Raw genomic sequence first — 57,671 nt, 5'->3', positions numbered from 1 at the left:
CACTGCCCACATTTTGAGGGTTGATTGGATCAAGCCCTAATGCAAAGACAAAGGGCAAATGAAATAACAGTGCAAACCCAATTTGTACATAAAGGCTGATCAATAATGGAATGTTCAACTGCCATTTTTTAAGAAATACGCCATAGAAAGCATATAAAAAAACGGCAAGGATCATTAGAAAATCACCCCAATGTCCAGCAAGGTGCATCAGACTTTGAAAGCTCCCCTGACTCATGACATACAGCAAACCTAGAAAGGACAATATGCCACCCATCACTGCATAGCGTGTTGGGATTTCCTTGAGGATCAGCATGGATATAAAGATCGTGAAAATTGGGGTAAAGGCGTTAATAATCCCCATATTGGTTGCAGTGGTATAGTGCGCTGCGCTATAAGCAAGCCCTTGATAAAACACCATGCCACATGCACCCAGTATCGCGAGCTGCCATGCATGCTGACGAATTTCTGAGCGCCATTTCCAGACATTTAAAATCACAAAAGGCGTCATTAATACAAAAGCAATTAACCAACGATAAAAACTAATACTGATCGGAGAAATAAACTCTGCAACATAACGGGTAACTGTAATATTTAATGACCAAATCAACACGGCAATTATAGGCAAGGCATAAGCCCACCAACGCTGATTTGATTGATTAAACATACAATAATTTTCCTTAATTATTTAATATTGGGTAATGGCTTATTAGATATAAAACATTGATAAATAGATTATATTAATCTTAGATTATGATACGAATGTTTCCAATCAATTCATTTCTTTGAGATAGATCAATCTGAATTTTTGTGACAAACGTGGTTTAGATCAATCAATATAACTGAACTGATAATAACTGTGTAATAAATTGGCTTTACATTTTTATTGATTAGTTTATCTACAAAAATACTATATAATTATTGTCAAATGCATGACAAATTATGCTTAGAAATGAATTGCTTGATCTCGTTATGATTGTACAGAAAGACACAATCCTCAGCTCAAACACCCTACTTTAATTTCAAATCTTCAGTTACTGATGATCCGCATTTATATGTCGTAAGTTTAAGTACTAATAAAAATTGAATCACGAGATTGAATGATATTCGATTCAATACTTTGAGTTTGATCCAATAATTTTTAATGAAAAAAATCATGCAAATCAAACTTGCACACTAAAAGGAAAAATGATGAAAAAACTAATTCTTGCATCTTTATGCGCTGTTGCTATGGGTTTAACGGCTTGTGACAAAAAACCAAATGAAGCTGAAACTACAACGTCAACAGCAGCAACGCCTACAACTGTCACTGCACTAAGTCATGGTATAGATGCGGATATTCGTGCCGATCTTGATAAAATTCAAACACTTTCTAATGCTAAAGCACAAGAAGCTTTGAAGTTTCAAAACGATGTGATGCAAGCAGCTCAAAAAGGCGATAAAGCTGCTCTGGACGCAGTTGTAGATTCAATGGACAAATATGTTGATCGTTTCAACGATGAACTTGAAGCACTTGCATTGAAAAGTACTGAAGCTGATTCGATTCGTGACAAGATGAAAGAATCCAATGATCTAGGCTTAGACCTTGCAGAAGCAGGTGTAGAAACCCCTCCTAACATGGAAAAAATCACTGAACTTCAAAAGAAAGCAACTGAACTTCAGCAGTCTTTACTTCAAGAAATGCAAACACTCCAAAATAAAGTGACTGCAAAATAATTTTTAAATGGCAAGAATTAAAAACAGGCTTAGGTCTGTTTTTTTATATCTATAAAATGATTAGAATTAAATCAATTATTGATTTATAATTGTTTAGTAAATTGATTTAAAGACAATTTATAATTTTAAAAAAATTAAATATAACGATTAATTTTGGCGATATCATGAAAAAAATATTACTTATTTCTGCCTGTATTTCAGTATTTACATTGAGTGCGTGCGAAAAAAAAGAAATTCCCGAAAATACTGGGACAACACCAAGCGAAGTGACCGCACATGCACCCGCAATAACTGAAACTTTGGCTGCTCCTCAATCGACTCCTGATCAGATTTCTAAAGACAATGTCCAAGGTATTGCTCAAGACTTTGCATTAATTCAACAATTAAATATTGAGAAAACTGCAGAAGCTCAACCTCTCGTAGAAAAATTACAACAAGCGATTGCCACTGGTGACACAGCCACTCGAGATACAACAGCAGTCGAACTCAATAACAAACGTCTTGAGATTAATAAAACTTTGGACGAACTGAGTTTAGAGAGTACTGAAGGTAATCAACTTAGAAAAAGCTCAATTGATTTAAACCTTTTAGCCATCGAACTAACCAATGAAGGTTTGAAAGCATCTGCAAATCCAGAAAAGATCAAATCAATTATGCAACAGGTCAATGCATTACAAGCCGATATTCAGCAACTCGTCTCTGACATAGAAGCCAAGATTTCAGCTTAACTGACATTTCCTTCTCCATTACATCTTATCTTATTCATACTAAAGAGAAAAACAATGAAAAATATCGCCTTAACAGTACTTTGTTCATCTATGCTATTACTTACCGCTTGTGATAAAAAAGTCGATAAAGCTGAATCTTCAGATAATGTGACGCAACAAGATAGTTCAAGTCTAAGTACTAATAACAAATCAGACATTAAAGCTGACTTTGAAGCAATCGCTAAACTCTCAACATCAAAATCAGAAGAAGCATTGAAAATGCAACAAGATTCTCTCAATGCAACTGATCCTGCAGGTGCTGAGAACGCGATGGAAAATAATAAAAAATATTTTAATCAGTTCAATGAAGATTTGAGCAAAATCAAACTGAAAAGTTCTGAAGTGAATGATATTCGAGCACAAATGATTAGTTTAAATAAAACAACATTTGAGATGATGGATCAGAGCATGTCTGCAACCCCTGACGTGAATAAAATGACAGAGTTACAAGCTCAGGTAGAAAAAGATACAGCAACTTTGTCTGCCACCATGCAAAAAGTTGAAGCAATGATTAAATAAGTATTTTGATAAAAAAACAGGCTTATGCCTGTTTTTTTATCAAAAATTTTTCTTACCATTAAAAATCTTTACTTGAACTAGATGACTGAACACGATACAACACCTATAGATCTTCATATTTTAAGGCACAAAAATGTCATCTATTTATCATATTCCCGTTAAGACCATTCAAGGCGATGACGTTGATCTGAGCCAGTATCAAGGTAAAGTTCTACTGATTGTAAACGTGGCTTCAAAGTGTGGCTTAACTCCACAATATGAAGGTCTTGAAAAACTGTATGAAACTCAAAAAGGCAATGGCTTAGAAATCTTAGGATTTCCTGCAAATAACTTCTTGGCACAAGAACCGGGTACAGATGCAGAAATTCAAGAATTTTGCTCACTCACTTATGATGTAAAATTCCCACTTTTTTCTAAAATATCAGTTACTGGTGATGATAAGCACCCACTGTATCAAACCTTGACCCAAGCTATTCCAGAGCGTATTGGCGAAGGTCCATGGTGGAAAGATTTGGTAGATTACGGTTTAACACCCAACCCTAAACCTGAAGTGCTTTGGAATTTTGAAAAATTCCTCGTGAATAAAAAAGGCGAAGTCGTAGCGCGTTTTGCACCTGATATCACAGCAGATGATCCTCGCTTAGTGGATGCAATTCAGGCTGAACTAGCTCAATAATTTCTAAAATCTAAATGATTGATTTGAATTTCATCATACGGAATGCTTTGACCTGCAAATCATTTTAAATCCATTAAGCCGAATATCGCGACATATTCGGCTTATTTTTTATAAAAAACTTTCCGTATTGTCTTTTTTATATTTTATAAGGTATGAGAAATAGCTTTCTCTATAGGTATTCCTTCATCTGCAAAAAATCATTTCACTCTGTCAAAACCAACTCAAAACCCTCTCAAAACAAACCGATTCAAGGTTAAAGCTTAGATCATTAGACATGATTTTGTTATGTCTTTGCAACAATCTATATTGTCTCCATGATTATTCGATATATTGTAAATAATTGAATATTTAGACTTTTAAGCCATGAAAAATTTTCTTCAAGCTAAACTCCTCCCCCTTTCTGCTTTAACCGCGATTCTTTTTTTAACTGCATGTGATGCATCATCAAATAAAGCTGAAGAAGCGAAATCCAATGATCAAGTTGCAGTGGAACAAACAGACACAAAGAATATTGAAGGCTCTGATCAAGACACTATTTTAAGCAATCAAGCTGATTTAAAATCGGGAAATTTCTTTTATATTGCACGTGATGTTGCTGATGTGCAACTCAAAGCAGGTGATTACATTGCTCAATTGCAACAATCACAACAAAACCTGCAACAAGCATTGGAAACGAAAGATATTCAACAACTCGAAAGTACAGCTAATGCTTTAAAATCTCAATTGACGGGTTTTAATCAAGCCTTAGATCAATTGAATCTAAAAAGCAGTGAGATTGATAACATCCGTCAAAACATTCAAACAGCTAATGAGCAAGCTTTGAAATCTCCTCTTTTAAACGGACAGATGGATTTTAGTCAGGTCGATTTCAATAAGATCGAACAACAACTTGGTTCAGTTCAAAGTGAAATGCTCAAGCTTGCAGCCATGTTGATTCCAAATTCTGGCTCTTCTACTGAATCAGATACTACTGAAAACAAAGAATAATTGCTTTCAATGATCTAAGGCATTACGCTTTTTTCTTCAGTCTGCTTTGTCGAAATTGCTTTATTTCGACAAAGCGGATCTTTTCCTAGTGCCCTTAATACATCTTGTTTTAGACGTGCTCTTGGAAATTTATAGCCTTGAGGCACATATAACGTGAGATTGGTTTTACTTGGGCTGACACTTTCTAAAGTGGTCTTATACAAATAAACACCGCCTTTAGAGCGTCCAAACAATGTTGCCATCTCTAAATCAGGTTCAAATTTGTTGTCTGTAAACACAAATCCTTTATCACTGGTAAATGCCATACATTGGCTATAAGCCATATGTAGATTTTTATAGGCTTCTTCATAACCGACATTGATTTCTTGACTCAAACCATTGCCGACTGAATTGGCCACCAAATCTGCTTCTGACGGTTCAGTTGGACTAAGTAGAAAATGTTGTTGGCAAGCTGTGAGCCATAGCACACTGCTACACGCACCTATTTTTATGATTTTTAAATATAAATTTCGCAATTTTAAGCCTTTGTTATTTTTAATATTGAATAATTCAAAGTTTAAGCATATGCATTGTCGATGATCAATACGCGTGTTTTAATGTTTTATTATCTTCATTCTGACCCTCACCATGCAACTGATTATTTTCACAGGTGTGCAAGCTTCTGGTAAATCTAGTTTTTATCTTCTCAATTTGTATCATAGTCATCTCAGAATTAATTTAGATATGCTGAAAACAAGGCATCGTGAAAATATGATTTTTGAAGCATGTTTAGCCTCGAAAACCAAGATGGTGATTGATAACACCAACCCGACCAAAGCAGACCGTGCACGCTATATTCAACGTGCAAAGGATGCAGGTTTTGAAGTGATTTCTTATTATTTTGAAACAGATTTGCAAAGTACTTTAGAACGTAATAGTCACCGCACAGGAAAATCCAATATTCCAGAAGTGGGTATTCGAGCAACATATAAGAAGCTAGAAGTACCAAGTTTAGATGAAGGCTTTAATGAAATATTTAAGGTGAAGATTGTGGGAAATGGGGAGTTTGACAGAACACTATTGTCTAAACTTGCCTAGTAATCTTTCCCGTAAACCGATTAGATAATTAATAAAATTATTTTTATCATCAATATTACTAGGTATTATCCAATTCGGGTATTGTTCAACAATTTTATCCATAGGACTCCAAACAGAATACCCACCAAAATTTGGAGTCTCCTTCTCTAATAAAGCTTTTAACTCCTCAACATTTTCAATATTTTTAATAATTACATTTTTTCCGTTTATTTTTATAATTTCTTGCCCAAAATTAACAGCATATATTGTAGGCTGTAATGAAATTGGAGAATTTTCTCGGATGTAAAATTTAACGTCAAATTCATACTCTTTAGTTGTTGTAATTGGAATTAAAGTTTTCTCTTTCTTAGGTGCCCAATTCTCTATTTTTTTCTTTACCTTATATCTACCTTCATTTGTATCTAAATAAATATCTGAATTACCAAGATTAATATTATTTATTAATTTAGGTTTATTTTCTTTTTCATAATAAAGTGTTTTTTTCAACTCTTTAAAATAGGTATCATAAGCCTTTAGTAATATTGGCTCCTTACTTGTATCTAATAGTTCAATATATAAATTTTCTTCCAATCGTAGATAAACCTTATAGATAACAACTGTCTTATCTTTATAGTTATTTAGTTGAAAACTTACAACACTAGTATCATAACCATATCCGCTTTTTTTAGGCTTATAATTATAAATTTCTACACTACCCGCTATATCTAAATCGGTTTTTCTAAGATAGTTTTCTAATGCAAAAGCCATTGCAAAGAATGCAATAAATATCGTAAAACTTATTGGAGTAGTTAATGCTTTTAATATTTCATCCCAATAACTTCCTTGCATATAAATTACAGCAATTACAAAACAAATAATATAAGTAACGAAAGCTAAAAAAATGAATCCCCGATAAAAAAACGATGCTTTAATCATAAAAATTCCCTTTATTTATATATGTTTATACCATAAAAAAACCACCCTTTCGGGTGGTTTTTCAATCTCGAACCGTCTCTTATTGAGCGCGGTTTTTGATTTTGCGGATCGTTTCCAACTGAGCAACAGTTTCTGCCAAGACAGCAAGTGCAGCAGCAGTGTCCAACTCGCTCTTTTGATTCGCAAGCAAAGCTTCAGCGTTTTTACGCGCTTCAAGAATTGCAGCTTCATCTAAGTTTTCGGCACGAATTGCAGTATCTGCAAGAATCGTAACGACATGCGGCTGAACTTCAAGAACACCACCCGATACATAGATTAATTCTTCTGTACCGTTTTCCAACTGAACGCGAATTGCGCCCGGTTGAAGCAAAGTTACTAATGGCGCATGGCCAGGCATAATACCCAACTCACCACCAGCACCTTTGGCAATTAGCATAGTTACAGTGCCAGAGTACAAAGACTCTTTAACACTTACAACGTCACATTGCATAGTCGACATGAGAATCTCCTAAATTAGGGAACTAATTAAAGTTTCTCAGCTTTAGCAATTACTTCGTCAATACCACCAACCATATAGAACGCTTGTTCTGGGATGTGATCGTATTCACCAGCTAGAAGACCTTTAAAGCCACGAATCGTTTCTTTAAGAGATACTAATTTACCAGGCGCGCCAGTAAATACTTCAGCTACGTGGAACGGTTGAGAGAAGAAACGTTGGATTTTACGCGCACGGTAAACAACCAATTTATCTTCTTCTGCAAGCTCATCCATACCAAGAATTGCGATAATGTCTTTCAATTCTTTATAACGTTGAAGAACGTTTTGAACTGAACGAGCAATTTCGTAATGCTCTTGACCAACAACTAGCGGGTCAAGCTGGCGTGAAGTTGAGTCAAGTGGATCGATCGCTGGGTAAATACCAGAAGATGCGATGTCACGGCTCAATACTACAGTTGCGTCTAAGTGAGCGAAGGTAGTTGCAGGCGATGGATCTGTTAAGTCATCGGCAGGTACGTATACCGCTTGGATTGACGTAATAGAACCAGACTTAGTCGATGTAATACGTTCTTGAAGAACACCCATCTCTTCTGCAAGCGTAGGCTGGTAACCTACAGCAGATGGCATACGACCTAGCAGTGCTGATACTTCAGTACCCGCTAGTGTATAACGATAGATGTTATCTACGAACAATAGTACGTCACGGCCTTTACCGTTTTCGTCTTTCTCGTCACGGAAATACTCAGCCATCGTCAAACCAGTCAACGCTACGCGTAAACGGTTACCTGGTGGCTCGTTCATCTGACCGTAGACCATTGCTACTTTGTCAAGAACGTTAGAATCTTTCATTTCGTGATAGAAGTCATTACCTTCACGAGTACGCTCACCAACACCAGCAAACACAGATAAACCTGAGTGAGCTTTCGCGATGTTGTTGATCAATTCCATCATGTTTACAGTTTTACCAACACCGGCACCACCGAACAGACCAACTTTACCACCTTTCGCGAACGGGCATAGTAAGTCGATGACTTTAATACCAGTTTCTAAAAGGTCAGTAGAAGCTGCTTGTTCAGCATAAGAAGGTGCTGAGCGGTGAATTGGTAAACGCTCTTCAGTCGCAACAGGACCAGCTTCGTCGATTGGGCGACCAAGAACGTCCATGATACGACCCAAACATGCTGTACCTACAGGTACAGAGATTGGAGCGCCAGTGTTAACTACGTTCAAACCACGCTTAAGGCCTTCAGTAGAACCCATTGCAATAGTACGAACTACGCCATCACCAAGTTGTTGCTGAACTTCTAAAGTAGTTTCAGTACCATCTACTTGGAGAGCGTCATAGATCTTAGGAACGCTGTTGCGTTCAAACTCGACGTCGATTACCGCGCCGATGATCTGAATGATACGACCGCTATTCATTGCTGTCTCCTCAATTCAAAATAATGTTAAACGGCAGCGGCACCACCAACGATCTCAGAAATTTCCTGAGTAATCGCGGCTTGACGCAGCTTGTTATAAATAAGTTGTAGGCTCTTAATGATCTCGCCCGCATTGTCAGTTGCTGCTTTCATAGCAACCATACGTGCAGACTGCTCACACGCGATGTTTTCAATCACGCCTTGATACACCACAGACTCGATATAGCGAACCAACAAACCATTTAGAAGCTCTTCAGCTTCAGGTTCGTAGATGTAATCCCAACCGTATTGACGGTTCAGATTCTCGCCCTCATCAGCCGCAGCCAATGGAACAAGTTGTTCGATCTTTTGATTTTGAGTCATGGCATTGACAAAGCCATTTGACACTAGATAAATACGATCTAACTCGCCTTTATCATAAGCGTCTAACATCACCTGTACAGAACCAGATAACTGCTCAAGACTTGGTGTATCACCGACTTGCGTCGTTGCACCAAGAACTTTACCGCCGTAGTTTTTAAAAAACGAAACCGCTTTTTGACCAATTAAAGCAAATTGAACTTCAATTGACTGCTCTTGTTGCTGTTGAACGTGTTTGACCACTTTCTTGAACAAGTTAATGTTCAAACCACCAGCAAGGCCACGATCTGAAGATACAATAATATAGCCAACGCGCTTTACAGGACGTTCAACCATATAACGGTGTTTGTATTCAGGATTCGCTTGAACCAAATGAGCAATTACACGGTGCATATTTTCGGCATACGGACGGCCTTGAGCCATGCGCTCTTGCGCACGACGCATCTTAGAAGCTGCTACCATTTGCATCGCTCGAGTAATCTTTTGCGTGCTCTTGATACTAGCTACTTTGGCGCGAATTTCTTTTAAATTTGCCATACGCTTAACCTAATATTCGAAAGCCCTTTCGAGCTTCCGAAGGTTGATTCCGTGAACCAAACCGACACTAAATTTCAAACCAGTTGAAACTTAGTAAGTTTGAGTCGCTTTAAAGCTTTCAATACCTGCTTTGAATTGTGCTTCGATTTCTTTATCCCAAGCACCAGACTCGTCAATTTTTTGCATTAACGCAGCATGTTCTGAACGGAAGTAAGAAACAAGTGCAGCATCAAAGTCTACAATTTTCTTCACTTCAACGTCAGTCATATAACCTTCGTTAGATGCATAAATTGAAACAGCTTGGTCAGCGATTGAATATGGAGCATATTGTTTTTGCTTCATTAATTCAGTTACACGTTGACCGTGTTCTAACTGCTTACGAGTTGCTTCGTCAAGATCAGAAGCAAACTGAGCGAACGCTGCCAATTCACGGTATTGTGCTAAAGCGGTACGGATACCACCAGACAATTTTTTGATGATCTTGGTTTGCGCAGAACCACCAACACGAGATACAGAGATACCCGCGTTCACAGCAGGACGAATACCTGCGTTGAATAATGATGTTTCTAGGAAGATCTGACCATCAGTAATCGAAATTACGTTCGTTGGTACGAATGCAGATACGTCACCCGCTTGAGTTTCAATAATCGGCAATGCAGTTAATGAACCAGTTTGGCCTTTAACTTCACCGTTAGTGAATTTCTCAACGTAGTCAGCAGATACACGAGAAGCACGTTCAAGTAGACGACTATGAAGATAGAATACGTCACCTGGATACGCTTCACGACCTGGTGGACGGCGTAAAAGCAATGAAATTTGACGATACGCAACAGCTTGTTTAGACAAGTCATCATAAATGATTAACGCATCTTCACCACGGTCACGGAAGTATTCGCCCATTGTACAGCCAGAGTATGGAGCCAAATACAACATTGCTGCTGGATCGGCTGCAGCTGCTGCTACAACAGTTGTATACGCCATAGCGCCAGTTTCTTCTAGCTTGCGTACAACGTTAGCGATAGTCGATTGTTTTTGACCAATTGCTACGTATACACATTTAATGCCAGAGTTTTTCTGAGCGATGATCGCATCGATCGCCATTGCTGTTTTACCAGTTTGACGGTCACCAATGATCAACTCACGCTGACCACGGCCGACTGGGATCATTGTATCAACTGATTTATAACCAGTTTGTACAGGTTGATCCACTGATTGACGCCAAATTACGCCTGGTGCTACTTTTTCAACAGCATCAGTGAGTTTTGCATCAATTGGGCCTTTACCATCAATTGGGTTACCCAAAGCATCTACTACACGGCCTAAAAGTTCTGGACCAACCGGAACTTCTAATACACGACCTGTGCAACGCGCTTTTTGACCTTCTTGAAGGCTTAAGTAGTTACCTAAAACAACGACGCCCACTGAATCCTGTTCTAGGTTCAGTGCCATACCGTATAAGCCGCCGTCGAATTCGATCATTTCACCGTACATAGCATCTGCTAGGCCGTGAATACGCACAATACCGTCGGAAACCATAACAATGGTCCCTTCGTTCTTAGCGGTCGCGCTGGTGTCCAGATCGCCGATACGCTGTTTAATGAGCGCACTGATCTCGGATGGATTCAGTTGTTGCATTGCGCTATACCTCAATCTTTAATTAAGTTCAGTCTTCTATTACGCTGCTATTTTCAAGCAAAATTACGCAAGAAGACGAGTCCGCATTTTTTCAAGCTTATTAAGCGCAGAATCATCTATCACTTGGTCGCCTGCACGAATAACAACACCTGCGATTAACGCTGGGTTCACTTCAACTTTCACATCTACTTTTGCATTAAAACGTTTTTCTAATGCATGAGTCAGTAGTTGCTCTTGAACTGAAGTCATTGGTAATGCAGATTCAATCACTACATCAACAACGTTGTTATTTTGTGATTTAAGCAGTTCGTACTCTGTGTAAATCTCAGGAAGAAGCGCCAAACGATTGTTTTCAGCAAGCAATGTCAAAAAGTTTGACACTGGTGCAGTTTGGTCTTCACCTAAAACTTTTGCAAAAAGACTCACCTGCTCTACAGGAGTTAGCTCAGGGCGACTCAAGTAAGCGGAAAATGCTTCATCTTGCACAGCAGCACTAAGCACTTGTAACACATTTGACCAATTGTCAGTTGCACCTTGCTCAGAAGCGAAAGCAAATGCTGCTTTTGCATATGGGCGTGCTAACGTCAAGAATTCAGCCATAATCGCCTCGCTTAAAGTTTAGCAGCCAGCTGAGTCAGCATGGCATTATGAGCTGCTTCATCAACTTGCTGGTTCAGAATTTTCTCTGCACCAGTTACTGCAAGAGCAGCGACTTGTTGACGTAATTCTTCGCGAGCAGCATTGATTTCTGTATCAACAGCTTCTTTAGCTTGTTGACGAATACGCTCACCTTCAGCAGATGCTTGAGTACGAGCTTCTTCAACCAATTGCGCCCCACGACGGTTCGCTTGTTCAATCAATTGAGCCGCTTGTGCTTTCGCTGCATCAATTTCTTGCTTAACTTGCGCTTGCGCATCAGCAAGATCTGCTTTCGCTTTTTCAGCAGCATTTAAGCCATCAGCAATTTTACGCTGACGCTCACTAATCGCATTGATTAGCGGTGGCCATACAAACTTCATGCAAAATGCGACGAACATCGCAAAAGCAATCGCTTGGCCAAACAATGTGAGGTTAATATTCATTGCAATTCCTCAAATAGTTGATTTCGGAATTTAGCGAATTAACCCAACAAGCCGATGAACGGATTAGCAAAGATAATGAACAAGCCAATACCAACACCGATCATAGGCACAGCATCAAGAAGACCCGCGATTAAGAACATACGAGTTTGAAGTTGTGGAGCTAATTCTGGTTGACGAGCAACAGCTTCAAGGAAACGACCGCCTAAAAGACCAAAACCAATTGCAGTACCTAAAGCACCAAACGCGATTAAAAGAGCAGCTGCAACAGCAGATAAGCCAACTACTAAATCCATGAAAATATCCTCAAGGTTGAGTTTAAATCAAACAAAAAAACTTTAGCCCAACTGCCTTATGCAGTCGAGCAAATATTAATTAATGCTTTTCGCTAGCCATACTCATATACACGATCGTTAACATCATGAAGATGAACGCTTGTAACGTGATAACAAGAATATGGAAGATTGCCCATGGCACAGACAACGCCCATTGAATCCAAAACGGCAATAACGCGATAAGAATGAAGATTAACTCACCCGCATACATGTTACCGAACAGTCGTAGAGCCAATGAAATTGGACGCGCAATAAAAGTTACTAATTCAAGAAGAATGTTGACTGGAATTAGAAGTGCTTTTAAGAATGGGTTACTTGGATTGAATGGATTGAGTGCAAATTCAGCACCAAAACCGACAAGCCCTTTCTCACGAATACTATAAAAAATAGTTAACGCAAATACTGATAACGCCATACCTAATGTTACGTTAGGGTCAGTAGTTGGAACGATTTTGAAGTAGACATGGTGAGGGTCCATACCAAATACGTGTGCACCGATCAATTGAGCTGTATACGGGATAAAGTCAACTGGGATTAAATCCATTGTATTCATGAGGAAAATCCACACGAAAATGGTTAATGCAAGAGGAGCAATTAAACGTGATTTGCCATGGAAAGTGTCGCGGACACTAGAGTCAACAAACTCGATAATCATTTCGATTGCCGCTTGGAATTTGCTAGGGATACCAGCATTTGCAGCTTTCGCTACCATCCAAAATAATAGGCAGAAAATGATACCAAGGCCGATTGACCAACCCATTGAATCCAAGTGAATAGCAGTGAACCCCATCTCTTTCGCTTCTTCAGCAGTCTCAGCTAACTTCCACGTACCGTCTGGTGATTTACCATAGGTCATGTTCGTTAAGTGATGCTGAATATACTCAGACGAGGTAAGGGTATGTTCTTCAGCAGCCATAAATCACACCTGGTTAATGTCAAATACTAAATTAGAGTTAACGAACATCGCGTGCTGCTTGATATCTCGTTAATCTTCTAAAAAACTTTTCAATTTTTGTTGCGACTTCACTCATTTTGCTAGTCGTGACGCCCAAAATGGAGCGACCCACGTCATGGTCTGAACGAGTATAAAACCACAAAACAATGCTCCCGCTGACAACGGTTTAACATTGATCAAAATCAAAGTGAATCCAACAATCACTATTGCAAACTTACCGAGCAACCCTCGATACATGTTCGATAGAACCTGTTTCGAAGCTCTTGCACCTGCAGCTCGGAACGACTGCCATGAAAAATAACAACTGGCAAGCCAACATACGAGTGCACCTAATGCTGCACTCAAAGCCGCAGTCGAGTCTTTCAAGACCCACGCTATCAAGGCTGAAACAGGTATCATACATGCTTGCAAGATGACTAAAGCTTTCGCTAATCGTCGGTCAATCAAGCGACTAGTTCGGCTCATTTTTTACTCACTCACAGCATTCATGCTTGACAAGTTTAGCTGATGATTATTTTTAATCGCAGGCATTATAGAGTTACACCCCTGAACATGCAATCTTTTCCCGACCTAAGTCTGGTATAAGAAAATATAGATTGCTGTTGATTTATACAATTTCTGTTCAAATCTGAATCAATTTTGACTATTTCTAAGACAATTTTGTGCTTTTTTAGCCAAATCTTGCCATGCTTTTACGAAGTGTTGCTGAGCATTAAAGCTCTCATCAACTGCTTCAAAAGTGACATTTCCGAGCTTTTTATACTGACTTGAACTTGCACCTGCTTCAGCCAATAAGCACATTTTTGGCTTTGGTCGAGTGTCATTTAGGTATTTGATCTGCGCCACAGTCGGTGCCATATGTGTGTCTTCAGTCAGTGAGCCTGCAAATTTCAGATTTAAAGGACGCTCTAAATACTGATAGGCATCATGCAATGCCCAATAAGGTTGTGCTCGTGCTGGAGATTTAATCTGTTGAGATGCTGAAAGCATTTTTTGAGCAAATTGACGCGCATTCGACCAATAGACTGCTTTGTTTTCTGGATGCTGCTGAGATCTGAGTGCCGCCATGAAAAAACCAATACGCACTGCATTGTTCGGATCAAGCCATACGTGGGTATCGACTGTATTTTTTAAGGCAACACCACGTGCATTTCGCATTGGCAGAGTCTGAATAATTCCTGCATCCAATAAAGCAATCGAACTTTTATGGGTAGAGAGCACATTTGCTAACGGTGCCTCGTGTGCCTTGCCCAACCAAATCACCAATGAAGCCTCCTGAATCATCTTACGATGTGCAGGTGTCATATGAACATCATGCCCCGTTTGACTTTCTAACAACAATTTTGGCTCTTCTACACCTTGCGTAATTTCTTTAGCAATCAAATAAATAGGATGTGTAGACACCACCATGGGCGCTTGTGCCCAACTGGTCAGAGCGAATGTAGAAAGTAAAAAGAATGCAAGAATGCGTAGCATTGGGAGATATACCGATTCAGATTTCATGTTATATTATAACAAAATACAACCATTGCCTATGCCGTTCGTAAGTAGATCATGCTTCATGATATGATTTATTTATATTTCTTTATTATAAAATGTCTTGAGGTCAGTAATGAGCTTATGTTCGCACGAGCATCACGATACGTTACACGGTGTGCATGATCACCCAAATGTTCAAGCTCGCCTCGCTGAAGCTGAAACCATTTGTGCGACTTCAGGCGCTCGCCTGACCCCTTTGCGTAAGGAAGTCCTCGAGCTGATCTTAAATGCATCGGGTCCTGTCGGTGCTTATGATCTTTTGGCGAAACTCAAAGGTTCTACCGAACGTCCTGCTGCTCCACCGACGGTGTATCGTACACTCGATTTTTTATTAGAAAAAGGCTTTATTCACCGTTTGACGTCGATCAATGCCTATATCCCCTGCTGTCATCCTCGTGAGGGACATCAAGCTGCATTTTTAATTTGTAATGAATGTCATGCCGTCACAGAAGCGTCTGCATCAGGTCTGATTCAGCAATTAAATCTATTGGCTGATTCCGACCAATTTAAAGCGCATCACAGCATTATTGAAATTTCAGGAATTTGCCAACAGTGCTCGAAGTAAGCCATGAAGCTGCATTGATTCAACTTGATCAAATTAATGTTCGAATTGATGAACGTGATATTCTAAAAAATATTGATTTCTCGATTGCTGAGAAAGAAATTATTACGCTCATTGGTCCCAATGGTGCAGGTAAATCAACGCTCATTAAAATCATTCTAGGTATTGTTAAGCCAAATTCTGGAAAAATTAAAACTAAAAAACAGTTAAAGTTGGCCTACGTCCCTCAAAAATTTAATCCCTCACATAGCCTTCCCTTACGTGTCAAAGATTTACTTGATTTAGAGCATTGTGATGCGACGATTAAAGCTGAAATTATCCGCGATACAGGTATTGCAAAACTAGACAATTCAAAGGTTCAGCAACTTTCGGGGGGTGAGCGTCAACGCGTGCTATTAGCAAGGGCTTTGTTGCGCCAGCCTGATCTATTGGTCCTTGACGAGCCAATGCAAGGCTTGGACATTCAGTCTGAAGCTGAACTTTATGACTATGTGCGTAGCCTACCTGAGCGTTATGGTTGCTCGATTTTGATTGTCTCTCACGACTTACAATGGGTGATGCAAGGTACGCAATGCGTAATCTGTTTAAATAAGCACATCTGTTGTAGCGGTCTGCCAGACTCGATACAAAACCATCCTGAATATCAGGCGATCTTTGGCACAAACCGTGTCTTTTATCAACATCACCACGATCACTGTGGTCATGGAGACTCTGCTACACCTTGCCAACATGATCTCCGTCCACACATTCACCCTGAACCGGAAGTCTAGATCATGATGGAATGGTTACAACTCCTATTACCAGCATGGATCATGGGGACACTTTTGGTTTTTTTGACTGCGCCATTGGGCTGTTTAATGCTTTGGCGTCGTATGTCGTTTTTTGCAGATACCATGGCACATGGAACATTATTGGGTGTCGCCATTGCAGGGATTCTTACCCTCCCCCTCTGGGTGGGTGTGACATTTACAGCTTTACTTTTGGTGGGCGTGCTCTGGATATTGCATGATCCTCGTTTGCCCAATGATGCTTTACTGGCATTATGTTCAGCAACCCTACTCTGCTCAGGCTTATTGCTCATTCAGCATTTGCCTGCATTAAGACCTGAATTACTAAGTTATTTGTTTGGTGACTTACTCACTATCTCTTGGTCAGACTTACCCGTTTTTGCATTGGTCATCATCATTGCTTTAGTGGTTCTGTATAAAAACTGGAAAGCGCAGATTCAAATTGCGATCGACCCTGATATTGCCATCAGTGAAGGCGTAAATGCAAAGTGGCAACGTTTGATCTTCATGATCCTGCTTGCGCTCTTTACTGTATTGGCCTTACGCGCTGTCGGTTCTTTGCTGATGGGGGCTTTATTGGTCATTCCTGCTTTGACGGCACGCTTACTTGCTCACTCTCCAAAGCAGATGGTTTTGATGGCGTTTATCGTGGCTCAACTGGGTATTACGATTGGTTTATGGTCAAGTGCAGGACTGAACATTGCGACTGGCTTGAGCATCGTACTCACCATGTCGATTTTGTTTGCTGTCATTTTTATCGTTCAAAAGTTTAAAAAGTAATGTCATATCCAACAACAAAAAATTTACAGTGCTTTTTGTAGGATAATGTTTTTCAAATAAAAGAATCTTGCAAAAACAGCCCATGAATTAGGCTATAAGCATTTAATTTTACAAAAAATTCATCTAAAAATAAAATAACGCCACTCGCTTATAAAATCCGTCATTACACTTGGCAACTAGAAAAATAATACTGCAATTTTTATCTTGATACTGAAGTCATATTGAGCGTTAAAACATGAAAAAACTACTTGCTGCATCCCTTTTATGTTCATTACTTCTGCCACTAACATGTGCAGCCGAAGTAAAAGCAAAAAAATTAAACTCCGATTTAAAATTGATTAAATACCCATCGGGCGGTTCTGCGACTGTGATCATTGAGCGTCCCATCGCTGAAGTATTCAACACCCTAACCAATGTCACAGCATGGCCTCAGATAAATAAAGGTGTAACACAAGCCATCTCACCTGCGAAAGTTGACGTAAAAAAAGGAGCCAAATTCAAAGAAACCATTGCAAGTCCAATCCCAGGGATTCCCAATTGGACCAAGGAGCTTACTGTCGAAGAATATATTCCCAATAAGCTCTTTGTCATTTCAGGTATAGACACTTTTGCGGCCAAAGCCCCTATCTTCGCACGCCTCAAATATGAGTTTATTGAAAAATCTAAAAACTCAACCGTGTTTAAACGCTCAATTGAAGTTGATTTAAGCGATAAAAGTTTTATTAAAAATGCCACTCCACAAGAAACTGAATCTTTATATCGTTTTTTAGGATCGCAGTGGGAAATGGCAAATCATTTAAAAAATTATGTTGAAGAAAATGCAAAATAAAATCCTGTAATTTTAAATAAAACAGATTAGATCTCTTGCAAAAGTCGAAAACTGTACAAAATTAGACCATGAAATTAAGATTGAAAAAGCGCCTTCTGCTTTTGCGATAAGCTTAGGATCATGAGCATTTTTAATATAAATCCTTTCCCCTAACCCTCTCCTTTAAAAGGAGAGGCAACTTCCAGTATGAATTGAATAGTGATTAAAATTTGATTTACACAAGAAGCCTATTGTTTCAACTGAAGTGATGACACTCTGTTTCAATATCAGAATTGATATGCATTATGCTGCATAATTAACTCCTATACATCCATGAAATATATAATCCATATGCAGCAATCAAGACCAGAATCAAGCCACACAATGCTAAAACCTTTGGATAATGCTGACTTTTTGAGAGTTGATTAAAACCCAGATAAACCACTGACAACGTTAAAAAATCAAGAACAATCCACGCCACGACAAGAATCAATAAACTAACATTCAGATCTGGATGAACACCAATAAATTGTGGAAAGAATGAAGAAAAGAAAATGATATCTTTCGGGTTGGAAATACCGACTAAGAAACCTTTTTGAAGACCACCATCAATGGGCTTTAATGTTTCTATTGCTTGATCTTTTGAGAGTCGAACCTCTTTGAGAATTTCAAATCCTAAATAGCCAATATAAATACAACCTAAAATCTTAATCACGAGGAATAAGTTTTCATTAATACTCAACATGCCTTTTAAAATCAGAATCGATAAAGCAATGAGTATTAATGAGGCTAAATTCGTTCCTAGAATGGTCTCTAAAGCTTTGCGATAGCCGCCTTTAATTCCAGCACTGGCTACCAAGATCATCACTGGCCCTGGTGTGGCAATCATAATCACGACACTGACCACATAAAGATAAAATTCTAAATAATTCATGTCGCTCCACCTTCTAGATGTGTGGTTGGGTTAAATTTTTAACTCTAGAAAATATAAAATTATTGATGTACCAAACTGAGTAAACTTGCTGCGCCCGCAAACAAAACTGCAAAAGTTCGATTGAGATATTTTTGCTGTTTCGGAGATTTTAACAATCTTAAAACTTTAGCCGCTAAACCTGTATAGCCTGCCATGACAATCAAATCAATCGTAATCATGGTCATCCCCATAATGAGATATTGAGGCCACTGCGGTTGGGATAAATCTAAAAATTGAGGCAATACCGCCAATAGAAAAACAATTGCCTTTGGATTACTCATATTCACTAAAAAGCCGTACATCACCAGTTTTGGAATAGATTTTTGTTTCGCATCGACAGCAATTTCAATGGTTTGAACAGGCGCTTTCCACTGTACATAAGCCAAATATAATAAGTAGCAGACACCGAACCATTTTATGGCTAAAAATGCCCATGGCGAAGTTGCAAGTAACACCCCCGCCCCTGCAGCAACAATACCAATCTGAACCACCAATGCCAGTTGTAAACCGATAGCATTCCAGTAGCCACGTTTAAACCCATAGTTTAAACCACTAGACATTGATGCAATCGCACCCGCTCCAGGAGATATACTAATGACCCAACATGCAAGCATGTAGGCAAACCACATTTGGTAAGACATTGTTTAAATCAGTTTTGAGTAGAGCTTCAAATTATAAACCGATTTGACTCGGTTACCTGGCCCATTTAATTTAAAAAATCTATAGATTTCCCTATTAAGGTCAAGATGCTTGATGCACAATAAGTGATAGCAAAGAAAATAATCGAGGAGCCATCGTTCAATGACAGCCCAATCTGTAATTTTACCATTACCGTCTAATCATGCTCGTTTTATCGTGATACGTTTAAAAGATCTGTCTATTGATGGTTTAAAAGAAAAGCTTGAACATTTATTCACGACACGCGACCGTTTAATCACCCAACATCCTGATGCTGAGATCAAAACCGCTGTCGCGTTTGGCCCTGAGCTGTGGTCTCGTTTGTACAATCAAACCCCTCAAGGATTTAAACAATTAGATCCAATTCATGGCTCATTTGAAATGCCTGTTGTGCCTGCAGATGTACTGATTCATATCGCTTCTGCACGTAGTGATATTTGTTTTGCACTTAGCCAAGCTTTTTTTGATGGCATTCAAGATCAAGTTGAAGTTCTCGATGAGCGTGTATGCTTCCGCTATTTGGATGGTCGTGATTTGACTGGCTTCATTGATGGTACTGAAAACCCGCAATTCCCAGATGATCGCGGTGAAACAGCGCTATTAGGTGAAGAGGCAGGAATTTTTACCGATGGTTCTTTTGTTTTTGCTCAGCGCTACGTGCATAATTTAGAGAGTTGGAAACGTCTCAAAGTTGATACTCAAGAACAAGTGATTGGTCGTACCAAACTTGAAAGTATTGAACTAGATGATGACGTGAAGCCTGAAAATGCTCATGTTGCACGTACCGTGGTTGAAGATGAAGAGGGTGAAGAGTTAGAAATTCTACGTCACTCGCTGCCTTATGGTGATGGTAAAGGTGAACAAGGTCTGTTTTTTATTGCTTATACCAAAGATTTAAGCCGTATTGATCAAATGCTGTTGCGTATGTTTGGTACCAGCGGTGATGGTATTCATGACCGTTTACTGCACTTTGTTACAGCAGTCGATGGTGCGTATTACTTTGCGCCGAGTGAAGATTTGTTGGGGCAGGTTTTGGAAGGTTAAGAATGGAGCCGACGAGAGTCGGCTTATCTATATTTTATTTTATCAACAATACATAGAACTTCAGTAAAGTGATACATAGAATCAGCTGAATGAAGATTTTTACAATATACAATTGCAGATTTATCATATTTTATTTTTAATTTATTCCCCATATAATTTAATTGTATTTTTTTTACATTATGGAAGCTTTCATCATCACTATAAATATAAATATTCTCAGGTTTACTTAAATAAATAACATCATATTTAATTTTTTTATTATTTTCATCAATGATGCTTGTTAATTTAATTTTCCCATAAAACTCATATTTTGATGCCGCATTAACTTGAAAACAAAACAATAAAAGAATAAATAACATTAATTTTTTCATAAGATATTTCTCAATTAAATTTTTCAAAATTTGTTAAGTTACCCTCTAAATCCCACTCTTTCCAAAGACCAACTTTTTGACCATTTCTGTAATTACCATCATAAATAAAAATGTCAGGATTCATTGTATATTTTTCATAACACCGACCATTTTCTTTCCCTAAAATGTAGACACACTCTCCTACTAATATCCCATCACTATTCCAATTTCTGACTACCCCATCAAGTTCACCATGTTTGTAAATGATTTTATCTTTTAAATTTCCATTTTCATACCAAGACTCCCATAAACCATTTTCAGTCTTATTTGCATAATTAGTCACGGCCATCTTGTTACCTGATTCATACCATAAAGTACGCTCTCCTTCTCTAGGATAATAGCCATTATGATTGCTTTCATTAAATACATAATTTTTTTGACCATCAATCAGCCAATATGGGCTTGTTAATTTATGACCAGATATATAGAAATCCTGAACTAAATAACGCTTATCCGATTCATTTTTTAAAATTTTTCTAAAATATTTTGCATTTTTTTTATCTACAATAATCTGTCCACTATCTTCAGCATCTGCCATATAAAGACTAATTTTATTATCTTCATAAGCCTCATCTTTCTTATCTTGTATCTGAAGTTTATTGACTTCCGTACTATTTGACTCCACTGAACAAGCTTGAGTAAATACCATAAAACCAATAACCAGCATTCTAATTTTAGAAATAATGAATAACATATTTATCTCGTTCCGTTTCCGGTCTTAACCGTTTTTAATCCCAAGAGTTTATATACTTCATCTACTGACATTTTTTTCTCAAGTTTCTGTGTCTTTGCATATTCATGATAAGCTCTTGGGACATAGAATCGAAAAGATGAAATTTTTCTGTCAACAATGGTAATTTGATCATCTTGATTACCTCCTATCATAAGAAATCTTCCATCTGTTTTGTCCAAACTATACACAAAAGCAACATGTCCAGCACCACTAGTAGCCTCCAACGAAGCACCCTTAAAAGTAGGTATCGTTGCTAATGCACCAAAGATAGGTTTATCAATTTTTACAAAATTTTGAGTATCTCGTCTAAAACTTAAAGCACTCACAGTATCTTTTGACTTCGTATATTTTGCTTCTTGAAGACAGTAGTTTGCGAAAGATGCACACCATGCCTGATCAGTTCCCACAAGAGTTTTTATGCCACCCCAACCAACTAATTTATGATAGTTATCAGTTTTTGTTATAGTACCTTCCTTTTTACCATACCATTGTTGTAACTCTCTCAATACTATTGCCATCCAAGGAGCTTCTTTATTATTTAAGGGAATAATGGCTAATCCTTCACCTGAACCCGCTTTACTTCTAGTGCTCTCAACTAAACTATTAGAAGTTTCCCTAGAACTATTAGCTGATGGAGAAACACTTGAAATATTTTTATTTGGAATTTTTACGTTATCACCTACTCTTATTAGGCTCTTATCTTTAATTTGAGGATTTAACTCTAAAAACTCTTTTTCAGAAATTTTAAATAATTTACATATTTTAAATACTGAATCATTGGGTTTAACTTGATATACTTTTATTTTTAAACTTGAATTAGCTGATAACTTCTTAGTTGCATATCCACCAATAGTTAGGATTTGTCCTGCAAAAATATGATTTAGATTATCTAAATAATTCCATTCTTGAATTTGATGTGCAGTAACACGAAATCTTTTCGCAATTTTAGTGAGATTATCTCCACTTACTACTTTATATTCGATTTTTTTATTATCTGACTTTACTATTCCATTTTGTGGCATTAATTTTGCTGAATACTTGACTGTAGTATTAATTAAATGCACAGCTTGTGACTCTAATGACGTTACAACTTCGCCAATAACTTTTTCTACACCATCCATTACTGTTGAAAAAATAATTTTTTCTCCAGACTTAGAATGTAGAAGTAGAGGTAAATTTCCACTACTATTTGTACTCAACTCTTTTTTTTTGCCGTTTATCGTTGCAGTTATTTTCTGATCACTCAATGGCTTCGAGCCGTCAGAAACACTAACAGCCGTAGTATAAACCCAATTTTCTTTCCTTGTATTTAGGTTACCATTAAATCCTTCCTTTTCTTGCATCGCATCCATTAGCTTATCAAGCTGATTATCATTTAGTGATGAAAGTTTGGTACTTCTTTGAATAGAAGTTTTTTTTACAAGAAATTCTATATATGCTTCGGTATTATTTTCATTTGGAGGAGCATAAATATATATAGCTTCTTTTAATGAATATTCATTATATTTTCGTCTTAATAATGCTTTTTTTTCATTTCTTCCAGCACTATAACTTTCGAAGATTACGAATTTTCCACTTTTAGTATCACCAACCCCAATCTGTCCTGGATATAATCCGTTTGACTTTGGTCTCATATTTCCAGGGTTATTGAAACGCCATGCTATTGTTCCTCCACTTCTTAATAATATATTTCCATTATCACTTACATATTGAACCGTCAATGTATTCTTATCATGAGATGCTTTTATGAATTTTGACATACTAAACCTACTTATTATTAATTATTAGATCAATCATTTCAGACTCAATGAAAATATCACTTTCTTGAGAATCATTAAATTTTGGATATAAATTAATCCCACCCTCAGACTCACTAATTACATTACTAATAGAAGTAATTTTTTCGACATCAATTTTCCAATTTTCTTCACCAATAATTAATTCAACATCATCAGGGCTTTCACTATATATTCTTGGTAATTTAGATTCTGAAACTACTCCCGAAGCTAATTCCTCTCCACTATTTTTATTAATTATTTTATATTTTTGATCAATCAGTCCCATTAGATCAAAATTCATATCGCTACCAAAAGGAGCAAATCTAATACTGTATTTATTTTTATCTAATTTTGGTAAGTCAAGATTACTTATGTTTACTTTCTCTCCACCCGTAAACAAATGCTGTCCCGCCTTACTCTCAAACTTCCCACCTGTCGTGCTAAAAACACCACTGCCATTAATTTTGAGTTGTGAGCCACCCGCAGTGAGTACAATTTCTTTAGGACTGGTAATTTCGATCTTATCTTCAGTTGAAATAAGCTTGATCACCTTACGAGCAATGGCTTCAATAGCATCATCTTGAGCTTGAAGTTCCAATTTACCCTTAGCTGCAAAAGCCCTCAAGCCTTTCTGTGCCGCGAATAGACTAATCTTATCCTGTGCATGTCCTACGATATTTTTCTGAGCACTCAAATTAATTGAACCTTGAGCACTCTCTGCAATATCCTGTGAAGCTTGAAGGATAATGTCCTCAGGCGTTGTTAACGCAATCCCATTCGGTGAAGCCAATAACATCAATGCCTGACGAAACAATCGACCTTGTTCTTGTTTTTTATTATCCGAACTACTTTCAAGGCCTTCCGTATACCCCTCCATAAAACCTTGTAAGGTACTTAATGCCTTGGCAGGTGTAAGATCTACACCTTTATTTCCACCACCAAATCCAGTACATGAAATGAGAAAATCTTCTGCATTTACATCAACACTGGAAATAGCTTTACTGACATCTTGAATCGCTTGAAAAGGATTATCCTTTATACCGTTTTTAATACTTTCAAATTTTCCTTTAATTGAATCAGAGCCACGCTCTTGAACGTTATCAATAAATTCTTTTAAGTTATCAACGGCTTCTTTTGCATCTTCAAAATAGCTATTAAATTCATCAATAATCCCTAATGCATTTCCACCCAATTTACCAATATCTTGAATAAACCCACCACAATCTTTAAGCGCATTCAGCGGGTCGCTCGCTAAGCCTTCTTTAAATAAACTAACGGTAGATTGTAAGGCTTGCACTTTATCTTTAATTTCTAGGGATTGAATAAATTTAGGCAATCGACTAATCACATTAAGTGCATCAGTCTGCTGTTTTACCGCAATTTCACTGAGCATTTTCATGCTCTGCTCGCCTTGGCTTAATAATGATTGAGCTTGGGTCGCTTCTAAATGATCTGAAATTGCATTTTCCTGAGCATAAGTGGTAATCAGCATTCCTTTACCAGCACGAACAGCACCATAGGCATCCGTTCTCAGCTCAAATCCTTCTCCGCGCCCATCACTTTGCTCTTTATCTTTCGGATGGCTTAAGTTTCCTAAATTTAACTGACTACTTCCATGACTGCTTTGAAGCTGAGTACTAATCTGTCCCGTCGTATCATCGAAACGTAATTGGTTAAACCCCTGCCCACCCACTTCAGCAGATCGTATGCCACTAAGTTTTTTCGTGTCAGGTAGCTGACCTTTCACGTCGAACATGGTTTGATGTCGTTCTGCCTCGTGTAAACGCCCCACAACAAAGGGTCGATCCACATTACCATCGAAGAAGTCAATCACAACAATTTCATTCACACGTGGATGAAACCGCGAACCATAGCCCTCACCTGCCCATGAGGTCAGGACATCCACCCACGCCGAGTCTGTATCGTTATCATTCGATCCAGCACCACCATCATGTCCATGATCATCCGTGCGTGTAAATACAAAACGGACTTTAATTCGCCCCCATTGGTCAACGTAGATGGTTTCGCCTTCAGGTCCCACTACTTTGGCACGTTGCGGATAAGCAACAGGTCGGTGCTTTAACGGATCATAGTCAGGAACAATGGGAATCGTACGGCGAACTAAGCTTAGCTCATTGGATAAACGCTCATCAGATTTAGTGCGACTCCAACGACTCATATCGATCAATGCTTCAATTTGTGCATTGATATCTTTAGGTAAATTGTTCTGATTAAAAAAGTGCTTACCTAAAATAATAAATTGGCGATCAGAACCTTGATGCTGATCAATTTCTGGATGATCAATAAAATCAAACCAATAACCCACATTGGCATCTCGAACGCTACTAATCGCAGTAAAATACTTGGCTTGTAAATCTTGATATTGATTGAGCTGGGTATTGAGTTTTTGCAGTTGTGCATTACTCGATGCGGTCGCTTGATCTTCGCCTTTCAGATCACTGACCCATGCAGGACTAATCGTCCATGCTTGTTCTAAACTCAAGGTTTCGTTATCTTGTTGATCGCTATGTTGATGATGACTGAGTTGAAGATCACCTTGATCTTGCGAGAGTAAATCCCCTTGCCAGCGTTGTACTTGTATTGCGGTGGATTGAATGGATCTTTGTGCAATAAAACTTGAAATGGTATCAAATCGTTCTGTCGCATTACTGCGATGAAAGCGAACTGTTCGACGATCCAAAGCCTCATACTGACTATTGTCATCAATCAGCCTTAATCTTTGCGCTTGAATCTCTTTAGCTGAAAAGGGAACGGTACGTTCAGCTTCGTCGACCAACCAATTGATCCCTTCACTGCGCCATAGTCTGGTTAAAAAATCATAATCCGACTCGTTGGCCTGCATGGTAAAAGGACGTGTATCGTAATCCCCTTTCAAACCTTGAGTTGATAAACTTAGACCAGCACTGAATAATGCACTTTTGGCCTGCCATTCCTGAAAAATAATTTCAGTAATATCAACCACGCTTTTAGACATGAACACACGGCTATTACGGCGTTTATGCCATAGAGATGTTGCATCTTCGACGGTCAGTTTATATAAAGTCAATGCCCCATCACTTTGACCTTGACTGACACCCGTCACAATACCTGTGGTCCGTGCCAGCTTTCCCATATCCGTGACTTGATCAATCGCCACCTGACAGCCAATGAATTGTTTTAATTGAATATGTGCATTGGTCGATAAACACAACACTTCGGCTTTTAAGCCCTGATTAATAAAGTGCTGTCCTTGGATACGTTGCACAAAGACTTGTGAATTCAGTGCTTCATTTGAAAATTGAATATGAAGTGCCCGCTTTTGTAGGCTTAGCCCCAAATGTTCAAGCATGGAATGAATATTATTGAGCATATTCTTATACTATTTTTATAGATTTTGTCGCATTTTACTCCTGCATGATTAAACTAGATGATTATAATTTGTTATTTTTTTATACCAAAAAAATAGGAATCAAATGATTGATTCCTATCTATAAAATTTTCAAAAAACTGGAAAATTCCAGCAATTATTAAAAAGGAATACGCTTATAGTTGCGATATTCGGGTTTCCAGAAATTATCTTCGATACTTTTTTCGATTAATTCATCGCTCAGGGGTAATGCCACACCATCTGCAATTGCCGCTTTAGCGACTTTAAATGCAATAATCTTCGATACTTTTTGAAGATCATCCAAATCAGGCAACAGATCTGCCTCAATATCGTGAAGCTTAGGTGAACAATCAGCCAGAGCCAAACTGGATGCCATTAACATATTTTCAGTCACGCGGTTTGCTTCTACGGCAATGACGCCCAAACCGATACCTGGGAAAATATAAGAGTTATTACACTGAGAAATATTAAAAATTTTGCCCTGATAGTTCACAGGTAAGAATGGGCTGCCTGTTGCAATTAAAGCACGCCCCTCTGTCCACTGAATAATATCGGCTGGAACAGCTTCTACCTGTGAGGTTGGATTCGATAACGGCAATATAATCGGATATTCACAATGGATTGCCATGGTACGAATAATTTCTTCGGTAAATAAACCGGGTTGACCAGATACACCGATCAGTACGGTAGGATGAGCATGCTGAACCACATCCAACAGTGAAATTATGCCTTCACTACTTGCCCAAGCCTCAACTGATTCCGTACGTTGTACCAATTTGCTTTGGAAATCTAGCAAGTTGGGTTGATTGTCTGTCAGTAAACCAAAACGATCCACCATATAAATACGCGCACGCGCTTCCACATCCGTTAAACCTTCAGCAACCATTTGAGCAATAATTTGTTCTGCAATACCACAACCTGCTGAACCTGCACCCAAAAATGCCACTTTTTGGTCTTTAAGTTGCTTACCTGCCGCACGACTGGCTGCAATCAAGCTCCCCACAGACACTGCTGCCGTTCCCTGAATATCATCATTAAAACAACAATATTGATCGCGATACTTTTGAAGTAAAGGCATTGCATTCTTTTGTGCAAAATCTTCAAATTGAATCAAGGCTTTTGGCCAACGACGTTTAATTGCAGTCAATACAGCATCGACAAAATCATAATATTCATCACCACTGATCCGTGGCTGATTCCAACCTAAATAAATCGGATCATTGAGCAACTGTGGATTGTTGGTTCCCACATCGATGGTAATCGGCAACGTATACGCAGGACTAATCCCGCCGCATGAGGTATATAACGACAACTTACCAATTGGGATTCCCATCCCACCGATACCTTGGTCACCTAGACCTAAAATACGTTCGCCATCCGTGATCACAATCACTTTGACATTTTTCTTATTCACATTTTGTAAAATGTCATCGATATGATCTCGGTCAGGATATGAAATAAATACACCGCGATGACGACGATAAATATCAGAGAAACGCTGACACGCCTCACCGACTGTTGGTGTATAAATAATCGGTAACATTTCCGACAAGTGCTTTTCAATTAAGTGATAAAACAAGGTTTCATTGGTGTCTTGGATATTTCTTAGATAAATATGCTTATTAATATCGTCATTAAAATCTTTATATTGCTTATAAGAGCGTTGGTGCTGTTCTTCGATGGTTTCAATCACATGCGGAAGCAAACCGTGCAAATTAAAACTTGAGCGCTCTTCTTCGGTAAATGCTGAACCTTTGTTGAGTAAAGGTAACTCTAATAAAGTAAAACCAGCATACGGAGTATATAGTGGGTGCTTAATCGTTGAATTTGTAGATGTCATTTCCAATCTCAATTATTTGGCAAATCGCCCTTGCTTCAGCCTAGAATAAGACCTCAGGAATTTATTCATCTAAGAGCTTAAACCTATTTATACTGAATCTAACATTTATAAAATTGATAATGAATCTTACAGTATTTTCATAAATGATAAGTTCGATATGTATTAAGCTTTATTTAAATGATGTGATTGAGCTTAGATACCTGACTTAAATAGTCTTTAACAAATTTAGGCTAAGGATTGTTTTGATGAAATTTTGAACTGTTTTAAAATTTATAATAATTTAGAATAAAACCAGATCAGTTCAAATGATCATCACATGAGACATTTTTGATGCAAATTTTAGATTCAAAAAATTATTCCATTCAATAACTTTTATAAGATGATTTCACAATGCATATGACCCTTAAAAAAATAAGCCTTATTTTAGCCTTTGGTTCAACAATCACCCTCACAGGCTGTCAAACGATTTCAGAGACATCATCCAAAGTCAGTAATAAAGCTTTATCGATGATTGGTTTAGGAGATAAAGAAGTTAAAACACCTGAAATTGATAAAAAAGGTGTAGTCGATATTAGTAAAACCACTTTGGAACAAATCGAAAAACTCACCCAAAATATGCCAACAGGACAGTGGGTCTATATCGAGAATGATTTACAAGGGATCTACAACCTGCAAAACAAATCCAAAGATGGCAATATGCTGTTTTTACGTCTGAACTGTAAAAACCCAGCACAACGTCCCGGCTTTATTTTGCACAACAAAGAGGGTCAAGAAATCTTAAAAGCGCATGATCCTCAAGCAGGTGCGGTTCAGTTTTTATTAGACAATAAAAATTATGGCAATCCGTTTGATTTGGTCAATTTAAAAAATTATCCGAACTTTAAAACAGCCATTAAAAAAGCGAAAACCATCAAAATTTTTAATGCTTCAAAACTTTATACCTTTGACAATGGTCAAGCGGATCAACTTGATAAACAAGTGACGTGTAAAGAGTAAGTCCCCTATCAATCTAAAATTGCTTATAGATTAGATATTGACTCTGTAAGCAATTTTTAGATTTTAGAAAGCCGATTTATCTGTAAATAGTTCGTTTGATGATTTCAATTGATTCAGTTTTGAATTTATTGTCTGGCAATTTAGCATCGAGAAATGACTTTATTTCGGCATATGAACAAAGACACCGGTTAAACGTCGCATGAGAGGCAAAGCAACCAAAACAACCGGATAAGCAATCGCCCAAGAAAGCATCCATGCTGACAACCACTTAAAAGTAAAACCTTCTACAAAACCGAGGTTTAAAAACATATTTACCAATGAAATCACACCACTCATAAAGCATGACAAAAATAATGGTAACACCCACGCAATATTCTTCGGGGCAAGTTTAGGAATATTTCCAACGATTTTAGGTTGTTGTTCTGACATTTTAATAAGCTCAAACTCGAGTTTGAAAACTTTATTTTACAGATTATTGGTTGGAATGTTGAGCAGTAATCATAAACATCAACGGATAAGTTTTATTCAGTACAAATGCATTTAGCTAATCCGAGCGAAATTTGCTATATTTATCGTTTTTCTGCGACATTAATTTTTCGATAAATTATGAATACGGCAATACAAGCAGCTCTCGATCATGCAGTGCAATCTCTTCAAGCTGAAGGGGTACTTCCATCCGACTTTAAAAACAGCGGAAACCTTACTCGTACCAAAGACCGAAGCCACGGCGATTTTGCGTCAAATATTGCCATGATTGCCTCTAAAGCTGCGGGTATGAAGCCACGTGATTTAGCGGAAAAAATCTTGGCTGCGCTCCCTGAAGTTGTAGATATTACCAAGGCCGAAATTGCAGGCCCAGGTTTTATCAATTTCTTCTTAAATGCAGATCAACGTTTTGCAGTTTTAGATCAAATTCAAGCACAGAAAGAGCAATTTGGTCGCACAACTGCCAATGCTGAGAAAAAAATCCAAGTTGAATTTGTTTCTGCGAACCCGACGTCTAGCCTTCATGTCGGGCATGGTCGTGGAGCAGCGTATGGAATGACCGTAGCCAACTTGCTTGAAGCAACAGGTGCAACCGTTGACCGCGAATATTATGTCAATGATGCAGGTCGTCAAATGGACATCCTTGCAACATCCACATACCTACGTTATTTAGAATTGACGGGTCAAACTTTAGTTTTCCCTAAAAATGCTTACCAAGGTGATTACGTTAAAGAAATCGCACAAAGCATTATTGATCAAGAAGGCGATGCGTATGTACGCCCTGTTGCCGATGTGTATAAAGATGTGCCTCCAGATGTTCAATTCGCTGAAGAATTGGATGCTGAAGGGAACAAGGTTGTTTTATCTGGTGACAAAGAAAAACACATTGATGGTTTGATTTTCAATTCTCAAGCATTGATTGGCACAGGTTATCGTGTATTTCTTCAAGCGGCATTGAAAGCCATTCTGGATGATATTAAAGATGACCTTGGTGAATTTGGTGTGACCTTCAATCAATGGTTCAGTGAAGAATCATTGACAGACAAGATTGAAGAAGCACTTCAAACATTAGACCAACGTGGTTTCTTATACGAAAAAGAGGGCAACATTTGGTTTAAATCGACTGATTTTGGCGATGAAAAAGACCGTGTCGTGAAACGCCGTAATGGACAAACCACTTATTTTGCATCAGATATCGCTTACCACTTGAATAAATTACAACGTGGTTATACCGATATCATTGATATTTGGGGTTCTGATCACCACGGCTATATCGCGCGTGTCAAAGCTGCAATCGATGCTTTGGGTTACGACTCCAAGAAATTGACGGTGCTTTTGGTTCAGTTTGTGAGCTTATGGCGTGGCGGTGAGATGGTTCAAATGTCATCTCGTTCAGGTCAGTTTGTGACGTTACGTGACCTTCGTAAAGAAGTCGGCAATGATGCTGCACGTTTCTACTATGTGATGCGTAAGTCTGAACAACACATTGATTTTGACTTAGATCTGGCTGTTTCTCAAAGCAAAGACAATGCGGTGTATTACATCCAATATGCACATGCGCGTATTTGCCGTATGTTAGAAAAAGCGGCTGCAACTGATGTGAAATTCGATGCGGTTCAAGCTCGTACGCTTGCATCTCGTTTAGATCTAGAAGCAGAAACTGAGATTTTAGCTAAGCTTGCTGCCTACCCTGAGATTATTGTTCGTGCTGCCAATAGCCATGAACCGCATCAAGTGGGTAACTACTTAAAAGAACTTGCAGCGTTATTCCACGGTTGGTATAACGAAAACAAAGTATTGGGTGATGATGCTGAACTGACTCAAGCTCGTTTATTACTTTCTGTGAATGTACGCCAAGTCTTAAACAATGGCTTGAATTTATTAGGTGTATCGGCACCTGAGAGTATGTAAAGCTAGAACACAAAGATAATAAATACGGCTGTGCTCAACCAATATTCGGTTGAGTACAGCCCAATGAAAGCAATGATTGAAGCTTTACTGATTTATATGCCATTTGCATGTAAAACATTAAAACCAGAAAAATGATTCGAAATGGCTCAGCAAATTGCCATTTTACCAATCAACAATATGAGAGGTTTGCTCGTGTTTGGAAAAACGCAACGCGGTGTTTCTGAAAAACCCAATAAGCCTAAAAAACCATTGATTCCAAAATGGTTGGGTATGCTTGTGCTGATTTTAATCGTGTTAAGTTTTGCAGTGGCACTCATGCTCTGGAAACCATGGGAACCTGTTAAACCTCGTAGCAATGAAGTGACTTCAACGCATTATCAAGAAGAAACCAATAAAGACTACCGTTTTTATGACCTGTTGCCACAACAACAAGTGACGCCTATTCCTGACAAAGCAGTGCCTGAAAATCAAACCGTGGATACAGCGCCTGTTATTGTCGAAGCACCTGTGCCTACAGCACCTGTTGAAACGGCTGAAGACGGAAGTGTGATTGAACCCACTGAAACCACACCCGCTAAAGCAAGTTTCATCTTACAGGTTAGAAGTTTCCCTGACCCTGACAGTGCCGATGCACGTCGTGCGGAAATCATTCTGAATGGTCTTTCTGCGGATGTGATGAAAACAACCGAAGGTGGACAAACTTGGTATCGTGTTGTTTCTGGACCTTATGAATCACAAGAAGCAGCTGTGATTGCACAGCAAACATTGCAACATAGTGGTATTGATTCAATCGTTGTGAAGCGTTAACCCAAAAAAAGAACAATCTTCAAGATTGTTCTTTTTTTCTCAACTTAAATGAGCATTTTACTTCTCAAGACTTAATCAAGGCATTGAATAACCATTTGGGTTTTGCAAATAAAATATAATTACCGAGCAAAATAAGAATAACCCCTAAAATTGATCCCAAATGCCACTGATAACTCTCCCATATTGTCGAAAGTGTTAAAGCAACCAAAGGAAACAGTAAGGTTGTATAAGCTGCTTGACTCGCACCGATCCGACTAATGAGCGCGAAGTACGCAGTAAATCCAATCACAGAACCAAACACAGCCAAATATAACAGTGCAAAAATACCTGTACTCGACATTGGCGGTAAGAAGTCTTGTTGTAGAAATAATGCAATTAGTCCCATAATCATTGCACCATAGAGCATGCCAAATGCATTGGTGGTCAAAATATCTAAACCTTTTTTCTGATGTCGAATACTCACCATGTTGCCAATGGAAAATCCATACGTACCTAATAGGCAAAGTCCTATTCCCCACAACGTATTCAAATCAACCGCTGTTGATACAAGGTCATGCCAGAATAATGCGATGATGCCTGCGATGCCCAGAATTGCAGATGGATAGAAATATTGAGAGATTGCTTGACCAAAGAAGATACGATTATTCACAGCATTGAATATCACTGCCATCGAAAAAATAATCGCCTCTAAACCACTATTGATATAGGCAATTGCGGTATAGAAACATATAAAGTTAAAGCCAAATACACATGCACCTTGAATGAGACAAAATAGATGATCGCATGGATTTAGTGTTTTTAATTTATTAGTGATCATTAAAAAAAGAAAGAGCAAACTAGACGCAAGAATAAAACGCCAAAAGACACCAACTGCTGGACTCAACTCACCATGTTGAAATGAAATTGCAATCCAAGTCGTTCCCCAAATGAGAACCACTGAAAAATATAGAAATGCATTCATTTTTATTTCATCTACAAGATTTATTGTGATTATTCTGCTCATGTTTAACTTTCGAAACTCACATAATCTTGCGGTCACTTACACAATCTTGCGCTTTTCTTTGGCTAAATTTTGTTTAACATCTTTTAAATCGTTAAACTGAATTTAAAGCCCTAGCGTTCTGTCTCTTAAAATGAAATACAAAACGATTGAACAATTACAGCAGCATAAAGCTCAACTTTTAGATACGATAAAGCTGGGTTCAGGGATGCAAATGGCATCTTGGTATAACCGTCATGATCGTGTGAATGTATGTAGCAATCACCACACATTAAGCCTATATGTACAAGACGGGTATGAAAGTTATCGAAAGACAACAACAGGTTGGCGCAATGGGGGCTCACCTGACCGATTTTGTTTGATGCCTCAAGGTCAAGATTCAACATGGGATATTCGTGGGGAACTTAGTTTTGTGCATCTTTATTATACGGATCAACATCTTCGAGATATCGCACTTAAAATTTGGGACAAAGAGCCTTCTCGTATTCATTTAGAAGAGCAGAATTTTGTTAAAGATGCATTGGTTAGTGCTGCATATCGTCAATTTTTACTCAAATGTGACTGGCAAGATTCTAGCAATCAACTTCAGCTGAGCAGTGCCTCTAATTTACTTTTAAACCACATGTTGCAAAACTACAGCAATGTGCAATGGAAATTACCGCGTGTTAGGGGTGGGATTGCACCACATGCTCTCATCCGCTTGCAAGATTGGATTGAGCAGAATCTACACTTAGTGTTAACCATTGCAGATTTAGCCAAGCAAGTCGAACTCAGTGAATATCATTTTGCACATATGTTTAAACAATCTACAGGTTTGCCACCCCACCAATATGTATTACAAAAGCGACTGCAGAGAGCTCATCATTTTATTATCAATAGCCAAAAAGAATTAACAGAGATCGCTCTAAACTGTGGCTTTAGTTCAGCAAGTCACTTCAGTGCACGCTTTAAACAGTTTTATGGTTATGCTCCATCTCAACTGCGTAAAAACAGCACCATTTAGCAATCAGTGTATTGGATTTTTTGAAGTAATGTTTAAGTCTGCTTATTCAATAGAATGAATCAAACCCTTGATCAAATCTGCAACCTGTTCAGCGTATTTAAATGCCACATCATGTTGCCCGCCCTCAACAACTTCTAAATGTGAATGCTTAAATCGTGATTTTAAATATCGTCCGACACTCACTGGACTGATAGGATCTTGATTACCCCAAATTAATAAAACTGGACACTGAATTTTCTCTAACTGATCATCTAAAGCGATATGATGATTCACAAACCAGTCAGGCACTGAAAAATTCAATTGATAATCTTCACGCCAGTCTGCAACCTGAAAAGGCGATAGATCGATACCACCTGAAGTGGCGACCAACACCAAAGCTTTGACCTGTTCAGGATGTTGTAATGCCATTTGGACTGCAAAAATCCCACCCATAGATTGAGCAACCACAATACAGGGTTGTTGATCGCTTAAATGTCTGATTGAATGAATCACATACTGCTGCAAATCATCAAAATTCTGGATCTCAGTTTGTGCAGGCACGCCACCAAATTCAGGATACGCAATGATTTGCTTTGCGTAGTCTGGTGACAATAAAGAAATCACAGGCTGCCAAAATTCAACACTGCCTGATGCACCGGGTAAAAAAATTAAGTTTTCCAAAGACTATTTACCTTTATCATCCCGCATGATTTTTGGCTTGAGCACGTTGGAAAGCAGGTCTTTGCTTCAATCGCTCGACATAGTTTTGAATTTCAGGATATTGCCCTTTCACGCGATCTTGAATAGCAATTAAAGGAAAACTCATTTGAATATCCGCAAAAGAAAACTCGCTGGCAAAATACGTGTGAGCTTTAAGATGTTTTTCTAAATAAGGAATATGTTCCGACAAACGAGGGGTAATGAATCCTGCTTTCACCCCTTCTACAATCTTATTGGCAATAGGACGCACTAAAAATGGGGCTTGTTTCGGAACTTTTGACATGACTAAGGTCATCACCAATAAAGGCATTAGAGAGCCTTCCGCATAATGCATCCAATACGTATATTGTCGTTGATCGTGTAGGTTAGACGGCTTAAATCTTTGTTCTGTATCGTATGTGGTTTGCAGATAGTCCAAAATGACCGCTGATTCTGCGATGGTCAAATCCCCATCCGTCAGCACTGGTGATTTACCTAAAGGATGTACCGCTAACAATTCAGGTGGTGCTGTAAAGTTAGGCAAGCGTTTGTAATATTTGATTTGATAATCAATGCCTAACTCTTCCAATGCCCAAATAATTCGCATTGAACGTGATTGTTCTAAGTGATGCAGTGTAATCATTATTCTCGCCTCAATCATTCTCAAAGGATTTATTATTCTTTGAATATAGCCCACCCACATAAAAAAATGACACCCTGCTTTACACAAAATGTCATTCTTATATACAGTGAATTGAATACCTAATTGCAAACGCAGTACCAGCACAGACCTACAATGAAGTCAATCAATGCATATTTGACAATCTACAGAAAACCCTTAAACCACTGTAGTATTAATCTCGACACTTCTTAGTAGCGTCTTGGTCACCGGGGTCTTTTGGCAGATATCGAGTACTTTTTGTTTTAACTCATCAGACAATGGATTGACAAAAGATAAACGACGTTCAATCCACTCTTTGCCTTCTTTATTGGCATGAAACTCAGCTTCAACAACAAACTCACCCAAATCCAAACCTTTATGCTGTGCGTACATGCGTAAAGTAATCATGGTGCATGAAATTAAACCTGAACAGATAAAATCATACGGCGCCAAACCTAAGTCTTGACCACCAAATGATTCAGGTTTATCAGTGAGGAGTTGATGCTTACCACTGGTCACTTCACCGAGCCAATGTTCTTCACGGGTGTGTACTTTTGCATTTGCGATCATTGCCATGTTGTTGTCCTTATGGGCTGTTTGTTGTGGAATATCTAATTATCTAACTGTTAAATTATTTAGAAGCACGCATACTGTCTGGAAATGCAGGTGCTTCTAAGCGTTTACCCGTGTACGATGGAATAGATCCAAAACGTTCATCTGCATTATTCCAATCATCCAGCGCAATTTTTAACTCTTCTTGGGTACGACCGACAAAGTTCCACCACAGTAAAATTGGCGATTCAAAAGGTTCACCACCTAGCAACAAAATTCGACTGTCGGCGTGAATAGTCACTTCAATTTCCGTTAAGCCGGGTTCTAAAACCACCAAATTATCTGCATCTAAATGATGACCATGAATCACTGCTGTACCTTCAAGTGCCATAAAACCATATTCAAATGCAGGATTCAGTTTCAAACGTGTGGTGACTTGTTCTGTTGCTGTCAAATCTACGCCTAAAAGTGGTGTATGCACTTGCACTGGCGAGGTCGTCTCAAGAAATTCACCGACCAATACGGTGTATTCAATCCCCTCTTTTTGACCGACTGGCAGTTCTGGGTAATGATCAAATCTTGGATCGATATTAAGTTTGTCATCTGGCAATGCTATCCAGAGCTGTGCTGCATGCATTTTTGTTTCAGTATCTGGTGCAACTTCGGTATGTGAAATACCACGCCCCGCAGTCATCAGATTGACTTGTTTAGGACGAATCAACTGATTGGTTGTACCCAGGCTATCACTATGTAGCATTGTACCTTCGATCATCCATGTAAAAGTTTGCAAACCGATATGTGGATGTGGACCAACATCCAGTCCATCGCCTTGTGGGAAAGTTACAGGACCTGCATGATCTAGAAAACACCATGCACCAATTAGGCGTTTTTGACGACTCGGTAGAGCACGTTTAATAACGGTGCCCTTGCCTATTTCTGCAGATCGGATTGGAAAATCTTGGATAAATTGGTTGACGTATTTTTCACAATCATCCGAATGTGAAATCTCTGTATAGTTCGTATTGGTCATAACATCATCCTTTCAATTGCTTTCCACTAAATACGTTTTTAGCGTTTTATCGTTTGTGATTATTTTCATTCTATCTTTTTGGCATGTTTAAACCTAGCGATAGGTCGATAAGCTGTATATCAGAAATAGGACAATTCTAAAGGAAAGAGATGTAAGAGAGGTTAAAGAGAATTTAAGACCTCTAATTTAAATAATTCATTTTGGAAATCTATTCAAAGGTTTAGAAATTATCTTCATCAAAACGATCTTGGTCGATTTTATAAATATGGAAACTGCGTTCTATTTGTACGCCTAAACCAAATTCAATCATAAGTAATGTCAATTTATCGCCATCAATTAAAACAATTCCCATATCTTCAGCATAATTTTCAGCTTCTTTACTAAACTTTGAAGTTGTCATAAAAATACCTTTCGTAGCTTTTTTACCTGCTAACGCACCCTTAAATTGTTGAATATCAGGACGACCAACCGTATTTTCCCAACGCTTTGCTTGAATGTAAATTTTATCTAAACCTAAGCGATCTTCACTGATAATACCATCTATACCACCATCACTTGTTTTACCAATGGCTTGTGCAGCATCTTGATGAGATCCCCCATATCCCATTACTACTAATAAATCGACAACCAATTGTTCAAAAAATTTTGGAGATTTAGTTTTGATTAAATCAAGTAATTCACTCTTCAAATCATCTTTCAGCAACTTAGACTGATTCGCAATAATTTCAGGAGGTGTTAGCTCCTCATCATTCGAAATCATTATTTGCTCAGTTACTTTCTGTTCTTTGTCAATTTTTGAATTAATTTTTCGAAATTCACTGAAAGGTTCAAATTGAGATAAGTACTTAGGTGTAATATTTTTTATGTTTGTTAAATCTAAACTTTCACCAATTTTTGATAATTTAAAATGTGCTCTTTTTGGATAATCTATAATTCCAGCTTTTTTTAAATAAGTTTTAGCCCACTGTAAGCGATAAAAAATTATATTTCTTCCATCATCCATCGTTGCATTTTTTTCTTCTTCCGTACAATTTAGAACATCAAGCAAGCGATCATATGCTTCACTTAAACTATAAATCGTATTTCTATTTTGCATTATTTTGAGCAAGGGCAACATCAAATCGTAATGAGTAAGCATTTAAGTTATTAATATCAGATCAATTTTTATGATTATAGTACAAAAAAAGGACGCCTAAGCGTCCTTTTTATAAATAATTTTCTTTAGAAAATTATTCCCACTCAATTGTCGCTGGTGGCTTAGATGATACGTCATAAACAACACGAGAAACGTCAGCAATTTCATTCATGATACGCGTAGAGATCTTGTCTACAAGATCATACGGAAGATGTGCAAAACGAGCGGTCATAAAGTCAACCGTTTCAACTGCACGAAGTGCAATCACCCATGCATAACGACGACCATCACCCACTACACCAACCGATTTAACAGGCTGGAATACCGCAAATGCTTGCGCAGTTTTGTCATACCAACCACTTGCACGAAGTTCTTGCATAAAGATGTCATCAGCAAGACGAAGAATGTCAGCATATTCTTTCTTCACTTCACCCAAAATACGAACACCTAAACCTGGACCTGGGAATGGGTGACGGTAAAGCATTTCAAATGGTAAACCTAAAGTTGTACCTAAACGACGTACTTCATCTTTAAACAAATCACGGATTGGTTCAACCAATTCAAATGCTAAATCTTCTGGTAAACCACCCACGTTGTGGTGTGATTTAATCACATGTGCTTTACCATTTTTAGTTGCAGCAGATTCGATGACGTCTGGGTAAATCGTCCCTTGTGCAAGGAAGTTTACGCCATCAAGCTTACGTGCTTCTTCAGCAAATACTTCGATAAACTCACGACCAATGATTTTACGTTTTTTCTCAGGATCAACTTCACCTGCAAGTGCAGTTAAGAAACGCTCTTCAGCATCAGCACGAATCACGCGGATACCCATGTTTTTGGCAAACATGTCCATCACTTGTTCGCCTTCGTTCAAACGAAGTAAACCGTTATCTACGAATACACAAGTCAATTGATCGCCAATTGCACGGTGTAAAAGCGCAGCCACGACAGATGAATCAACACCGCCTGACAGACCGAGTAATACTTTTTGATCACCAATTTGTGCGCGAAGTTGTTCAACACGTAAATCGATAATGTTTTCAGAGTTCCACAGTGCACGGCAACCACAAATGCCATGTACGAAGTTAGACAACAACTCTGCACCTTTTACAGTGTGTGTTACTTCTGGATGGAACTGGATACCGTAGAAACGACGAGCTTCGTCAGACACCATCGCAAATGGGCAACTTGGTGTGCTTGCAGTCACTTTAAAGCCTTCAGGCAATGCAGTTACTTTGTCACCGTGGCTCATCCACACTTTCAGTTGGTTTGCAGTATCTTCAAGGTCGCCAATGAGCTTGTCACGAACTTGAATATCGACTTCAGCATAACCAAATTCATGCACATCACCCGGCTCTACTTTACCACCAAGTTGTTGCGACATGGTTTGTAGACCGTAGCAAATACCTAACACAGGCACGCCTAAGTTGAACACAACTTCAGGGGCACGTGGACTACCAGCTTCATAAACACTTTCTGGACCACCTGAAAGAATGATCCCGTTTGGGTTAAATGCACGAATGTCTTCTTCAGACATATCAAATGCATACATTTCTGAATAAACACCAGCTTCACGTACACGACGTGCAATCAGCTGGCTATATTGAGAACCGAAATCCAAAATCAGGATGCGGTCTTCAGTAATTTGGGTATTGGTAGTCATGGCAAACAACTATGCAGGCAACGAATATAAGCGCGCTATTCTAACATTTTTCCATCGATTACGCACATGATTCAACGGTGTTGTTTTTTTCAGCATATTTCATGCTTTTAAAACAAAAAAGCGGGTTCACAATGACCCGCTTCGTTATCATAAATAACAAACAATCATTCTATTTTTCAATAACATGATCAACGCTCAATTTCCCCGCCCCCGCAAGACCAAGGACAATAATCCACCTGCAATCGCCATATTTTTCATAAAGTTAATCGCATCATCCACACCTGAATGAAAGATAAAAGCTGTGATCAAACTAAATACCGCCAAACCCAGTGCAACCAAGCGTGTTTGAAAACCCAATAACAATGCCAAACCACCACCCAACTCAAGTAAAATAGTTAGCGGTAACATTGCGCTTGGGACACCCATCGCTTTCATATAGTCTACAGTGGCTTGATACGCTGCAATTTCCCCCATCCCGCAATAATAAAAATATAAGCCATCAACACACGTGCGATTAAACTTAATAATGCCTTGATTTTATTTTGATTGACCAGATGATTTAGCGCCACATTTGGATTTAACATCTTCTTTTCCTTAATTCTGATGAGTCATCACTCGATGTGGCTAAATAATTAGATTTATTTTTAGGATAAATTTACATATAAATAAAAATCGTTCCAAATTCGAAATGATTAAATCATTTTAGATTTCCTTGTGCAGAGGGAAATTAAATCAATTTGATACTGACTTTGTAGAAGATGACTGCTAGGATTTCCGCACACTTTTGTACAGTTTTTACCTTATGGAATTAATTGATTTTATTTTGCATGTAGATGACCATCTACTTGAATTTATAACAAATTACGGCGTTTGGATTTACGGAATTTTATTCCTGATTATTTTTGTAGAAACAGGTTTAGTGGTGATGCCATTTTTACCCGGTGACAGTTTATTGTTTGCTGCTGGTGCTTTGGCGGCGTCAACAGGTGCAATGAATCCTTGGGTTTTGGGTATATTACTATTTATTGCAGCCGTATTAGGCGACACGCTGAATTATCATATCGGTAAATATATTGGTCCGCGTGTGTTTGAGATCGAATCCAAATTTATTAATAAAAAACATTTGGTGTATACACAAAAATTCTTCGACAAGCATGGTGGAAAAACCATTATTTTTGCACGCTTCGTGCCCTTTGCGCGCACCTTTGCACCGTTTGTAGCGGGTGCAAGTAGCATGAATTATAAATATTTTCTCAGCTATAACGTGATCGGTGCATTTTGCTGGATTGGTTCTTTCATTACACTCGGCTATTTATTTGGCAACATGCCGATCATCAAAGATAATTTCACTTATTTGATTTTCGGGATCATCATTTTAAGCGTATTACCGGGTGTAATCGGGTTTATTCGCCACAAATTTTTTCCGAACAAAGATTTGAATGCTTAAAGACTATATTGAATAAGAGTGCTCGAAATCAGCCTCAAAAATTAATAGCGAAAGAAGCCCACAAAGACAGGTAACATACTGAGCATAAGTAGCATTGCCGATCCTTTATATAATCGATCGGCAGTAATCATTCCACCCGATAAAATTCGTTTTCCTAAGTACGTCCAAAACAATGCACATGGCAAAAGACAAACAATAAACACACCTAAAACAAAGAAATAGTTTTGAAATGAGTCCCACGTCCAGACTGGAAATATACCCGCAGCAAACAAGAGTGCCTTTGGATTTTTCAGGGTTTCTTTAAAGAGTTGAGATTTGCTCAAGCTGGTGTTTTTTTTACTGTGCTGCTCTAAATTCGCCGTTTTCCACAATTTAAATGCTAACCAAAGCACATACAACATACTGATAGTATGTAAGACATGAATCAGGTTTGGCCAAATCGGCATGGTTAAATGAATCACCAGTGCCCAAATACTGATGGCATAGATATAGCCCAGTAATTGCATCGGAACCAATAAAAATGTTTTTAAAATGCCTTGATGATGTGCAGCGCTTGCCAATAATGCATTGGTTGGTCCAGGTACTAAGAGTACTGCAATCACTGCAAAAATAAAGAGCCAACTTTCTATCATGTAACATCTAAACCACGTTGAGTGGGGCACACATTAAACGATCTTAGGAAAAGATAACAAGTTTTAATTATGAAGAAAATGTGAATTTAAAGTCAAAATACGTAATTTTAAAAGCCTAATTCTCTGTTTTAGATCAATTTAGCTTTGAAACATTTTGCCATAAAAAAGCTGTTTGCTGGGTAATGCGACACCATGCAAACAGCTGATGCCTTATTTTTTCACTTCAACTTGACGCTTTGGCACATAAGGGCAATTTTTAAATTGTGCTGCTTGACTGAGTGCGTCTTGCTCACCATAGAGACGTGATATTTCAGTGTTTTTGGTATTTGATGATTGCCCCATGTTCACTGAAACAGATGGACCGATGCCCCAACCGCCACGACTGCCCCATCCACCACCTAAACCAATACCCACACCCATTCCAGTCCGTTTCGGTGTTTGTACCCCAGTTTCGATATAATGCTGAATACGATCGAACTCAGAACTCAGCTGTGCGCAGTTCAATCCTTGATATTGGGTTGGCGAAACGTAGGTCGGTTTCACTGTGGTTGCACATGCGCTAAGTAAACCGATACTGAGCCCAACCAGAGTCAATTGAATCATTTTAAGTGATTTAAATTTCATTTCGTTCTCGATCTTATTTCTTTTCTGTCCCATTGAACAACGTCTGATAGGCTTTCGTCAATTTATGATCTGTTGCTCAAAACCTTAATAGCTTATTTTGCTCAGATTTATCTTTCATCATCACTCATGGAGCTTATCTATTTTCAAACACTCAAACACAGATAAACTTCGTCTTTGAGTTTAAAGACCAGTTCTTTTTGACAATGTAGCTTGTGCTGATTACTGAATTAAACCTAACTCGAATCAACATAAACCCATCAAAAATTTTTTATGCTGAATTGAATTAATTAAACCATCGAGTTGCGAATAAATATCTACTCATGAATTAAATACAGGCTTGATCATAACCAATGCAATAATCGCGATCAAAGCCACACCACTGATCACCAAACCCGCTTTACGTTGTACCAATAAGATACGGTCATCGGCTTTATACGCTTTGATCAAAGATGAAATCATCACTAAAAACAGGATTACTTTTGCATAAAACCAAGGTTGAACTTGTAAATCATTCATGATCAGTAAAGTCACACCTGTCAGCACAATCAGGGTTAATGACAAATGTTGCAAACCAATTAAAGCTTTCGGACCTTTTGCTAAAGGCGCATCATTTTCTTTCGATAAAAGAAGCGTTGAAGCACGTAGCAAAAAAGCCACAATCAAGAGTGCCACACTCGACATGTGCACAATTTTAATGATCAGATGTAATTCCATAGATGACTCTTATTGTTTTGGTGCGTGCGCACATTCAGGGCTTGCTGGAGCTGTACCTGTCCATTCAGAAGGTAAGTACGCATGGATTGCCAAGGCATGAATTTTACCTGGAGAAAGTAAATCAACTGCTGCAGCGTAAATTTTTTGATGACGCTGTACCAAACGTAAGCCTTCAAATACATTACTGACAATCGTGACTTTGAAATGGGATTCTTTACCCGGGAAATAACCACCATGTCCCGCTGATTCATTGATCACATCTAAATGGTTCGGGGCTAAACTCTGTAAACGTTCAATCAGTTGTTGTTCTAAAGTCACAACACTTCTCCAGTTTTAAAACCTTTAATGTTAAGAGTATACCTTGTTCCATAGGGTCGTTGAGCTTCGAACTTTGCTGTATTTTGAAGTGACATTTGGAGCTAAAGGTATGAAAAACTGATCAATTCATGTTATTTTCATGAAAAATGCTTTTATTTTATTCAAACAAACTCAATTTTTACATAAAGTGATTGACCGTATTTTTCCATCCTGTATTATACACGGCATGCGGGAATAGCTCAGTTGGTAGAGCATAACCTTGCCAAGGTTGGGGTCGGGAGTTCGAGTCTCCTTTCCCGCTCAAAATTTTTTAGTATCGTTTTTTCATTTAAAAAACTGTACAGACTCCGCGGGAATAGCTCAGTTGGTAGAGCATAACCTTGCCAAGGTTGGGGTCGGGAGTTCGAGTCTCCTTTCCCGCTCCAGATTCTGAAAAAGCCCCAATCGAAAGATGGGGGCTTTTTTATGTTGATTTTAAGTATATTTTATATTTTTTCAGCCTACATATCTCGGGCAACTTTATTATTTCTTATCGTAAAATAATTTAGCTTTGTGACCAAAACGTGCCCATCTTTTAAAATGATCTTAAATTAGATTAAATTTTCAGATAGTAAAACTACTTAGATATATTTTGTTCATCAAAAACTTGATAAATCATCTATTTGATTTATCAAGCCATTTTAATTCATTTAGAGTGCTTTACAAATTAGGTAAAATAGAAGGCACCATATCTTGAATAGTTTTACCGTTACATGTTTCACCCAGTGCTGACATTTTCCACGCACCATTATGGCGATATACTTTCGCAATAATTAAAGCGGTATAATTGCCTTGTGCTGAAAGATTGTATTTTGCAATTTCAGTATTGGTGGTGGCATCAACCACACGGCAATACGCATTTTCAACTTTTTCGAAGGTCTGACCACGGAAACTGCTGATGGTAAAGACAATTGATTTAACTTGGCTCGGAACTTGCGTCAGATCAACATGGATGACTTCATCATCACCATCGCCGTCCCCAGTACGATTGTCACCTGAGTGTTTGATACTGCCATCACGACTCTGTAATTGACCAAACCAAATACTGTCTAAAGGTTTGTTGTTCTCATCAAACATAATGGCAGAGCTATCGAGATCGATCGAATCGCCCCCGCTAAACATGCCAAAAAGACCGCCTTTTTTTGCGACATCCCAACCTGCGCCAATAAATATTTTGGTTAAAGATGAACCATCACCTTTCTCTAACGAAATTTTTTGACCTTTTACTAAGCTAATGCCCATTGATAATTTCCCTCAGTTTGAATTTGAATTGCCGCGACCTAAAGCTGTCGCTAACCACTGTAAATAACTCGCACGATTGCGTGAACAGACAATGACTTTACCCTGTCCACGAAACTTAATGACCAATCCTTCGCCACTGGTCAAGCTGTTCATAATATTGCCTACAAAACCGCTGCCTGAACTTGGTATGCCAATATTGTAATTTAAGGATGCATCCCATGCCGCAACATGTCCATTATCGATGGTGACTTCACCTTGCTCTGGTGTAATCTCGAGTTCAAGTAATGTGCCACTGCCTGAAATACAAACTTGGCCCTGTCCACTGGTTTCCATGACCACAAAACCTCCCGTCCCCCCAAACAATGCACCGCCAATATTGCTTTGGACTTTGGCTTTAATCATGGTGTGTTCTGTGGCAGCGACGAAAGAGCCATCAGATAAAATATATTGTCTTTGACCCACCTCAAGAATCTGCATATCACCATCCAAATTGGGTGATAATAGGCACTCTCCCGCCCCCTTGACTGCTTTAATTTGTTGTTGGAATAAGGATTCGCCCGAGGTAAATTTACGCATAAAGGCTTGAAAAATCCCGCCACGTAATTTACCACCAACTTCAAGATTCTGTTCAGACATGACCATCGCATTCGATTCACAATAAATTGCTTCACCTTGCTGCATGCTGACATGTAAGAAAGGTTCTGGGCTACCCACCAGTGTAAAATCAGCCATATTTATAATTTATCCTCTTAAGATATTTTTAGCTTTTGCAGCAGTGAGCCACTGTGGAAATTCTTGCAGTAACAGGTCATATAAGGCAGCTTCGGATAGGCTATCAAGCTGATCAACTGCAAAAAAATTGCAGTTGTCGACCAGCCTGCCGTCCATATGATCTAATTTTTCAAGCACACCATAATTACGTCCACCCACACCGACAAATTGCCAAAATAACGGGTGTACCGATGCTTGTTGCAAAATCTTTTTAATCTTTCCTGCTTCTGAGACTCCCCCGTCTGAAATAAACACCACATAGACAGGTAAATCTGAACAGCTTTCTTGCGTAAAATAGGTCAGTACACGCTCTAGAACAGCAGGCTCATTGTTAAAACGCGCACCCGCTTTCCAATATTTGTGCCCGCCACTTTCAGTCTCAATATAATGATTTAAATTGTTTAGACTCACATCGCTCAGTCTGAGCGCTTTTTCAGCAAACGCCCAACACTCAAAACAACCGTCATCATCAAAATTGACTGCAAGTGGCATGATTCGATCCAAAATGCGTTGCACATCGCCATTTTGGTATTGTTTATTCATGGAGCCTGAATAATCTAAAATTAAAGCCACTCTTGCTTTAACATTCAGCAGATTATTTTTTTCTAAACTCAGCAACGATTTTTGAGTCAGCTCCATTAGATGTGGTGCTGCTTGTTGAATTTTATCCAGTACAATTTTTTTCTTTAAATCGACGCCTGACCTGCCTGCTGCTGAAACAGAAGTCGTTTCTGCGGCTTGAATGGGCGGTACCGCCGATGAGGCTGGTGCAGGCTCTACCACATCTCCACCAAAATATTCAACCAGTGCTTGCAATCCACCGTTAAAGCCTTGACCAATGGCTGCCATGCGCCAAGCATCATTTTTAAAATAAATCTCGACCAACATCAACGCTTTTTCTTGCAGCAAACTTGAAGTATCCAGTGCATATGTTGCCCATACCTGAGCTGATGACTGCAAATCAATTTGGCAATTTTGTAGGTCGCGCATCGTCGAATGTGCATCTGTAGCTGTTGCACAGATGACAAATCTTGGGGTTAGATTGGGATCAATTTGACTCAAATCGAAATGAAAGATAGCGCGATTTAAAGCTGAATTTTTCTGCGCTAAATTTAATTTTACTTCACCTTTGGACGTCTGAGGTTGATTATAAAACGTCATATAGTCATTGTGATAAAGCCGATCCTGTTGACCCAAGCCAAAGCTTGAAATATCGACCTCAAAATCAGCACGCCACTGAATGGCGAGTTCAAATTTTATGTCATTTTGAATGGCTTGATTTAGTGTTATTTTTCGTCCAGAAACGAGCTGCATTATTATTCTCAATTATAGTACTTGAAAACAATCGCATGAACATTCATTTGATTGAGATTGCTTTCAAGTACTAAAAGACGCATCTTTTAGTACTTTTATAATTTAGACCGCTGTGATTAAACAGCAACACCATAACTTGCGGCTAAAGCACCTAAACCACCATTAAAACCTTGACCGACCGCTTTGAATTTCCATTCGCCATTGTGACGATATAATTCACCAAAAATCATGGCAACTTCAGTACTACCATCTTCAGACAAATCAAAACGCGCCAATTCTTCAGCATTGGCATCTTGGTTAATCACACGGATATACGCTCGATCGACCATACCAAAGTTTTGACCATTTTGTTGACCTTCATGAATGGTCACAGCAAATACAATTTTAGCCACTTCTTGAGGAACTTTAGACAAATCTACTGAAATGGTTTCATCATCGCCATCACCATCACCAGTACGGTTATCACCATTATGCGTCACTGAACCACATGGAGAAACTTTCTGATTAAAGAAAATAAACTCACCATCTAGACGCACTTTGCCATCTTCACCCGTCAAAAATGCAACAGCATCTAAGTCGAATGCTTTACCATCTGTTGCGCGTGGATTCCAACCTAAACCTAAATCGACCTTGTTCATGGTTGGGGCTGTTTTAGACAGGTTAATGTTTCCGCCTTTTGATAAATTAATCGCCATTTTTTTGCTTCCTTATACACTTTGATTTATAAAATTAAAAAATTGTTACTTATTGCTGTAAAAATTCAATCGTTGATCATTCGCAGCGCGATCATTGAACTGACATGATCGTCAGGCATTGCCTATGAAATCCAAGCGATCAGTCATCCACATGCCAAACTGTACTTGTCTTTATCTATATAAGATCGAAATTGGCTTTTTCAACTGTGTAATGCGCTATTCGTTCGCATCTTCAACAGTTTTGAGTCGCAATGGATTCAACTTTTCGACCACAAGCAGTACAAATTCACCTGCTGTTAGCCTTTAGATATTAATTCCATATTGCTGACACATCGCACTTAATCCACCGTGATAGCCTTGACCCACAGCTCTAAATTTCCATTCATTGTTATGACGATACAATTCGCCAAAAATCATGGCTGTTTCAGTTGAATAGTCTTCATTTAAGTCAAAACGCACCAATTCAACTTGTGTCTGATCATTCACAACACGAATAAAGGCATTTTGGACTTGACCAAAATTTTGTTTACGACTGATCGCATCGTGAATCGTCACTGTAATCGCAATTTTTTGAATTTCAGCAGGTACTTTGGCCAGATTAATTTTAACTGTTTCATCATCACCATCCCCTTCACCTGTACGGTTATCACCCATATGTTCGACTGAACCTTCTGGGGAGCGAGTTTGGTTATAAAAAATAAAATCTGTTTCTCCACGAACTTTATCATTTGCGCCCAATAAAAATGCAGACGCATCTAAGTCAAAGTCTGCGCCATCGGTTGCACGAGTGTCCCAACCTAAACCAATCAAGACCTGATTCAGGGTTGGGTCAGTTTTGCTCAAAGATAAATTACCACCTTTGCTTAATGAGATTGCCATGGTTTTTCCTCTGTTGAATAAAATAGCTTGGTTTACACTGTGGAGCCTTTTGAGTGTTTAGCCTTTAAATGTCTAGCCTTTAAATATTTAGCCTTTCAATGTTTGGCCTTTTAAGTTCAGTTTTTTTAAATAGGTCGTTGTTTGTAGCATTGATATTTAACCCATTTATATTTAAATCATCAATCTTTTGAACCTTTCTTCCATTTAAACCCGAAACCATAAAAATCATCCAAGTTTTTTTGACCTTCAAAATAACGGACTTCACGATTGGCTTGAATGGTGCCATTGATATTTTTGAGTTCGATAATGGCACAGGTATTGAGATGATTGCCCTCTGTTAGACGCACTTCAATTTCAGGCTGGTCTGGAATACGAATGGTAACAACCCCATCTGTCGCAGCCCACTTGGCTGCACCTTCATAGATATAGGTATAAATCACAATACGTTCAATTTGCTCCCAGTGACGGCCATTGATATGTAAGTTTTCTCCGTTCACGGATGCACCTGTGCGGTCATCTGCATCTAATTGAATATAAGGTGATCGTTCAAAATCTCCAAATCTGTTGCCCAACGGTTGAACCAAATCAATTCGCCCATCTTTGAGTTGCACCATTGCACCCAAATCGAGATCGATTGAATTGGAACGGCTCAGTTTTTGAAAGAATGATTGAGATTTCGCTTCAGATTTATTCCAGTTTAAATTGACTGAGATTTTGCCAAAAGCTGTACCCTTCTTAGTTAAATTAATAGTCGAGTTATGCTTGTCTAATTTGATTTTGGATAAATTGATATTTGACTGTTTCGGTGTTGGTGTTGGTGTTGGTGTTGGTGTTGGTGTTGGTGTTGGTGTTGGTGTTGGTGTTGGTGTTGGTGAAGCATTCGATGCATTTTGCTCAATGACCACCCCAAAATGCTCTGCTAAAGGTTTCAGTCCACCATTAAAGCCTTGATCGATAAATCTAAACTTCCATTTATCATTATGCTTATACACTTCTGCCAAAATTAATGCTTTTTCTGTTTTAGATTGCGTCTGAATCCATGCGTTGGCAATGCTTTGATGAGCAGATAACAGCTCAATCTGAAGAGGAGAAATGCGACTAAAATTATGCGGTTCACTGAGGGTTGCACACAACATGACTTTTTGAATTTGTGGATCAAGTAATGCTGTATTGATCTTGAACTTAGTCAAATAAGGATTGTTCGAACCAGACTGCGTGAGCACGACACTTTGATTCTGGGTGTGAGTCTGCCCATAGAAAATCATATCCTGATCGCCACGTACTTTTTGCGTACTTTCTGCCAAAAGATAGGCAGTACAATCAAGTTCTATTTGATCAGGAAGGCTCGTTTTTATAAAGATTTCTACCTCTTCAGATGCTAAAGCAATGTTCCCACCTGCAATCAGTTCCATACGATCCTCTTAAAATTTTATAATATCCAAAAAAACGAAACACGTGAATGTATACATCCTCACAATATTGAAATGCTCTGTTTAACACTCGCTGGTTTTAACCTAATTCCTTCAGCTACACAGCCATAACTCGTTTTTTATTTGACTTTTTAAACATGTTGTTTTTTAAAAAATAATCTAATTTATAACATAAAAATTAATACTTCGTGTGTAGAATAGCAGTATAAATTCATCATTTTTAATAAAGAAATTAGAGATTATATTTACTGTGAAATCGAACTATAATATTTGGATTGCTGAAAGTTATTCTTGTCAAAAAGATATTATTCAATTATTAAAAAACTCAAATTTATCTCAACACCTGACTATTTTTTGCTCACACAGCCAACAGCGCCCTGAACTTAAAATATGTGCTGATCATTTTTTTGAACAACCTGCAGTTGAAAATAGTGGATTATGGTTATTAGCACAGTGCAAAGTACATTCAATTGACCTGCTGTTTTGTGGTAAGCATAGTCACTTTATTGAACAATACCGTGAAGACTTTAGACGTCATGACATTCAGATCGTGACGGGCGCCATAAACGTAGATGCACATGACAATATCAATAATAAATTTTTATTTGGACAGATTTGTGAATCCTTAAGTTTACCCAACATTCCCGCGTTAAAAGTCAGTCAGGTTGACGAATTAAAACAAAGCATTGATCAATTTCAAAATCAGTATGGCGCGATCTGCGCAAAACCTGTCTACGGCGTATATGGTGAGGGTTTTGTACAATTGTGCGATGACGTTTCATATTTTCAAAAGTTTCAAACCACAACGCTTTGTAACACCCAACAGTTTATAGAGGCCTATGCACAGTTAGAGCCGCCTATTGAATATCTGATTATGCCTTTTTTACAAGGGCAAGAATGTTCTGTAGATATTGCGTGTAGCAATGGCAAAATTTTAGCCTTGGTGACTCGCATTAAATTTCAGTTTTATCAAGAATGCTATCTCGAGCATCCTTGTCATTCCATCTGTGAAATTTTGGTCGAACATTTCCACTGTGATGGACTGATCAATATTCAATTTAAACAAGACGCTCAAGGGCTTTGGCACATTTTAGAAATCAATCCACGCCCCGCAGGTGGTTTTGCTTATACACAGCACACGGGTATTAATTTGATCGCCGAGTTGATCGCTGAAAAATTACTATTAATTTTAGAACATCCCAAGCCGACGAATGTCGTTCAAGTCCTAACCACCCTACAAAGCATAAAAATGGATTCTTCACATTGATTAAACATACTGACTTAAGTCGTGGCCGTATTAGCGTCACTGTCAATCGTCACCATCCAGAATGGACCTTGGATGACTTACTCAGCTTTGCTGAGCGAATTAATCCTAAACGCGCTTTTTTATTTGTGTCAAAAGTCTTAGGTAAACACATTCCTGTTGCGCCTTCAGTCATGCAGAAAAGCTATCAAGACCTTGCTGCACTGATTCCCAAGGATCTTCCCTATCCGGTCACTGTGATGGGTATGGCTGAAACTGCCGTTGGTTTAGGTGCTGGGGTATACCGTGAACTGAAAAAAGACTTTCAAGAAAATGCCATTTTCTTAACCACGACGCGGCATCCCGTTGAACATTTACCTGTATTGGGCTTGTTCTTAGAAGAACATAGTCACGCTCAAGATCAATTTATCTTATCCAGTCATGATGCAACCAAACATCAACATATCCTAAATTCAAAAACACTTATTTTAGTGGATGATGAAATTTCGACGGGTAAAACCTTTAGAAATTTAATTCTCAGCCTTAAAAAATCAGGGCTTGAACAGGTTGAACGGATTATTTTAGTCAGCTTAGTGGACTGGTCTGAACAGCATTTGGTGACCGATGATTTAGGTATACCGGTTGAGGTGGTTTCATTATTGCAAGGTCACTGGCAATGGCAAGAAAACAATAAAAATATTGCGGTTCAAATGCCGGATGTCAGCTCTACTTTGCAACAAAGCCAAAAAATTATTGCACCAAATGACTGGGGACGCGAACCGACTTTTTTAAATTGCTTGGCTTGGTCACAGATTGAGCCGATTCAAGCGCATGAAAAAGTTTTAGTCTTAGGTTCAGGTGAGTTTAGTTGGATTCCTTTTCTGATGGCGGAAGCACTAGAGAAACAGGGGATTGACGTCTATTTCAGCTCAACCACCCGCTCTCCAATTATGCAAGGGCAAGCCATTGAAAGTATTTGTTTATTTAAAGACAATTATGGTCTCAATATTAACAACTATGCCTATAACGTACATCATCAACTATTTGATCGTGTCTTTTTAGTGATCGAAACAGCCAAAGACAGCGTTGATCCTCTGCTTTTTAAACAAATAAAGAACTTGGAAATTATTAGTTATGAATCCTAAGCCGTTAATTTTTGTTGACTTAGATGACACACTTTTTCAAACGAATCGTAAAAGTACACCGACCCCCTTACATAAAATTGCCACCACAGATAAAGCAGGTCAACCGCTGTCTTACATGCTGCCAAAACAGCAAATATTTGTAAATTGGCTGCTTGAATCCGCGGAAGTGATTCCAGTGACAGCACGCTCGGTGGAAGCTTTAGAGCGGGTACATATCCCTTTTCAGCATGGTGCAGTCTGCTCACATGGTGGAACCATTTTAGGGGCCAATAAAGAGGTTGATCAAGACTGGTTGGCTCTGCAGCAACAAGCCACAGCAGACTTAGATAGCTTACTGCATGATCTGCCCAATGCCCTGCTCGATTATGCAAAACCTTTCGGATCGATCCGTACTTGGACCGTGGAAGAAAATGGCGGGAAAATCTATACCGTTGCCAAACAGAACGATCCCGAACCGCTATTTCTAGCTCAAATTGTCGATAACTTACCTGCGGAAGTACTCGAACATTGTTATGTGCATATCAATGGAAATAACTTAGCGATTATTCCAAAATTTGTGTCTAAACAAAAAGCCGTTGAATTTTTTATCAACAAATATGATCCCAAACGTGAACGTGCCATTTTGGGTTGGGGCGACAGCTTGTCTGATGCAGGCTTCTTGGCCTGTTGCGATTGGTTTGGGATGCCGAAAAACAGCCAATTAGATAAATTTCTAGCGCAAAGTTTAATCCAAGATCATCAATCAAAAGGATATTTAGGACATGGATAAACAAGCTTCCCATGCTTCCGATCTTAATTCCTTAGGTATTCATGGCTCATATCGACCTCAAGATGTGACTTTTTTACTGAATGTGGATGATATTGAACCGACGTCATTGGCAGAAAAAGAATATTTAATTCAATCGGGGAAAAAGCACTATTCCCAAATGATCAGTGTTGAGCATCCACCGTCAAAAGAGCAGATGCGATACTTTGATTATGCCTTTGATCAGGGTGCGGAACGCTTGGCCCGCGACGTTCAGAAAATTGGCAATTCACTGCTTAGCCGATTTGATAATCAGCCTATCGTACTGGTCAGCCTCGTCCGTGCAGGTGTACCTTTAGGTGTATTACTCAAACACTATATTGGAAAAAGTCATCCTTGTTTCCATTATGGAATTAGTATCATTCGTGATCGCGGGATCGACTTTGCAGCCTTACATGCGATTATGGATCAGCATGGGGCGGAAAATATTGTTTTTGTGGATGGCTGGACGGGTAAAGGGGCCATTTGCCGAGAACTTACCCAAAATTTAGCCCATTATCCGGCATTGTTTGATGCTGGTTGGGATATTCCTCGTCTTGTGACTTTAGCTGATTTAGGCGGTTATTCTTGGTTAAGTGCCAGCTGCGAGGATTGGCTGATTCCCTTTGGTATTTTAGGTTCTGTCATCTCAGGCTTAACCTCTCGTACGATTTTAAAAGACGATATTGATCATGAGTTAGCCATAAAAAATTGCAATGACCCTCAACATTGGCACAGCTGTTTGGTCTATCAACATTTACGTCCGTATGATATTTCTGTGGTTTTCATCGATAAAATTTTAAAGATTATTGATTTGAATCCATGCACAGATGTGGCCGATTGGAATAATCAAATTCGACTGGTGCAACAAAAAAATTGTTTAGACACGATTGCTTTGATTTCTGACACCTACAGCATTCAAAATATTAATCTGATTAAACCCAGTATCGCAGAAGCTACGCGCGCAGTGCTTAGACGTGTTCCTGAAAAGATTTTAATCCGTGATTCCGCCAATCCTCACGTGCAATTATTGTTACATTTTGCCCAAGAACAAAATATTCCTGTAGATATTTTAGGTGCCAAATTAGGGCCTTATCATGCAGTGACGCTAATAAAAAAAGTAGAGAAGACTTAAATGAAGCAACTGCAACATGCAATTGAACTTGGTGCCACCATGTACATTCCTGCAACCCATGAGCAATTATGGGAAGTGACTGAAGGAACTAAATTTCCAATACTTAAATCTATTGCGGTGTGTTTAGAGGATGCTGTACACGAAAGAGATGTACAAACCGCAATGGTCAATCTCAAAATTTTATTACAAAAACGTTTAGAACAACCGAACTTTAAAGCGCCTGCAATATTTATACGTCCTCGAAATATTGAAATGGCCAAACACATTGTCGATTGGGATTTAAATCACACTTATACTGGTATGATTTTACCCAAGTTTACCTTACATGATTTAAAGCCTTGGATGGACGTCTTACCCGCCAATATCAATCTCATGCCTACACTCGAAACCAAAGAGATTTTCGATATGGGGCATAACAGTGAATTGAATCAAGCCCTCAAATATGACTTCCATAAAACATTGTGTCTGAGAATTGGTGGTAACGACCTTTTATCGTGTTTACATCTACGTCGTCCAAAAAACACAACCATCTATCAGACCCCTGTCGGTATGTTGATTTCACAGTTGGCTGGACTGTTTATCCCTGCGGGTTTTCAACTCAGTTCACCTGTATGCGAACATATTGATCATACCCAATTGCTGATGAATGAGTTGGAGCAAGATATGAATAACGGGATTTACACCAAAACTGCTATTCACCCGTCTCAAGTAGAATATATTCATAACGCTTTTAAGATTAATGCAGAAGAGTTTCATGAAGCACAGCAGATTTTGTCGCAAGAAGCTAAAAGTGTTTTTAAAAGCCAAGGCTCCATGCTAGAACCTGCGACACATCGCAATTGGGCAGAAATGATTTTATTACGCTACAAAACTTTTGGTTTAAAAAAAACAGTTCCTTCTTCAGATCTAACGAAACTGTCTCAAGTTTAGTTTTAAACTTCAACCATTTCTACTACTGTTAAACGACTTCCTTCATTTTTTGATAATAAGATCTGAGCACCATCTTTAATCTCTATTTTGGCACCAATCGGAATTTGAGTTTTGGTGCCAACATCCGTCAAACCTGCAAGACTTCATCGACTAACCATTACTTATTATTATGAAAAACAAAATAACCTGTTCTTTTAGTTTATTTATAAACGAGACATTCAATCAGTGCCCCTAGATGATTGCTATACTATTCAAATAGCGACCGACCAGTCCAGTCTGTTCTAATTCTATAGAAAATAGCTTCAATAAAATTAAGTAAATTTGAGTTGTAATGAATGCGGAAATTTAAAACAAGTAAGTATATTTTATGGAGATAGAAAATATGGGTTTTAGATTTCTAAAAAGTATTCAAATCTTACCGGGTTAAAAATCAATCTGACACATAAAGGTATAAGTAATGCCAGTATTGGCAAAAAGGGAAGGTAATCCCGCCTAAAAAATAATAAGACCTAAAAGTAGAATGTTCTCTTAAAGTATAGTCAGGAAGTTCTGCATGAAAACATCTAAATTTACTGATAGTCAAATCATGTCCATTTTGAAACAGGCGGAGTCTGGCACACCTTTAGTCAGCCTTTATCGTGAATACGGTATAAGTAATGGAACCTTCTATAAATGGCGTGCCAAATATGGCGGTATGGATACACCATTAATATGAAGACTCAAAGAACCGGAAACAGAAAATAAAGATGTATACTGAGGAACGCTTAAAGACAGAGATCATTCAGGAAGCGATGGCGATGAGTAGCACTGTTACGCAAGGGTGAAGCCATCTTGCCGACGTTGGATGGCACAACAGGCAGTTGCTTAATATGCCAGCCATTAGCATTCGTTTGGCTTGCAGAGCATTTAGTATCAGTGAAACTTGTTACCATTATCAGTTCAAGTCAAACGATGACAATGTATTAATTGCTGAACTGCTCTTTGAACTCACTGAAGAAAATACAGATTAGGGCTTTGGTCTATATTTCTCTTATCTACGTCATATTGAATATATTCAATCAGGTAAACCAAAACAGAATACGTATATTGAACGCTATAATCGGACCATACGTTATAGTTATAGCTAAAAAACCAATATGAGCTACAATAGAAAAAACACTAAGATTTAGGATCATGCCAAAAACATATTCTGTCGATCTACGCGAAAAAGTCATGCAGTTTTATAAAGAATCACAGCATAAATCCAAAACGTGTGAACTGTTTAATATTGCAAGAACCACCCTAGATGATTGGATCCTACTCGAACAGCAAACTGGTCAGCTCAAACAGCCTAAACCTCAAAATGCAGGACGCCCTTCGAGGATTCGAGATCTTCAAGCCTTTGAGCACTTCGTAAAAAATACACCGTTTACTCAGGCGAAAGATCTTGTCCCTCTGTTTGAACAACAATTCGGTTATACCGTTGGTTATCATGTCATTTTAAAGGCCCTTAATAAGATGGGATGGACGCGTAAAAAAAGAGTTTTCTTTACAGACAAGCCTGTAAATTAAGTCGTGCTGTATTTGAATGGTTCCTCCCTCAATGGAAGAAGCAATATGGCGAGGATCATAT

The 57,671-nt window shown here is 38.4% G+C and carries 61 protein-coding genes, 2 tRNA genes and 3 pseudogenes (1 of these 66 running past the window's edge); 26 read left to right on the top strand and 40 right to left on the bottom strand.

Translation table 11 applies throughout. From position 1 onward, the window contains the following. On the bottom strand, positions 1–664 hold the 5' portion of the coding sequence (locus tag AC5YD2_RS10355) for a DMT family transporter (protein WP_496126253.1). Its footprint begins 221 nt before the window's first position; only the first 664 of its 885 coding nucleotides appear in the window; its start codon is at positions 662–664; the stop codon falls past the left edge of the window. A 524-nt stretch (positions 665–1,188) separates the two neighbouring features. On the opposite strand from AC5YD2_RS10355, the gene AC5YD2_RS10350 reads away from it, so the two are divergent. The 5 genes from AC5YD2_RS10350 (at position 1,189) to AC5YD2_RS10330 (ending at position 4,662) form a co-directional block, all read left to right on the top strand. Beyond that, a complete protein-coding gene (locus AC5YD2_RS10350; protein WP_496126252.1) occupies positions 1,189–1,713 on the top strand; it encodes a PM1805 family lipoprotein in 525 nt (174 codons plus the stop codon). A 164-nt stretch (positions 1,714–1,877) separates the two neighbouring features. Next, on the top strand, positions 1,878–2,441 hold the full coding sequence (locus AC5YD2_RS10345; protein ID WP_496126251.1) for a PM1805 family lipoprotein: 564 nt from the start codon (positions 1,878–1,880) through the stop codon (positions 2,439–2,441). Between the two features lie 54 nt (positions 2,442–2,495). After that, positions 2,496–2,999, top strand: coding sequence for a PM1805 family lipoprotein (locus tag AC5YD2_RS10340; RefSeq protein WP_496126250.1), 504 nt, complete (start codon positions 2,496–2,498; stop codon positions 2,997–2,999). Between the two features lie 133 nt (positions 3,000–3,132). After that, the gene (locus AC5YD2_RS10335) at positions 3,133–3,675 is read left to right on the top strand and encodes a glutathione peroxidase (protein WP_496126249.1); all 543 of its coding nucleotides are present in this window, start codon (positions 3,133–3,135) and stop codon (positions 3,673–3,675) included. A gap of 363 nt (positions 3,676–4,038) precedes the next feature. Then, on the top strand, positions 4,039–4,662 hold the full coding sequence (locus tag AC5YD2_RS10330) for a PM1805 family lipoprotein (RefSeq protein WP_496126248.1): 624 nt from the start codon (positions 4,039–4,041) through the stop codon (positions 4,660–4,662). A gap of 14 nt (positions 4,663–4,676) precedes the next feature. On the opposite strand, the gene AC5YD2_RS10325 is transcribed toward AC5YD2_RS10330, so the two are convergent. After that, positions 4,677–5,177 (bottom strand): hypothetical protein, encoded by a 501-nt coding sequence (locus AC5YD2_RS10325; RefSeq protein ID WP_496126247.1) that lies wholly within the window; start codon positions 5,175–5,177, stop codon positions 4,677–4,679. 112 nt (positions 5,178–5,289) lie between these two features. On the opposite strand from AC5YD2_RS10325, the gene AC5YD2_RS10320 reads away from it, so the two are divergent. After that, a complete protein-coding gene (locus AC5YD2_RS10320; RefSeq protein WP_496126246.1) occupies positions 5,290–5,739 on the top strand; it encodes an AAA family ATPase in 450 nt (149 codons plus the stop codon). Here AC5YD2_RS10320 and AC5YD2_RS10315 read toward each other — a convergent pair. The 11 genes from AC5YD2_RS10315 to AC5YD2_RS10265 form a co-directional block, all read right to left on the bottom strand. Continuing rightward, entirely contained in the window at positions 5,719–6,654 is a 936-nt protein-coding gene (locus AC5YD2_RS10315; protein WP_496126245.1) for a hypothetical protein, read from the bottom strand. The genes AC5YD2_RS10320 and AC5YD2_RS10315 overlap by 21 nt on opposite strands. Before the next feature lie 79 nt (positions 6,655–6,733). Next, positions 6,734–7,153, bottom strand: coding sequence for a F0F1 ATP synthase subunit epsilon (locus AC5YD2_RS10310; RefSeq protein WP_496126244.1), 420 nt, complete (start codon positions 7,151–7,153; stop codon positions 6,734–6,736). A gap of 26 nt (positions 7,154–7,179) precedes the next feature. Further along, positions 7,180–8,574, bottom strand: a complete 1,395-nt coding sequence (gene atpD, locus AC5YD2_RS10305) for a F0F1 ATP synthase subunit beta (RefSeq protein ID WP_153373062.1) — start codon at positions 8,572–8,574, stop codon at positions 7,180–7,182. A 26-nt stretch (positions 8,575–8,600) separates the two neighbouring features. Further along, a complete protein-coding gene (gene atpG / locus AC5YD2_RS10300; RefSeq protein ID WP_153389452.1) occupies positions 8,601–9,470 on the bottom strand; it encodes a F0F1 ATP synthase subunit gamma in 870 nt (289 codons plus the stop codon). A 90-nt stretch (positions 9,471–9,560) separates the two neighbouring features. Further along, positions 9,561–11,105: a F0F1 ATP synthase subunit alpha gene (atpA, locus tag AC5YD2_RS10295; protein ID WP_496126243.1), complete on the bottom strand. Its 1,545-nt coding sequence runs from the start codon at positions 11,103–11,105 to the stop codon at positions 9,561–9,563. A gap of 63 nt (positions 11,106–11,168) precedes the next feature. Beyond that, a complete protein-coding gene (locus tag AC5YD2_RS10290) occupies positions 11,169–11,705 on the bottom strand; it encodes a F0F1 ATP synthase subunit delta (protein WP_496126242.1) in 537 nt (178 codons plus the stop codon). Between the two features lie 11 nt (positions 11,706–11,716). Continuing rightward, positions 11,717–12,187, bottom strand: a complete 471-nt coding sequence (locus AC5YD2_RS10285; RefSeq protein WP_496126241.1) for a F0F1 ATP synthase subunit B — start codon at positions 12,185–12,187, stop codon at positions 11,717–11,719. A gap of 38 nt (positions 12,188–12,225) precedes the next feature. After that, complete coding sequence (atpE, locus tag AC5YD2_RS10280; RefSeq protein ID WP_107008918.1) at positions 12,226–12,480, bottom strand: F0F1 ATP synthase subunit C; 255 nt, start codon at positions 12,478–12,480, stop codon at positions 12,226–12,228. Positions 12,481–12,559: 79 nt separating this feature from the next. Continuing rightward, a complete protein-coding gene (gene atpB / locus AC5YD2_RS10275; protein WP_496126240.1) occupies positions 12,560–13,435 on the bottom strand; it encodes a F0F1 ATP synthase subunit A in 876 nt (291 codons plus the stop codon). Between the two features lie 111 nt (positions 13,436–13,546). Further along, positions 13,547–13,939 carry an ATP synthase subunit I gene (locus tag AC5YD2_RS10270; protein ID WP_496126239.1) on the bottom strand — a complete coding sequence of 131 codons (393 nt, stop codon included), beginning with the start codon at positions 13,937–13,939 and terminating at the stop codon, positions 13,547–13,549. Positions 13,940–14,107: 168 nt separating this feature from the next. Further along, positions 14,108–14,950: a metal ABC transporter solute-binding protein, Zn/Mn family gene (locus AC5YD2_RS10265; RefSeq protein ID WP_496126263.1), complete on the bottom strand. Its 843-nt coding sequence runs from the start codon at positions 14,948–14,950 to the stop codon at positions 14,108–14,110. A gap of 136 nt (positions 14,951–15,086) precedes the next feature. On the opposite strand from AC5YD2_RS10265, the gene AC5YD2_RS10260 reads away from it, so the two are divergent. The 4 genes from AC5YD2_RS10260 to AC5YD2_RS10245 all read left to right on the top strand — a co-directional run bounded on the left by AC5YD2_RS10260 (position 15,087) and on the right by AC5YD2_RS10245 (position 17,972). After that, the gene (locus AC5YD2_RS10260) at positions 15,087–15,578 is read left to right on the top strand and encodes a transcriptional repressor (RefSeq protein WP_496126238.1); all 492 of its coding nucleotides are present in this window, start codon (positions 15,087–15,089) and stop codon (positions 15,576–15,578) included. Further along, a complete protein-coding gene (gene znuC, locus AC5YD2_RS10255) occupies positions 15,557–16,345 on the top strand; it encodes a zinc ABC transporter ATP-binding protein ZnuC (RefSeq protein ID WP_496126237.1) in 789 nt (262 codons plus the stop codon). Before AC5YD2_RS10260 ends, znuC begins: the two co-directional genes overlap by 22 nt. 3 nt (positions 16,346–16,348) lie before the next feature. Continuing rightward, a complete protein-coding gene (gene znuB / locus AC5YD2_RS10250; RefSeq protein ID WP_496126236.1) occupies positions 16,349–17,143 on the top strand; it encodes a zinc ABC transporter permease subunit ZnuB in 795 nt (264 codons plus the stop codon). A 235-nt stretch (positions 17,144–17,378) separates the two neighbouring features. Beyond that, positions 17,379–17,972, top strand: a complete 594-nt coding sequence (locus tag AC5YD2_RS10245; protein WP_496126235.1) for an SRPBCC family protein — start codon at positions 17,379–17,381, stop codon at positions 17,970–17,972. Positions 17,973–18,267: 295 nt separating this feature from the next. Here AC5YD2_RS10245 and AC5YD2_RS10240 read toward each other — a convergent pair whose 3' ends face one another. Then, positions 18,268–18,885: a LysE family translocator gene (locus AC5YD2_RS10240; RefSeq protein WP_496126234.1), complete on the bottom strand. Its 618-nt coding sequence runs from the start codon at positions 18,883–18,885 to the stop codon at positions 18,268–18,270. A 59-nt stretch (positions 18,886–18,944) separates the two neighbouring features. Then, a complete protein-coding gene (locus tag AC5YD2_RS10235) occupies positions 18,945–19,565 on the bottom strand; it encodes a LysE family transporter (RefSeq protein ID WP_496126233.1) in 621 nt (206 codons plus the stop codon). A 160-nt stretch (positions 19,566–19,725) separates the two neighbouring features. Here AC5YD2_RS10235 and AC5YD2_RS10230 point away from each other — a divergent pair, with 160 nt between their 5' ends. Continuing rightward, on the top strand, positions 19,726–20,646 hold the full coding sequence (locus tag AC5YD2_RS10230) for a Dyp-type peroxidase (RefSeq protein WP_496126232.1): 921 nt from the start codon (positions 19,726–19,728) through the stop codon (positions 20,644–20,646). A gap of 23 nt (positions 20,647–20,669) precedes the next feature. On the opposite strand, the gene AC5YD2_RS10225 is transcribed toward AC5YD2_RS10230, so the two are convergent. The 5 genes from AC5YD2_RS10225 to AC5YD2_RS10205 form a co-directional block, all read right to left on the bottom strand. Continuing rightward, a complete protein-coding gene (locus AC5YD2_RS10225) occupies positions 20,670–21,017 on the bottom strand; it encodes a hypothetical protein (protein ID WP_496126231.1) in 348 nt (115 codons plus the stop codon). Between the two features lie 10 nt (positions 21,018–21,027). Continuing rightward, positions 21,028–21,750 carry a toxin-antitoxin system YwqK family antitoxin gene (locus tag AC5YD2_RS10220; protein ID WP_496126230.1) on the bottom strand — a complete coding sequence of 241 codons (723 nt, stop codon included), beginning with the start codon at positions 21,748–21,750 and terminating at the stop codon, positions 21,028–21,030. A gap of 2 nt (positions 21,751–21,752) precedes the next feature. After that, positions 21,753–23,549 (bottom strand): TIGR02594 family protein, encoded by a 1,797-nt coding sequence (locus tag AC5YD2_RS10215; protein ID WP_496126229.1) that lies wholly within the window; start codon positions 23,547–23,549, stop codon positions 21,753–21,755. 7 nt (positions 23,550–23,556) lie between these two features. Beyond that, positions 23,557–26,937: a type VI secretion system Vgr family protein gene (locus AC5YD2_RS10210; RefSeq protein WP_496126228.1), complete on the bottom strand. Its 3,381-nt coding sequence runs from the start codon at positions 26,935–26,937 to the stop codon at positions 23,557–23,559. Positions 26,938–27,094: 157 nt separating this feature from the next. Next, on the bottom strand, positions 27,095–28,795 hold the full coding sequence (locus AC5YD2_RS10205) for an NAD-dependent malic enzyme (RefSeq protein ID WP_496126227.1): 1,701 nt from the start codon (positions 28,793–28,795) through the stop codon (positions 27,095–27,097). Between the two features lie 396 nt (positions 28,796–29,191). Here AC5YD2_RS10205 and AC5YD2_RS10200 point away from each other — a divergent pair, with 396 nt between their 5' ends. After that, positions 29,192–29,791 (top strand): YfjT/YkfB family phage-associated protein, encoded by a 600-nt coding sequence (locus AC5YD2_RS10200; RefSeq protein ID WP_496126262.1) that lies wholly within the window; start codon positions 29,192–29,194, stop codon positions 29,789–29,791. Between the two features lie 159 nt (positions 29,792–29,950). Here the strand turns inward: AC5YD2_RS10200 and AC5YD2_RS10195 are convergent, their stop codons facing one another. Beyond that, positions 29,951–30,220 carry a DUF2798 domain-containing protein gene (locus tag AC5YD2_RS10195; protein ID WP_496126226.1) on the bottom strand — a complete coding sequence of 90 codons (270 nt, stop codon included), beginning with the start codon at positions 30,218–30,220 and terminating at the stop codon, positions 29,951–29,953. Between the two features lie 177 nt (positions 30,221–30,397). On the opposite strand from AC5YD2_RS10195, the gene argS reads away from it, so the two are divergent. Together argS and AC5YD2_RS10185 are read left to right on the top strand one after the other, a co-directional pair. Continuing rightward, positions 30,398–32,188 carry an arginine--tRNA ligase gene (gene argS, locus AC5YD2_RS10190; protein ID WP_496126225.1) on the top strand — a complete coding sequence of 597 codons (1,791 nt, stop codon included), beginning with the start codon at positions 30,398–30,400 and terminating at the stop codon, positions 32,186–32,188. A 192-nt stretch (positions 32,189–32,380) separates the two neighbouring features. Next, complete coding sequence (locus AC5YD2_RS10185; RefSeq protein WP_496126261.1) at positions 32,381–32,995, top strand: SPOR domain-containing protein; 615 nt, start codon at positions 32,381–32,383, stop codon at positions 32,993–32,995. A gap of 64 nt (positions 32,996–33,059) precedes the next feature. On the opposite strand, the gene AC5YD2_RS10180 is transcribed toward AC5YD2_RS10185, so the two are convergent. After that, positions 33,060–33,956 (bottom strand): DMT family transporter, encoded by an 897-nt coding sequence (locus AC5YD2_RS10180; protein ID WP_496126224.1) that lies wholly within the window; start codon positions 33,954–33,956, stop codon positions 33,060–33,062. A gap of 172 nt (positions 33,957–34,128) precedes the next feature. Between AC5YD2_RS10180 and AC5YD2_RS10175 the strand changes: the two genes are divergently transcribed. Further along, a complete protein-coding gene (locus tag AC5YD2_RS10175; RefSeq protein ID WP_496126223.1) occupies positions 34,129–34,998 on the top strand; it encodes a helix-turn-helix domain-containing protein in 870 nt (289 codons plus the stop codon). A gap of 42 nt (positions 34,999–35,040) precedes the next feature. Here AC5YD2_RS10175 and AC5YD2_RS10170 read toward each other — a convergent pair whose 3' ends face one another. From AC5YD2_RS10170 to AC5YD2_RS10140, 7 genes and pseudogenes are all read right to left on the bottom strand, one after another. Then, entirely contained in the window at positions 35,041–35,658 is a 618-nt protein-coding gene (locus AC5YD2_RS10170; RefSeq protein ID WP_496126222.1) for an alpha/beta fold hydrolase, read from the bottom strand. 16 nt (positions 35,659–35,674) lie between these two features. Next, positions 35,675–36,319 carry a glutathione S-transferase family protein gene (locus AC5YD2_RS10165; RefSeq protein ID WP_496126221.1) on the bottom strand — a complete coding sequence of 215 codons (645 nt, stop codon included), beginning with the start codon at positions 36,317–36,319 and terminating at the stop codon, positions 35,675–35,677. 195 nt (positions 36,320–36,514) lie between these two features. After that, positions 36,515–36,913: an OsmC family protein gene (locus tag AC5YD2_RS10160; RefSeq protein ID WP_496126220.1), complete on the bottom strand. Its 399-nt coding sequence runs from the start codon at positions 36,911–36,913 to the stop codon at positions 36,515–36,517. Positions 36,914–36,968: 55 nt separating this feature from the next. Next, positions 36,969–37,919 (bottom strand): pirin family protein, encoded by a 951-nt coding sequence (locus AC5YD2_RS10155; protein ID WP_496126219.1) that lies wholly within the window; start codon positions 37,917–37,919, stop codon positions 36,969–36,971. Between the two features lie 220 nt (positions 37,920–38,139). Beyond that, positions 38,140–39,057, bottom strand: coding sequence for a restriction endonuclease (locus AC5YD2_RS10150; RefSeq protein ID WP_496126218.1), 918 nt, complete (start codon positions 39,055–39,057; stop codon positions 38,140–38,142). Positions 39,058–39,148: 91 nt separating this feature from the next. Continuing rightward, complete coding sequence (guaA, locus tag AC5YD2_RS10145; protein WP_496126217.1) at positions 39,149–40,717, bottom strand: glutamine-hydrolyzing GMP synthase; 1,569 nt, start codon at positions 40,715–40,717, stop codon at positions 39,149–39,151. A gap of 169 nt (positions 40,718–40,886) precedes the next feature. Next, positions 40,887–41,301 (bottom strand): annotated as a pseudogene (locus AC5YD2_RS10140) (DoxX family protein). A gap of 218 nt (positions 41,302–41,519) precedes the next feature. On the opposite strand from AC5YD2_RS10140, the gene AC5YD2_RS10135 reads away from it, so the two are divergent. Then, on the top strand, positions 41,520–42,164 hold the full coding sequence (locus AC5YD2_RS10135; RefSeq protein ID WP_496126216.1) for a DedA family protein: 645 nt from the start codon (positions 41,520–41,522) through the stop codon (positions 42,162–42,164). 41 nt (positions 42,165–42,205) lie between these two features. Here AC5YD2_RS10135 and AC5YD2_RS10130 read toward each other — a convergent pair whose 3' ends face one another. From AC5YD2_RS10130 to AC5YD2_RS10115, 4 genes are all read right to left on the bottom strand, one after another. Next, on the bottom strand, positions 42,206–42,796 hold the full coding sequence (locus tag AC5YD2_RS10130; protein WP_496126215.1) for a LysE family translocator: 591 nt from the start codon (positions 42,794–42,796) through the stop codon (positions 42,206–42,208). A gap of 210 nt (positions 42,797–43,006) precedes the next feature. Then, entirely contained in the window at positions 43,007–43,420 is a 414-nt protein-coding gene (locus AC5YD2_RS10125; protein WP_496126214.1) for a hypothetical protein, read from the bottom strand. Between the two features lie 318 nt (positions 43,421–43,738). Continuing rightward, positions 43,739–44,134 carry a SirB2 family protein gene (locus tag AC5YD2_RS10120; RefSeq protein WP_496126213.1) on the bottom strand — a complete coding sequence of 132 codons (396 nt, stop codon included), beginning with the start codon at positions 44,132–44,134 and terminating at the stop codon, positions 43,739–43,741. A gap of 9 nt (positions 44,135–44,143) precedes the next feature. Next, the gene (locus tag AC5YD2_RS10115; RefSeq protein WP_496126212.1) at positions 44,144–44,452 is read right to left on the bottom strand and encodes a BolA family protein; all 309 of its coding nucleotides are present in this window, start codon (positions 44,450–44,452) and stop codon (positions 44,144–44,146) included. A gap of 228 nt (positions 44,453–44,680) precedes the next feature. Here AC5YD2_RS10115 and AC5YD2_RS10110 point away from each other — a divergent pair. After that, positions 44,681–44,753 (top strand) — tRNA-Gly (locus tag AC5YD2_RS10110). Positions 44,754–44,801: 48 nt separating this feature from the next. Beyond that, a tRNA-Gly gene (locus tag AC5YD2_RS10105) sits at positions 44,802–44,877 on the top strand. A 274-nt stretch (positions 44,878–45,151) separates the two neighbouring features. Here the strand turns inward: AC5YD2_RS10105 and AC5YD2_RS10100 are convergent. The 6 genes from AC5YD2_RS10100 to AC5YD2_RS10075 all read right to left on the bottom strand — a co-directional run bounded on the left by AC5YD2_RS10100 (position 45,152) and on the right by AC5YD2_RS10075 (position 50,804). After that, positions 45,152–45,733 (bottom strand): TerD family protein, encoded by a 582-nt coding sequence (locus AC5YD2_RS10100; RefSeq protein ID WP_496126211.1) that lies wholly within the window; start codon positions 45,731–45,733, stop codon positions 45,152–45,154. Positions 45,734–45,745: 12 nt separating this feature from the next. Beyond that, complete coding sequence (locus AC5YD2_RS10095) at positions 45,746–46,465, bottom strand: TIGR00266 family protein (protein WP_496126210.1); 720 nt, start codon at positions 46,463–46,465, stop codon at positions 45,746–45,748. A 9-nt stretch (positions 46,466–46,474) separates the two neighbouring features. Next, positions 46,475–47,818 (bottom strand): vWA domain-containing protein, encoded by a 1,344-nt coding sequence (locus AC5YD2_RS10090; RefSeq protein ID WP_496126209.1) that lies wholly within the window; start codon positions 47,816–47,818, stop codon positions 46,475–46,477. Between the two features lie 116 nt (positions 47,819–47,934). Continuing rightward, on the bottom strand, positions 47,935–48,513 hold the full coding sequence (locus AC5YD2_RS10085) for a TerD family protein (protein WP_067655917.1): 579 nt from the start codon (positions 48,511–48,513) through the stop codon (positions 47,935–47,937). 303 nt (positions 48,514–48,816) lie between these two features. Beyond that, positions 48,817–49,392 carry a TerD family protein gene (locus AC5YD2_RS10080; RefSeq protein ID WP_496126208.1) on the bottom strand — a complete coding sequence of 192 codons (576 nt, stop codon included), beginning with the start codon at positions 49,390–49,392 and terminating at the stop codon, positions 48,817–48,819. Between the two features lie 179 nt (positions 49,393–49,571). Continuing rightward, positions 49,572–50,804, bottom strand: coding sequence for a TerD family protein (locus AC5YD2_RS10075; RefSeq protein ID WP_496126207.1), 1,233 nt, complete (start codon positions 50,802–50,804; stop codon positions 49,572–49,574). A 268-nt stretch (positions 50,805–51,072) separates the two neighbouring features. Here AC5YD2_RS10075 and AC5YD2_RS10070 point away from each other — a divergent pair, with 268 nt between their 5' ends. The 5 genes from AC5YD2_RS10070 to AC5YD2_RS10050 are packed head-to-tail and all read left to right on the top strand — an operon-like array spanning position 51,073 to position 56,059. Beyond that, positions 51,073–52,089 (top strand): ATP-grasp domain-containing protein, encoded by a 1,017-nt coding sequence (locus AC5YD2_RS10070; protein WP_496126206.1) that lies wholly within the window; start codon positions 51,073–51,075, stop codon positions 52,087–52,089. Then, positions 52,086–53,210 carry a phosphoribosyltransferase domain-containing protein gene (locus AC5YD2_RS10065; protein ID WP_496126205.1) on the top strand — a complete coding sequence of 375 codons (1,125 nt, stop codon included), beginning with the start codon at positions 52,086–52,088 and terminating at the stop codon, positions 53,208–53,210. Before AC5YD2_RS10070 ends, AC5YD2_RS10065 begins: the two co-directional genes overlap by 4 nt. Continuing rightward, on the top strand, positions 53,200–53,979 hold the full coding sequence (locus tag AC5YD2_RS10060) for an HAD family hydrolase (protein WP_496126204.1): 780 nt from the start codon (positions 53,200–53,202) through the stop codon (positions 53,977–53,979). Before AC5YD2_RS10065 ends, AC5YD2_RS10060 begins: the two co-directional genes overlap by 11 nt. Beyond that, positions 53,972–55,129, top strand: coding sequence for a cysteine protease StiP domain-containing protein (locus tag AC5YD2_RS10055; protein WP_496126203.1), 1,158 nt, complete (start codon positions 53,972–53,974; stop codon positions 55,127–55,129). The genes AC5YD2_RS10060 and AC5YD2_RS10055 overlap by 8 nt, the downstream gene beginning before the upstream one ends. Continuing rightward, on the top strand, positions 55,130–56,059 hold the full coding sequence (locus tag AC5YD2_RS10050) for an HpcH/HpaI aldolase/citrate lyase family protein (RefSeq protein WP_496126202.1): 930 nt from the start codon (positions 55,130–55,132) through the stop codon (positions 56,057–56,059). Positions 56,060–56,061: 2 nt separating this feature from the next. Here AC5YD2_RS10050 and AC5YD2_RS10045 read toward each other — a convergent pair whose 3' ends face one another. Continuing rightward, positions 56,062–56,190: a hypothetical protein gene (locus tag AC5YD2_RS10045; RefSeq protein ID WP_496126201.1), complete on the bottom strand. Its 129-nt coding sequence runs from the start codon at positions 56,188–56,190 to the stop codon at positions 56,062–56,064. Positions 56,191–56,441: 251 nt separating this feature from the next. Between AC5YD2_RS10045 and AC5YD2_RS10040 the strand changes: the two are divergent. The 3 genes and pseudogenes from AC5YD2_RS10040 to AC5YD2_RS10030 form a co-directional block, all read left to right on the top strand. Continuing rightward, positions 56,442–56,539 (top strand): annotated as a pseudogene (locus AC5YD2_RS10040) (DUF4236 domain-containing protein); the annotation flags it as partial. A 73-nt stretch (positions 56,540–56,612) separates the two neighbouring features. Continuing rightward, positions 56,613–57,150 (top strand): annotated as a pseudogene (locus tag AC5YD2_RS10035) (transposase); the annotation flags it as partial. An 82-nt stretch (positions 57,151–57,232) separates the two neighbouring features. Then, the gene (locus AC5YD2_RS10030) at positions 57,233–57,610 is read left to right on the top strand and encodes an IS630 transposase-related protein (RefSeq protein ID WP_496125791.1); all 378 of its coding nucleotides are present in this window, start codon (positions 57,233–57,235) and stop codon (positions 57,608–57,610) included. Positions 57,611–57,671 lie beyond the last annotated feature (61 nt).

The sequence above is a fragment of the Acinetobacter sp. CY73 genome (genome assembly GCF_059515865.1).
This window is presented reverse-complemented; position numbering and strand designations above follow the sequence as displayed.

Coding starts and splice junctions, on each gene's coding strand:
- AC5YD2_RS10350 (WP_496126252.1), top strand. CDS start 1,189: ATGAAAAAACTAATTCTTGCATCTTTATGCGCTGTTGCTATGGGTTTA.
- AC5YD2_RS10345 (WP_496126251.1), top strand. CDS start 1,878: ATGAAAAAAATATTACTTATTTCTGCCTGTATTTCAGTATTTACATTG.
- AC5YD2_RS10340 (WP_496126250.1), top strand. CDS start 2,496: ATGAAAAATATCGCCTTAACAGTACTTTGTTCATCTATGCTATTACTT.
- AC5YD2_RS10335 (WP_496126249.1), top strand. CDS start 3,133: ATGTCATCTATTTATCATATTCCCGTTAAGACCATTCAAGGCGATGAC.
- AC5YD2_RS10330 (WP_496126248.1), top strand. CDS start 4,039: ATGAAAAATTTTCTTCAAGCTAAACTCCTCCCCCTTTCTGCTTTAACC.
- AC5YD2_RS10320 (WP_496126246.1), top strand. CDS start 5,290: ATGCAACTGATTATTTTCACAGGTGTGCAAGCTTCTGGTAAATCTAGT.
- AC5YD2_RS10315 (WP_496126245.1), bottom strand. CDS start 6,654: ATGATTAAAGCATCGTTTTTTTATCGGGGATTCATTTTTTTAGCTTTC.
- AC5YD2_RS10310 (WP_496126244.1), bottom strand. CDS start 7,153: ATGTCGACTATGCAATGTGACGTTGTAAGTGTTAAAGAGTCTTTGTAC.
- atpD (WP_153373062.1), bottom strand. CDS start 8,574: ATGAATAGCGGTCGTATCATTCAGATCATCGGCGCGGTAATCGACGTC.
- atpG (WP_153389452.1), bottom strand. CDS start 9,470: ATGGCAAATTTAAAAGAAATTCGCGCCAAAGTAGCTAGTATCAAGAGC.
- atpA (WP_496126243.1), bottom strand. CDS start 11,105: ATGCAACAACTGAATCCATCCGAGATCAGTGCGCTCATTAAACAGCGT.
- AC5YD2_RS10290 (WP_496126242.1), bottom strand. CDS start 11,705: ATGGCTGAATTCTTGACGTTAGCACGCCCATATGCAAAAGCAGCATTT.
- AC5YD2_RS10285 (WP_496126241.1), bottom strand. CDS start 12,187: ATGAATATTAACCTCACATTGTTTGGCCAAGCGATTGCTTTTGCGATG.
- atpE (WP_107008918.1), bottom strand. CDS start 12,480: ATGGATTTAGTAGTTGGCTTATCTGCTGTTGCAGCTGCTCTTTTAATC.
- atpB (WP_496126240.1), bottom strand. CDS start 13,435: ATGGCTGCTGAAGAACATACCCTTACCTCGTCTGAGTATATTCAGCAT.
- AC5YD2_RS10270 (WP_496126239.1), bottom strand. CDS start 13,939: ATGAGCCGAACTAGTCGCTTGATTGACCGACGATTAGCGAAAGCTTTA.
- AC5YD2_RS10265 (WP_496126263.1), bottom strand. CDS start 14,950: ATGCTACGCATTCTTGCATTCTTTTTACTTTCTACATTCGCTCTGACC.
- AC5YD2_RS10260 (WP_496126238.1), top strand. CDS start 15,087: ATGAGCTTATGTTCGCACGAGCATCACGATACGTTACACGGTGTGCAT.
- znuB (WP_496126236.1), top strand. CDS start 16,349: ATGATGGAATGGTTACAACTCCTATTACCAGCATGGATCATGGGGACA.
- AC5YD2_RS10245 (WP_496126235.1), top strand. CDS start 17,379: ATGAAAAAACTACTTGCTGCATCCCTTTTATGTTCATTACTTCTGCCA.
- AC5YD2_RS10240 (WP_496126234.1), bottom strand. CDS start 18,885: ATGAATTATTTAGAATTTTATCTTTATGTGGTCAGTGTCGTGATTATG.
- AC5YD2_RS10235 (WP_496126233.1), bottom strand. CDS start 19,565: ATGTCTTACCAAATGTGGTTTGCCTACATGCTTGCATGTTGGGTCATT.
- AC5YD2_RS10230 (WP_496126232.1), top strand. CDS start 19,726: ATGACAGCCCAATCTGTAATTTTACCATTACCGTCTAATCATGCTCGT.
- AC5YD2_RS10225 (WP_496126231.1), bottom strand. CDS start 21,017: ATGAAAAAATTAATGTTATTTATTCTTTTATTGTTTTGTTTTCAAGTT.
- AC5YD2_RS10220 (WP_496126230.1), bottom strand. CDS start 21,750: ATGTTATTCATTATTTCTAAAATTAGAATGCTGGTTATTGGTTTTATG.
- AC5YD2_RS10215 (WP_496126229.1), bottom strand. CDS start 23,549: ATGTCAAAATTCATAAAAGCATCTCATGATAAGAATACATTGACGGTT.
- AC5YD2_RS10210 (WP_496126228.1), bottom strand. CDS start 26,937: ATGCTCAATAATATTCATTCCATGCTTGAACATTTGGGGCTAAGCCTA.
- AC5YD2_RS10205 (WP_496126227.1), bottom strand. CDS start 28,795: ATGACATCTACAAATTCAACGATTAAGCACCCACTATATACTCCGTAT.
- AC5YD2_RS10200 (WP_496126262.1), top strand. CDS start 29,192: ATGACCCTTAAAAAAATAAGCCTTATTTTAGCCTTTGGTTCAACAATC.
- AC5YD2_RS10195 (WP_496126226.1), bottom strand. CDS start 30,220: ATGTCAGAACAACAACCTAAAATCGTTGGAAATATTCCTAAACTTGCC.
- argS (WP_496126225.1), top strand. CDS start 30,398: ATGAATACGGCAATACAAGCAGCTCTCGATCATGCAGTGCAATCTCTT.
- AC5YD2_RS10180 (WP_496126224.1), bottom strand. CDS start 33,956: ATGAATGCATTTCTATATTTTTCAGTGGTTCTCATTTGGGGAACGACT.
- AC5YD2_RS10175 (WP_496126223.1), top strand. CDS start 34,129: ATGAAATACAAAACGATTGAACAATTACAGCAGCATAAAGCTCAACTT.
- AC5YD2_RS10165 (WP_496126221.1), bottom strand. CDS start 36,319: ATGATTACACTGCATCACTTAGAACAATCACGTTCAATGCGAATTATT.
- AC5YD2_RS10160 (WP_496126220.1), bottom strand. CDS start 36,913: ATGGCAATGATCGCAAATGCAAAAGTACACACCCGTGAAGAACATTGG.
- AC5YD2_RS10155 (WP_496126219.1), bottom strand. CDS start 37,919: ATGACCAATACGAACTATACAGAGATTTCACATTCGGATGATTGTGAA.
- AC5YD2_RS10150 (WP_496126218.1), bottom strand. CDS start 39,057: ATGCTTACTCATTACGATTTGATGTTGCCCTTGCTCAAAATAATGCAA.
- guaA (WP_496126217.1), bottom strand. CDS start 40,717: ATGACTACCAATACCCAAATTACTGAAGACCGCATCCTGATTTTGGAT.
- AC5YD2_RS10135 (WP_496126216.1), top strand. CDS start 41,520: ATGGAATTAATTGATTTTATTTTGCATGTAGATGACCATCTACTTGAA.
- AC5YD2_RS10130 (WP_496126215.1), bottom strand. CDS start 42,796: ATGATAGAAAGTTGGCTCTTTATTTTTGCAGTGATTGCAGTACTCTTA.
- AC5YD2_RS10125 (WP_496126214.1), bottom strand. CDS start 43,420: ATGAAATTTAAATCACTTAAAATGATTCAATTGACTCTGGTTGGGCTC.
- AC5YD2_RS10120 (WP_496126213.1), bottom strand. CDS start 44,134: ATGGAATTACATCTGATCATTAAAATTGTGCACATGTCGAGTGTGGCA.
- AC5YD2_RS10100 (WP_496126211.1), bottom strand. CDS start 45,733: ATGGGCATTAGCTTAGTAAAAGGTCAAAAAATTTCGTTAGAGAAAGGT.
- AC5YD2_RS10095 (WP_496126210.1), bottom strand. CDS start 46,465: ATGGCTGATTTTACACTGGTGGGTAGCCCAGAACCTTTCTTACATGTC.
- AC5YD2_RS10090 (WP_496126209.1), bottom strand. CDS start 47,818: ATGCAGCTCGTTTCTGGACGAAAAATAACACTAAATCAAGCCATTCAA.
- AC5YD2_RS10085 (WP_067655917.1), bottom strand. CDS start 48,513: ATGGCGATTAATTTATCAAAAGGCGGAAACATTAACCTGTCTAAAACA.
- AC5YD2_RS10080 (WP_496126208.1), bottom strand. CDS start 49,392: ATGGCAATCTCATTAAGCAAAGGTGGTAATTTATCTTTGAGCAAAACT.
- AC5YD2_RS10075 (WP_496126207.1), bottom strand. CDS start 50,804: ATGGAACTGATTGCAGGTGGGAACATTGCTTTAGCATCTGAAGAGGTA.
- AC5YD2_RS10060 (WP_496126204.1), top strand. CDS start 53,200: ATGAATCCTAAGCCGTTAATTTTTGTTGACTTAGATGACACACTTTTT.
- AC5YD2_RS10055 (WP_496126203.1), top strand. CDS start 53,972: ATGGATAAACAAGCTTCCCATGCTTCCGATCTTAATTCCTTAGGTATT.
- AC5YD2_RS10050 (WP_496126202.1), top strand. CDS start 55,130: ATGAAGCAACTGCAACATGCAATTGAACTTGGTGCCACCATGTACATT.
- AC5YD2_RS10030 (WP_496125791.1), top strand. CDS start 57,233: ATGCCAAAAACATATTCTGTCGATCTACGCGAAAAAGTCATGCAGTTT.